Genomic DNA, 57,671 nt, shown 5'->3' on the forward strand with positions numbered 1-57,671 from the left:
GCTCGGACCCAGACGCACCACGGCCTGCATCCATGCCAATGGCGCAACCATCGAGGCCAACAAGCAGGCGTAAAGCACCAGCGGAATGTTCTGCAGCGTCGGGCCGATCTTCGGTGAGGCGAGGAACATCGGAAATAGCACCGCCACCGCCACCCATACCTGCAAATACAGCAACACCAGCGGCGGTAAACGCAGCTGCCACTTTTTCAGCAGCGTGCTGTAGATCGCGTAGGCCAGGGTGGCGATCAGCATCATTGCGTCACCCAGGTTCACCCCGTGTTCGAGCAGCGCACCAAGGCTGCCGGAGGAGACGACGACCAAAACCCCCGCGAACGACAGCACCGCACCGGCCAGGGCGCCGATGGTCAGGCGCTGGCCGAGGCTGATGATCGCCATGGCCAGTGACATCAACGGCATCAGCGACAGGATGATGCCCATGTTGGTGGCCGAGGTCAGGCTCGCAGCGAAGTACGCCAGGCTTTGGTAAACAGCCATGCCGAGCACGCCGAGCACAAAGATCTTGCCCAGGTTCGGGCGGATCGCTGGCCAATGGGCGATCACCGGTTTGAGCATGAAGGGTGTGAACAGCAATCCGGCAAGCAGCCAGCGGTAAAAACCGATCTCGGCAGGGAAGATCGCCCCGGCCGACATTTTGGTGATCACGGTATTGCCGGCCCAGATGAAAATGGCCAGCAGGGGATAAGCGTATTGCATCAGAGAAAACCAGAACGTTAATGAGGGGTGATTATCGCCTGTCTGGATACAAGCCTATACTTCGATCCAGACAACCTGCCCCTGATGACGGACAGCATGAACAGTAAACACATCGATCTGCTCGACTTCAGCGAACTGCCTGCCCCGGTGTACTTCCGTTATGCCGATTTTGATGCGCATCGTTATGCCTCGGCGCACCGTCACCCATGGGGCACTCTGGAGTATTCGGCCCACGGTGTATTACACATGGAAATCGGTGGCAGCCGCTTCATGTCACCGCCGCAATACGCGGTGTGGGTGCCGCCGCAGGCCGAGCACAGCTTCTATAGCCATCAGCCAATCAACTATCGTGCGGTCTGCCTGGCGCCGATGATGTGCCACGACCTGCCGCAACAGGCCTGCACCCTGGCCATCAGCGACATCCTCAAAGCGATCCTCAAAGACTTCGCTGCCCGGGATGTGAAGATTCCGGAGTACGAAGCCGACAAACGTCTCGCTCAGGTGTTGGTGGATCAGCTGCAACAGGCGCCGGTGCATAAATGTTATTTGCCCTACGCCAGCAGCCCCGGCTTGCTCGGGATACTCGAAGCCTTGCAGGCCGAGCCCGGTGATAACCGGCCCTTGTCGGAGTGGGCTGCGCAGATCCATGTCAGCGAGCGCACCCTGGCGCGGCGGTTCGTGCGTGAGTTGGGCATGAGCTTTGGCGAGTGGCGGCAGCGGTTGCGGTTTCTGGCGGCGATCGAAGCGTTGGACAGCCATCGCAGCATTCAGGAGATCGCGTTCGACATGGGCTACAGCACCGGCTCAGCGTTTATCGCGATGTTTCAACGCCAGGCGGAGTGCACGCCGGAACAGTATCGACGCAGCCACCTTGAGAGCAGGAAGGTGTAACAGGTGTTGTCTACACTCCAGAGCGAGGCCGTGCTCGTCGGTGCGGCAACAAGGAGAAAACTCCATGAAGATGTTGCGTGTCCCTTTGTTGATGATCGGTTTGCTGCTCTGCGCCCAGGGCTTTGCCGCCACCGAGCAACAGAACAAGATGACCACCTGCAATGCTGACGCTACCGCGAAAACCCTCAAGGGAGACGAACGCAAAGCCTTCATGAGCAATTGCCTCAAGGCTGCACCCGCCGCCGAGGCTGCCAAACCCCTGACGCCTCAGCAAGAGAAAATGAAAACCTGCAACGCCGATGCCGCCACTAAGGCGCTCAAGGGCGATGCGCGCAAAACCTTCATGAGCGATTGCCTGAAGAAAAAATAAACATTGGAGCGGGATATGTGGGGGCGGCGAGGACCTCTTCGCGAGCAGGCTCGCTCCCACAATGGATCTGTGTACGCAGGGCAAATGTGGGAGCGGGCTTGCTCGCGAAGAGGCCGGCAAGGACATTGCAAAAATCCGCCACCATTGCGACCAAGGTCGACCTACACAATCCCTAGTGCTGGCATCGGAACGCTGGCAGACTGCCAATCCTTTTACGCCGTTCGTTTTGAGGCTGTATGCCAACGTTTTCTGAACGCCAAGTCTTATTGTCAATCAGTTGGGTCATCATCTTTGGTGGTTTGTTGCTGGTGATCCCGTTGCGATTACTGCCGAGTTTGCTGGCCGGGCTGCTGGTGTTCGAACTGGTCAACATGCTCACCCCGCAATTGCAGCGCCTGATCGAAGGTCGGCGTGCGCGCTGGCTGGCGGTGGCGTTGTTGGGGACGCTAGTGGTCAGTGTGTTGACGCTGATCTTTGCCGGTGCCTTCAGCTTTCTGCTGCATGAAGCGGAAAACCCCGGCGCTTCTCTCGACAAATTCATGGGTGTGGTTGATCGGGCGCGCGGGCAACTGCCGCCGTTCATCGACGCCTATCTGCCCGCCAGTGCCGCCGAGTTCCGCGTGGCGATTGGCGAGTGGGTGAGCAAGCATCTAAGCGACTTGCAGCTGGTGGGCAAGGACGCAGCGCACATGTTTGTGACGCTGCTGATCGGCATGGTGCTGGGGGCGATCATTGCCTTGCAGCGCGTGCCGGACGTGACCAAGCGCAGGCCATTGGCCGCCGCGCTGTTCGACCGCTTGCACCTGCTGGTCCAGGCGTTTCGCAACATCGTGTTCGCCCAAATCAAGATTTCCCTGCTCAACACCTTCTTCACCGGGATTTTCCTGGTGGTGGTCCTGCCGATGTTCGGCATCAAGCTGCCGCTGACCAAAACCCTGATCGTGCTGACCTTCCTGCTCGGCTTGTTGCCGGTGATCGGCAACCTGATGTCGAACACCCTGATCACCATCGTCGGTCTGTCGCTGTCGATCTGGGTGGCCGTGGCGGCGCTGGGATACCTGATTTTTATCCACAAGCTCGAATACTTTCTCAACGCGCGCATCGTTGGCGGGCAGATCAGTGCCAAGTCGTGGGAGTTGCTGCTGGCAATGCTGGTGTTCGAGGCCGCGTTCGGCCTGCCGGGGGTGGTGGCGGGGCCGATTTATTACGCGTACCTGAAGAGTGAGTTGAAGCAGGTGGGGATGGTTTGATCAGGTGATGTGTATTGCCTGATAGGGCCCTATCGCGAGCAAGCTCGCTCCCACAGGGGAACGCATTCCAATGTGGGAGCGAGCTTGCTCGCGATGGCCTCGTCTAGGTTTCGGGTCAGTCCATGTTGCCGTAGCGCTTCATCGCTTCAATCGCCAAGCCACTACCGATGCTGCCGAAGATGTTCCCTTCCACATGCCGAGCGTTCGGCAACATCGCCGAGACGCTGTTGCGCAGTGCCGGAATTCCGCTCGAACCCCCTGTGAAAAACACCGTATCCACCTGATCGACCCGCACGTTGGCGTCGTTCAACAACTGGGTGACGCTGTTGCGCACGCGCTCCAGCAAGTTGTCGATGGCCGATTCGAACAGTGCCCGGCTCAACTCCACGCTCAAACCCGGTTCGATTCGGTCCAGCGGCACATGGCGGCTGTCGGCATGGGTCAGCTGGATCTTGGTTTCTTCCACTTCCATCGCCAGCCAGTGGCCGGCGCGCTGGTCGATCAGCTTGAACAGGCGATCGATGCCGCCGGTGTCTTCGATGTCGTAGCGCATGCTGCCCAGCGCCAGGGTGGACTTTTGCGAGTACACCGAGTTGATGGTGTGCCAGGTCGCCAGGTTCATGTGGTGGCTGGTCGGCATGTAAGCGCCGCTCTTCATCCGGCTGCCGTAGCCGAACAGCGGCATCAGGCCTTGCAGGCTCAGCTGCTTGTCGAAATCGGTCCCGCCGATGTGCACGCCGCCGGTGGCGAGGATGTCGTCGTGACGGTTGTCGTGGGTACGGCGTTCAGGGGACAGGCGCACCAGCGAGAAGTCCGACGTACCACCGCCGATGTCGACGATCAGTACCAGCTCTTCTTTTTCGATGGTCGACTCATAGTCGAAGGCCGCCGCAATCGGTTCGTACTGGAACGAAACGTCCTTGAAACCGATGGCGCGGGCCACGTCCACCAGAGTGTTTTCGGCTTCCTGGTCGGCCATTTCATCGTCATCGACGAAGAACACCGGACGACCCAGCACCACTTCATCGAACTCGCGACCGGCGGCGGTTTCGGCGCGCTTCTTCAGCTGGCCGATAAACAGTCCGAGCAGGTCCTTGAACGGCATCGCCGTGCCGAGGACGCTGGTGTCGTGCTTGATCAGCTTGGAACCGAGCAGGCTCTTGAGCGAGCGCATCAGCCGGCCTTCATAGCCTTCCAGGTACTCGTGCAGCGCGAGGCGGCCGTACACCGGGCGGCGTTCTTCCATGTTGAAGAAGACCACCGAAGGCAGGGTGATCTTGTCGTCCTCCAGCGCGATCAGCGTTTCCATGCCGGGGCGTAGCCAGCCGACGGTGGAGTTGGACGTGCCGAAGTCGATACCACAGGCACGGGCTGGAGATGCGTTTTTCATGTCTTTCGAGTTCCGGTTAAAAAACGGCCGCGCAGTGTATGTCAGTGCGGCGCAGATTCGAAGGCCGACTATCTGCTAAATCACCACGAATAGCGCCTTGATAAGCTGGCCCGATGCCCCAAACTTGTCTGCATCGACCCTGGCAGCCATTCGGCGGTCGCAAGAACTGCCCACCGCTGCCGATAAACTTCTGATGCGCTGCCCGGTCACAACCTTGAGATCGGTCAACCTCGCGGCTGCCAATAGGCGCATGCTGCCGGTGGTGGCGCGATATCGATAACGGATGGTGATCCTTAGATGGACTTCAAAGACTATTACAAGATTCTCGGTGTGGAACCGACCGCGGACGATAAGACGATCAAGGCCGCCTATCGCAAACTGGCGCGCAAGTATCACCCGGACGTCAGCAAGGAAAAGGACGCCGAGTCCAAATTCAAAGACGCCTCGGAAGCCTATGAAGCGCTGAAAAGCGCCGACAAGCGCGCCGAATACGACGACTTGCGCAAATACGGCCAGCACGGCCAACCGTTCCAGGGCCCGCCGGGTTGGCAGGGTCGTGGTGCAGGCGGTTTCGGTGGTGGTCAGGATACGGGCGATTTTTCGGACTTCTTCAGTTCGATTTTCGGCAACCGTGGTCCTGGTTTTGGTGGTGGACAGCCGGGTCGAAGCGCCGGGCGTCGAGGGCAAGACGTGGAAATGGAACTCGGGATTTTTCTGGAAGAAACCCTTTCGAACGAATCGAAGAAGGTCACCTTCCAGGTGCCGCAGTACAACGCTGCCGGCCAGCATGTCAGCAACACCAGCAAAAGCCTGAACGTGAAGATCCCGGCCGGCGTGACCGACGGCGAGCGCATCCGCCTCAAGGGCCAGGGTGCCCCGGGCACTGGTGGCGGGGCGAATGGCGACTTGTTCCTGATCATTCGCTTTGCGCCGCACCCCAAGTTCGACGTCGAAGGCGAGAACCTGATCATTACCTTGCCGCTGGCTCCGTGGGAGTTGGCATTAGGTACTGAGGTGGCAGTGCCTACACTGACAGGCAAGATCAACCTCAAGGTTCCGGCCGGCAGTCAGAATGGCCAGCGCATGCGCGCCAAGGGCCACGGCTTGATGAACAAGGACGGTCATCGCGGTTATCTGTTTGTACAACTCAAGGCCGTCATGCCTAAAACCTCGGATGACGAGGTGAAGGCGTTGTGGCAGGAGCTGGCGAAAAAAGCGGCTTTCAACCCCAGAGAACACTTCTGATCCCAGAGACGGAGTAGCCCATCATGAGCAACCCCCTGATCGTTCAACTGGACATGGCAGAATTCTGTGAGGCGACCGACCTGTCGGACGTCTACGTGATCGAGATTGTCGAGCACGGCATCCTCGAACCTCAGGGCGCACTGCCCAAGGATTGGCGTTTCAACGATTATGAACTGGCACTGGCCAAGCGTGCCGCCAAGCTGCGGCACGATCTGGAGCTGGAATGGGAAGGCGTCGCCCTGGCGCTGGACCTGCTGGAAGAGGTCCAGCAACTGCGGGCCGAGAACCGCATGCTCAAGCAGCGGTTGGCTCGGTTGATCGTCGAGTAGCCAAAATGTAGGGATAAACACTCGATAGGTGGCGAGGGGGCAATCCCCTCACCACAATGCGGTGCTGCTGAACATCATCGGCTACAAAACCACCCGCGACACTCTCGGCAACACCACACGAAACGTCGTGCCTTCGGTCTCGCTGGAGCTGACTTCGATCGTGCCCTGATACGCATCCACTACTTGTTTGACGATAGGGCATAAGACCAACGCAAAACAAAGGGTGTTATATATGTATGTTTAACTCTTTAATAGTTGAACAATCACGCTATTGAATGGCCGTCGGTCCAGCAGTTTTTTAGTCTTTTATTTCAGGGGGTGGCGCTTAAGCTGATTACTCCTATCGTTACTTTGGTTGTTACATAATGTCTGAATTAAAAGGGTTGGAAGGTATTGAACAAGTTCCGGTTAATCGAGTTGCACATAAAGGCCCTCACCACGAACGTATTGTCCAGGCACTGCCCAGCGCTATAACAGAAGCGCCGGTGAGTCGACTGTTATCAGTGGACGGTTTAAATGATTTAAATACAATTTTCCCCGATTGGTACATCAACGCGTCCAGCCTCAATCGGCGTTACCTCTCGCAACTGGTCGAGGAGCGCTGGCGCTTTCAAGCGAAGGTCGATGGCCCGCTGAAAAACCTGCAACAGGACATTCAGGCGTTCGCCAAACCCTTGCTGGCCACGCTCATCAGGTCGAATTTCAACACCCGTGTCGACGTCAGCCAACTGACGGTGAAGCTGTATGTGCCGGACAAGATTCTCCTGGCGATCGACCGTGGCGCCAGCTATCTGCGCGAATCCACGCTGCTGGAGGCGGCCTTGCACAACTTCGAAGAGCCGGAAACCGCTGAAGATCATTTCAGGACCGGTTCCGGTGTGTATTCAAGGAACTTCAAAGGAGAGTTGAAACTTGAAGCAACAATGACCACCCAAAAAATCGCCACGCTGTGTCGGCGCCTGGATCTGGGGGGGCAGTATCAATCTCATATAAAAAGCATTCTGTTGCCGTCCGACCCGAAGGCCCGGCAGTTATTGGAAGAACATGCGCTGGCCGCGCAGAAAGCGTCCTTTAATCTGGACGCGTTGATGGCTTATTTGAAAAAAGATATCAGCGAATATGCCTACGGAAAACTTCAACAGGTGCGTGATGGCAAAAGCGATATCACCTTTCATGGTCAGCCACTGTACCGGCATCGGCTCTCGCTGATGGGTTTCGCGTTGCACGGCATCGTGTTGTTCAGTGCGGTGAGCCAGCCGTCCAGGGTCAAGTCGTTGGTCGACGAATTGACGCCTGACGGTCTGAAGTTCTGGAGCGACTGGTCGCAACGCATGCCGGCGCTGACGGGTAGTTACTACGACAAGTACAAACTGCTGCAGTCGTTCCTGGCCAACGGCCCTGCCGGCGTGCATGAGGACATGCTGCGCCGCGAAGATATCTATCAGCAAAGTCATCTGGACGGACCGGTGATTGCCTATGTGCCGGACGATCCGCTGCACCCGCTGAAAGAGTACGACTCGCTCGCCGACTTCATGAAAGAGCTGCTTGGCCAGCTGCGCGATACGCAGTATCAGGAATTTTTCAGTCGCTTCGTGGCGCAGAAGGACAAGGGCAAATTCTTCGCCCGGGTCAAAGAGCGGCTGACGCGTGTTGTCTGGCAACAACGCGAGCCGTTGGACATGGGCCCCTGGTGGCGGGAAACCGCAGTCGAAAACCCGACCGCAGAGCCCATCACCAACCTGATTGCCGGGGACTTGTGGCAATGGCTGTATGTCGACAAACGCAATAAAGCCATCGCCGATGCGCGGGTCATCGCGGTGCCGACCGGCGATGAGGATGCCACCACGCGCTGGAAACGCCTGACCAGTTATCTGGACATTGGCTGGAACGTGTTCAACTTTGTCGGGATGTTGATTCCCGGCGTGGGCGAAGTGCTGTTGGGGGTGATGGTGGCGCAGATCGCCGAGGAACTACTGGAGGGTATCGAAGACTGGAGCAAGGGCGACCGGGAGGAGGCCGGGGCGCACATCAATGGGGTACTGATCAACTTTGCCCAGTTGGCGCTGATGGGCGCCGGGCATGTGCTGCCCCGGGGGGCCGTCGCAGCGGTCAAGCCCAGTGCGCTGATCGACAGCCTGCAACCGGTGGAACTGCCCGGTGGCAAGACCCGCCTGTGGAAACCCGACGTCGGGCCTTATGCGCACCCGGTGGCGCTGCCGGACAATGCCGTGCCCAACGACATCGGTCTGATTGAACAGGGTGACAAGCAGTGGCTGCGACTGGAAGAAAGGCACTATGAGGTGAACCAGGACCTGATGACGGGTCAGCATCGGCTGGAACATCCGCAGCGCCCCACGGCCTACAAACCGGTGGTGGAGCACAACAAGGCCGGTGCCTGGAAGGTCGAGACCGAGCGGCCGCTGGAGTGGGAAGCGAAACGGTTGATGCAGTGCATGCACACCACGCTCGATGGATACTCTGCGCAGACGTTAGGCATGATTCAACACGTGAGCGGGGTAGACGAAAGCCTGCTGCGCCGGTTGCACGTCGAGCATGAAACCCCGCCCGCGCTGCTGTGCGATACCTTCTTGCGCTTCAATACCTATGCCGATGCGGAACGATTCCCGCAGCACATCGCGGCTAACCAGATTCCAGAGACGATGATTGGCTTTGTGCCAGAGGTCACGGTTGAACTGCCGCGTTGGCCCGAGAATAGGGCGCTGGAAGTTTTCGAGGCGTCGGATCGTTCCGGGACCTCCGTCAAACACGGCAATGCAACGGCATCCGGGCCGATGACGATCAAGGTCAGTCGTTCCGAAGTGGCTGCCGGTAAGCTGCCCGGGCGAGTCATTGAATCGCTGAACGAAACCGAGATTCGCGACCTGCTCGGCGATGAGGTCGCGGTGGGTACACCTGAGCGTATTGATGCGCTACGCAAGCAGTTGGTCGTGCAGGCAGGGAAGCACAAGAAAACCGTATTCGATGCACTTTACAAAGGCCGCGATGTTTCCAGCGACCCTCGTGTGCAGCGAGTGCTCAATGACGTTCCGGAGTTGCCGGCCAGCGTTGCGCTGGAATTGCTGGAGCATGCCGAGCCGGCCGATCTGCAACACCTGAGCGAAAAACAGCGTCTCTCGCTGCGCTTGCGTCAACAGGCCCGGGCAGTGCGTGACCGGGTGCGATTGAACCGGGCTTATGAGGGCCTCTACCTTGAGGAGCTGGCCAGTGCCGACTCGCGCAGGCTCGAACTGGGCTCCTTGGCCGGCCTGCCCGGGTGGTCCGATGAGGTGCGGATCGAAATTCGCGAACTGGGGTTTGCTGGGAAACTGCATGCCAGTGTGGGGCCGGAAAGTGCGCCGATCCGTAAGGTGCTGATTCTCGAGGAAGACGGGCGTTACCAGACGCGGGACGCGGATGATCGGCATTTGCACGGCAGCGATGAATTCTATGCTTCGGTCTTGCACGCCCTGCCGGATGCGCAACGCAACGCGTTGGGCTATGGCATTCACGAAGGCGCACGGCTCAAGTTTAATGTACAGCGCTCACCCCTGAGCCATGATCAGTTCGCGTCGACGTTGCTTGAGCATCCGATTCGTAAGCCGACTTACGATCCGCGCAGCATGAAGCTGCCTGGAGGCATGGACGGCTATCGAGGCGTTTCCGGGGAGTCGAATGCACGGCTTCGCGTGCGCAGCCTTTATCCAACCCTCACAGATACAGAACTCGATGCGTTTATTGAGACCTTGCGCCAGCGAAATACCTCGATTGGGGTAGAGGTCCAGGCGCTTGAGATCGAATTCAACCAGATGGTTTCAACCCTGAAGCGCTGGGTGAACGGGCCGACCCGGGATTTTCGTTTGAGCCCCAGCGCCTTTGCCGAAGTGGAAGCCAGGAATACCCTCGCCAAAAAGCTCAGGCAGTGTTGGCAGCGTACGGGTCCAAGGCACCTGGATGCGAGTGGGAGGGTTCTTGGACAGACACTGGACCTGAGCAATTTTGAATTGCATATGCACATCGATCGTATGCCCCGACTGGCGGCCAACTTCGATCACGTCACGCGTCTGTGGTTACGCAATACCGGGCTATCGAATGTCGAGCAACCTTTTCTTCGTTCCTTTCGCAAGGTGCACGTGCTGGACCTTGCGCAGAACAAATTGACGTCGCTGCCATCGAGCATCGCCCATATGCCGCACCTGACAGACCTGGATCTCACGCGCAACCGGATTGTGCTTAACATCCTCGATCGCGAGATGCTCAAAAACCGTACCCTGCTGTGCAGTTTACGTCTGGGTGAAAACCCGTTGGGGTTGTTACCGAACATCAGTCGCATGCCTGACTTGCATACCCTGGTGCTGACTCATACAGGGGCCACCACGTGGCCGCCCGGGCTGTTTGACCGACCACGGTTCAGGCACTTTTTCCTGGACCTGCGTTTCAATGTGTTGACGGACATTCCGCAGGTTACGCCGGGCACGTGGGGCGCAGAGCTGTTGGGGCGTACCTGGCTCAGTCGCGAGCCCGCGTGGATGTCAGCTGAAAATCTGGAACGTCTCAAAGACTATGTTCGCTCGGCGGGCATGGACCCTGAGCGTCGTTACCCTCCCATGGGTGTGCGCACCAGCATCCAGTGGGAAGAAGGATTGACCCGACGTGATTGGGTCAGCAAGCAAGAGGTCTGGAACGAGGTTGAGGATGAATTCAACTCAACGGATTTTTTTGAAGAAATCAATGCACTGACCCAGTCCGCCGACTTCACCGCCAGCAAGGTCTATCGAGCCGATTTGACGGCCAAGGTCTGGCGAATGCTGGACACCATGGCTGAGAACGCTTCATTACGAGAGCAGTTTTTCAGGGAGGCCAACATGCGATCCAACTGCGTCGATGGCGCCACACAGCTTTTCAACGTCATGGGTGTGGAGGTGCTGGTCCACGAAGCATTGGCGCTCGGCAATAACGGTTTGATCGAGGCTGAGCTGGTGAGCCTGGCAAAGGGCAAGTCGCGCCTGGATGAAGTCGAGAGAATCGCCAAGCGTCATATCGTGGCGCGCGAGGCGGCGGGTGAGCAATTCCGACGTTTGGACGCCGCACGTAATGTCACAGGCACCATCGATGAGGTGGAGGTTCACCTGGCCTTCATGACGGACCTGGCGCAGCGGCTGGACCTGCCGTGGCAGGCGCGCGGCATGCAGTTTCGCAAGATCGCAGGCGTCACCAGCGAAATGATCGAGGGCGCCTATCAACGGGTTTTGGGGCTGGAGGAGGGTGACCTGCTGCGTAACTCGATTGCCGAGCAACCTTTCTGGAAGTCCTTCGTCGAGCGCTTGAATGGCTCGCGCTTCAGGGCGATTGATCGCAAGACCATTGCCACCACCGAGTTCAAGGTTGCCCTGGATGAACGGGCCGACAGCGCAACGCTGTCGCTGGAGAAAAAGGCTGGTTTGAAAGAGCGTATCCGCGTACTGGCCGCTGAGCTTGGTGAGCCGGAAAGTGCCTTTGCCCCCGGCCAGATCATGACCGACGAGGCCTATGCCCAAGCGCTGGAAACGATCAAGGCCGAGCGTGAAGCCTTGCTGTTGCAGCTGACCCAGGAAGCCATGGACCGGGCGAAACTGAATCGGGTTGAAATACCTTTTACGGTTGCCCCGGGCAACTGATATCTGAACGTCTCAGCCCCGAGTGCCACATTGTGCACTCGGGGTTTTTGTGCGCTTGAGGCGTCAGAACAGGAAATAGCGCTGCGCCATCGGCAACACATCCGCCGGTTCACACCACAGCAAAACCCCGTCAGCCTTGACCTGATAAGTCTGCGGATCGACGTCGATGTCTGGCAGGTAATCGTTGTGTATCAGATCGGTTTTCTGCACGTCGCGGCAACCTTTGACCACGGCGATTTTCTTTTTCAAACCCAGGGCTTCCGGCAGCCTAGCGTCCTGCGCAGCCTGGCTGATGAAGGTCAGGCTGGTGGCGTGCAATGAGCCACCGTAGCTGGCGAACATCGGACGGTAATGCACCGGTTGCGGTGTCGGGATCGACGCGTTGGCATCGCCCATCAGGCTGGCGGCGATGGCGCCGCCCTTGAGGATCAGCGTCGGTTTGACCCCGAAAAACGCCGGGCGCCAGAGCACCAGGTCGGCCCATTTACCGACTTCGATAGAGCCCACTTCATGGCTGATGCCGTGGGTGATCGCCGGGTTGATGGTGTACTTGGCGATGTAGCGTTTGGCGCGGAAGTTGTCGTTGCCTTCGCCATCACCGGGCAACGGTCCGCGCTGCTTTTTCATCTTGTCGGCGGTCTGCCAAGTGCGCGTGATCACTTCGCCAACGCGGCCCATGGCCTGGCTGTCGGAGCTGATCATCGAGAACGCGCCGAGGTCGTGGAGGATGTCTTCGGCGGCGATGGTTTCACGACGGATGCGGCTTTCGGCGAAGGCCACGTCTTCGGCAATGCTTGGGTCCAGGTGATGGCAGACCATCAGCATGTCGAGGTGTTCGTCGATGGTGTTGCGGGTGAACGGCCGGGTCGGGTTGGTCGAGCTCGGCAGAACGTTGGCAAAGCCGCAAGCCTTGATGATGTCCGGCGCGTGACCGCCGCCCGCACCTTCGGTGTGATAGGTGTGGATGGTGCGGCCCTTGAAGGCGGCGAGGGTGGTTTCGACGAAACCGGATTCGTTGAGCGTGTCGGTGTGGATCGCCACTTGTACGTCGTACTGGTCGGCGACGTTCAGGCAGTTGTCGATGCTCGCCGGGGTGGTGCCCCAGTCTTCGTGCAACTTCAGGCCGATGGCCCCGGCCTTGACCTGTTCGATCAGCGGCTCGGGCAGGCTGGCGTTGCCTTTGCCGGTGAAGCCAATGTTCATTGGGAACGCATCGGCGGCCTGGAGCATGCGCGCCAGGTGCCACGGTCCGGACGTGCAGGTGGTGGCGTTGGTCCCGGTGGCCGGGCCGGTGCCGCCGCCGATCATGGTGGTGACGCCGCTCATCAATGCTTCTTCGATCTGCTGCGGGCAGATGAAATGGATGTGCGTGTCGATGCCGCCCGCGGTGAGGATCATGCCTTCACCGGCGATGACTTCGGTGCTGGCGCCGACTGCGATGGTCACGTTCGGCTGGATGTCCGGGTTGCCGGCCTTGCCGATGGCGGCGATGCGCCCGTCCTTGAGGCCGACGTCGGCTTTGACGATGCCCCAGTGGTCGATGATCAACGCGTTGGTGATCAGCGTATCGACCACTTCTGCGGCCAGTAATTGGCTTTGACCCTGACCATCGCGGATGACTTTGCCACCGCCGAATTTCACTTCTTCGCCGTAGGTGGTGAAGTCTTTTTCCACTTCGATCCACAGCTCGGTGTCGGCCAGGCGGACCTTGTCACCGACGGTGGGGCCGAACATGTCGGCGTAGGCTTGTCTTGAGATTTTCATGCGCTTGCCTTGGGATTCAATTGTGTTTGAGACCGCTCGCGTAGCTCGCTAATCGCGAGCAAGCTCGCTCCCACAGGGGAACGCGGTCAACTGTGGGAGCGAGCTTGCTCGCGATGGGGCCAGAGCCGGCACTGCATTACTTACAGATCGCCCATGATCCTGCCGGCAAACCCGAACACCCGGCGATGCCCGGCCAGGTCAATCAACTCGACCTCGCGGCTCTGTCCCGGCTCGAAGCGCACGGCGGTGCCGGCGGGGATGTTCAGGCGCATGCCACGGCTGGCGGCGCGGTCGAAGGTCAGGGCGTCGTTGGTTTCGAAAAAGTGATAGTGCGAGCCGACCTGGATCGGACGGTCGCCGCTGTTGGCCACCTTCAGGCTGAGGGTGCGGCGGCCAACGTTGAGTTCGATGTCACCGGGCTGGATCTGGTATTCACCAGGAATCATCAATGGGCTCCTTGGAGAATCTTGTAGTAGAGGGCGGTCGGTTTGTAACGACCGCTCGGGTCGCAGGCATAGTCGGGGATTACGCCGGCGCGGGTGTAACCCAGGGCTTTGTAGAAGTCTTCGGCAGGGGAGCCGGCCTCGGTGTCGAGGTAGAGCATGCCGCGCTTGTGCTGGAGGGCGGCCGTTTCCAGCGCACTCATCAATTGCTGCCCCAGACCCCGGCGACGCGCATGTTCACGCACCAGCAGTTTTTGCACTTCGGCGCGGTTCAGGCCATTAGCCTTCTGGCACAGGGTCAGTTGCACACTGGCCTGTACTTGCTCGTCCTTGACCACCACCCACAGCAGCACGTTGCCCTTGTTCAGGTTCTCCTGGACATCATCGAAATAGGCTCGGGCCTGGGTGGCGTCAAGATTGGCCATGAACCCGACGCTGGCGCCATAGCCGACGGCGTCGAGCAGCAGATCAATCAAACCCTGACGATAGTGCGCAAAGCTTTCAACATTGACGCGGCGCAGTTGGGCGGCGTTCATGGGCAATTACTCCTTGTTGGCAGTCGGCGGCTCCGCGCCAGGATTGAGGGTCAGTTGCATGAAGGTCAGGTCCAGCCAGCGACCGAACTTGGTGCCCACCTGAGGCATCTGGCCGGTCGTCACGAAACCGGCTCGTTCATGCAGGCGAACAGACGCGGCGTTACCGCTTTCGATGGCGGCGACCATCACATGTTTGTCGCAGCCTTTGGCGCGCTCGATCAGCGCGATCATCAATTGCGGGCCGAGACCATTGCCACGCTGGTCGCTGCGCACGTAAACCGAATGCTCGACGGTATGGCGGAAGCCGTCGAACGGCCGCCAGTCACCGAATGAAGCGTAGCCCAGTACCGTGTTGTCGCCGTCGACGATCACCAGAATCGGGTAGCCCTGGGATTGCCGGGCGCTGAACCAGGCCTGGCGGTTACCCAAATCCACGGCCTGTTCGTTCCAGATGGCCGTGGTGTTGAGCACGGCGTCGTTGTAGATGTCGCGAATCGCCGGCAAGTCGGCATGCGCTGCATCGCGGATGTGGTAAGTCATGGCGCGGCCTCAGGCGATCGGTTGGTGGACGGTGACCAGTTTGGTGCCGTCGGGAAAGGTCGCTTCGACCTGGATCTCCGGGATCATTTCCGGGATGCCTTCCATCACTTGTTCGCGGCTGAGCAGGGTGGTGCCGAAGTGCATCAGCTCGGCCACGGTCCGGCCGTCACGCGCGCCTTCGAGCAGTGCGGCAGAAATGTAGGCCATGGCTTCCGGGTAGTTGAGTTTCACGCCGCGCGCCAAACGCCGCTCGGCCACGAGGCCGGCGGTGAAGATCAGCAGCTTGTCTTTTTCGCGTGGGGTCAGGTCCATCGTTTGGAATCCATCTGGGCAGTTTTGTGAGGTTCTTGCGGTGTGGGAGTGTCAATGAAAACCACCCCTCACCCTAGCCCTCCCGAGACGTCGGACCGCCCCAGAGGGGAGAGGGGACTGATCTCGGTTGGATGTTGGGGCCGGATCAGTCAGTAGCATTCTTGTGTCTGGAATATTTCTACAAATCACATTGGTCAGGCTACCTCTCCCCTCTGGGGAGAGGGCGGGGGGTGAGGGGTGGCCTTCAAGTACTCCAAATCCTCGGAGGCAAAGCTTCTCGCCCCAGCAGCGCAGGCCTGAGCAATCGCCACAAATCAATCAGCCACCCCCTTGCCAACAGCGCTTCACCGGCCAGGCAACGTGCGACTAAAAGCCCCGGCAATTGCGTCAGATCCCCGCGTACATCATTTGGCAGCGAGCGACAACGCTCCAGCAATTCGCTAGCGATGTCGCCGGTCACCAACAGTGTCGCAAACACCGGTTGTCCATCCATCCCAATCGGCGAATCAAGCAAACCATCGCCTCCGACAATGCGCTGGCGTTCATGCCAGAGCAACTGGCCGTCACGGCGGATGTCCAGTTGCGCCTGAAAATGCCCGAGGTCGAAACGCTCGCCGCTGGCCGGACGACCTAGCGCCACCACATCCCAGTAAAACAACCGCGCATCGCCTTCCAGATCAATCGAGGTGCTGAGCTCCGCCTGGGCGTCGCTGAAGATAATCGTCTCTTGTGGCAACCATTCCAGTGTCGCGCCGGCGGCTACTTTCAAGTCGAGCTTCTGATAAGCGGGCCCCGCTGCGCGATACCACTTGGCCGCGCCGGGGCTGGTGATTTGCGCCCAGGCATCGCGGCCGACACTGGCCGAGATGTCCAGCCGATCACCGCCGGCAATCCCGCCCGGCGGATGCACGATGATGTGCTGGCAAACTTCCGGCCCTTCGGCATACAGGTGCTTCTGCACCCGCAGCGGGCCTTTGTGACGGCGCTGAACCGGGCGCGTACTGTCGCCGAATCGGGCATAGCCGAGTTCCAGCTCAGCGTGCCAGCTGGGGGTAAACACGGCAGTGGGAACAGGTAGATTCATGAGCTCTAATTATCGTTAGGACGCTACAGATTAGATCGTAGCCTTATATCGTAACTAGACCGCGTACACCCTCGGCCTCCATATTTTCTCCGCGACCCTGCTGCACGATTTCGCCCCGGGACATCACCAGGTACTGATCGGCCAGTTCGGCGGCGAAATCGTAGAACTGCTCCACCAGCAAAATCGCCATATCACCGCGGGCCGCAAGCTTCTTGATCACTGCGCCGATTTCCTTGATCACCGATGGCTGGATGCCTTCGGTGGGCTCGTCGAGAATCAGCAGGCGTGGACGGCTGGCCAACGCTCGGCCGATCGCCAATTGCTGCTGCTGACCACCGGACAAGTCGCCGCCGCGCCGTTGCTTCATCTGCAGCAGCACCGGAAACAGCTCGTAGATGAACGCCGGGACTTCCTTGGCTTCAGCGCCGGGAAATCGCGACAGGCCCATCAACAGGTTTTCTTCCACGGTCAGCCGGCCGAAAATTTCCCGACCCTGAGGCACGAAAGCGATTCCGGCATGAACCCGCTGGTGCGGCTTGAACGCGGTGATCGGTTTGCCTTCCCAGTTCACCGCGCCTTCTTTGGCCGGCAACAAACCCATCAGGCACTTGAGCAGGGTGGTCTTGCCCACGCCGTTGCGCCCGAGCAGGCAGGTGACTTCACCGACTTTCACCTCAAACGTAAGGCCGCGCAGGATGTGGCTACCGCCGTAATACTGGTGCAGCTTGTCGACTTGCAGCATCTTAAAATTCTCCTCAAATCCCCTGTAGGAGTTTGCAGCTCTAGCGACCGAGATAAACCTCGATCACGCGCTCGTTGTCCTGCACCTGTTCCAGCGACCCTTCGGCCAACACGCTGCCCTGGTGCAACACGGTGACGTGGTCGGCGATGGAGCCGACGAAGCCCATGTCGTGTTCCACCACCATCAGCGAATGCTTACCGGCCAGGCTCTTGAACAATTCGGCGGTGAATTCGGTTTCGGCGTCGGTCATGCCCGCCACCGGCTCGTCGAGCAGCAGCAGTTGCGGGTCCTGGATCAGTAACATGCCGATTTCCAGAAACTGCTTCTGACCGTGGGACAACAAACCCGCCGGACGATTGACCGACGTGGTCAGGCGAATGGTCTCCAGCACCTCGCTGATGCGATCTTTCTGTTCGCCACTCAGTCGCGCCCGCAGGCTGGCCCACACCGATTTGTCGGTTTTCTGCGCCAGCTCCAGGTTTTCAAAAACGCTCAAGGCTTCGAACACGGTCGGCTTCTGGAATTTGCGACCGATGCCGGCCTGGGCGATTTGCACTTCGCTCATCTGCGTAAGGTCGAGGGTTTCACCGAACCAGGCCTTGCCGTGACTGGGGCGGGTCTTGCCGGTGATCACGTCCATCAGCGTAGTCTTGCCCGCGCCGTTGGGGCCGATGATGCAACGCAATTCGCCGACGCCGATGTACAGATTCAAGTCGTTCAGTGCCTTGAAACCATCGAAGCTGACACTGATGTCTTCCAGGGTCAGGATCGTGCCGTGGCGCGTATTCAGGCCTGGGCCGACGCGTTGGCCGAGGCCGATGGCGTCACGGCTGCTGCCGGCGTCCCTGTTGGGTTCCAGTGGCGGAAAAAACGCCGGTTCGAGCATGAATTCAGCCGTCGCAGTGACTTTCATTGTTCACCTCTTTTTTTCAGCAGACCGATCACGCCTTTGGGCAGGTACAGGGTCACGACGATGAACAGAGCGCCGAGGAAGAACAGCCAGTATTCCGGGAAGGCTACGGTGAACCAGCTCTTCATCCCGTTGACTACACCAGCACCAAGCAACGGGCCGATCAGCGTGCCGCGACCACCCAGCGCCACCCAGACCGCGGCCTCGATGGAGTTGGTCGGTGACATTTCACTCGGGTTGATGATCCCGACTTGCGGCACATACAACGCACCGGCCAGGCCGCACAACACTGCGCTCAGTACCCAGACAAACAGCTTGAAACCACGCGGATCGTAACCGCAGAACATCAGGCGGTTTTCCGCATCCCGCAGGGCGGTCAACACCCGACCGAACTTGCTCTGCGCCAGACGCCAGCCGATGAACAGGCTTGCCACCAGCAACACCACGGTGGCGAAAAACAGCACCGCGCGGGTGCCCGGTTCAGTGATGCCAAACCCGAGAATGGTGCGAAAGTTGGTGAAGCCGTTATTGCCGCCAAACCCGGTTTCGTTGCGGAAGAACAGCAGCATCCCGGCGAAGGTCAGGGCCTGGGTCATGATCGAGAAATACACGCCCTTGATCCGCGAGCGGAAGGCGAAGAAGCCGAACACCAGCGCCAGCAACCCCGGCGCCAGCACTACCAGACACATCGACCAGAGGAAACTGCTGGTGCCGGTCCAGTACCACGGTAATTCGGTCCACGACAGAAAGGTCATGAACGCTGGCAAACCATCACCGGAAGCCTGGCGCATCAGGTACATGCCCATCGCGTAGCCGCCGAGGGCGAAGAACAAGCCGTGACCAAGGGACAACAGACCGGCGTATCCCCAGACCAAATCGAGGGCCAGCGCGACAATCGCGTAGCAAAGAATCTTGCCCACCAGCGTCAACGTGTAAGCCGAGACGTGAAACGCGCTGTCCGGCGACAACAACGACAGCAACGGCAACGTCAGCAGCAAAACGAGGATCACCGCGCCGACAGCGATGGTGATTTTGGGGCCGGCCTTTTGCGTGGCCGTGAGCATCAGGGGCTGGTTCATCAGTCGATCACCCGTCCTTTCAGTGCGAAGAGGCCTTGCGGACGTTTCTGGATGAACAGAATGATCAGCGCGAGGATCAGGATCTTGCCGAGCACGGCACCGATCTGCGGTTCGAGAATTTTGTTGGCAATACCGAGGCCGAACGCGGCCAGCACGCTACCGGCCAATTGGCCGACGCCACCGAGTACTACCACCAGAAACGAGTCGATGATGTAGCTCTGACCGAGGTCCGGGCCGACGTTGCCGATCTGGCTGAGGGCTACGCCACCAAGGCCAGCGATGCCTGAGCCGAGGCCGAAGGCGAGCATATCCACGCGTCCGGTCGGCACACCGCAGCAGGCCGCCATGTTGCGGTTCTGGGTGACGGCGCGCACGTTCAAACCGAGGCGCGTCTTGTTCAGCAGCAACCAGGTGAGCACCACCACAAACAGCGCGAAGGCGATGATCACGATGCGGTTGTAAGGCAGCACGAGGTTGGGCAGCACTTGAATCCCACCCGACAACCACGCCGGGTTGGCCACTTCGACGTTCTGCGCACCGAACACCAGTCGCACCAGCTGAATCAGCATCAGACTGATGCCCCAGGTGGCGAGCAGCGTTTCCAGCGGGCGGCCATAGAGGTGGCGAATCACCGTGCGTTCCAGCGCCATGCCGATGGCGGCGGTGACGAAAAACGCCACCGGCAACGCGATCAGCGGGTAGAACTCGATGGCTTGCGGGGCGAAGCGCTGGAACATCAGCTGCACCACGTACGTCGAGTACGCGCCGAGCATCAGCATCTCGCCGTGGGCCATGTTGATCACGCCGAGCAGGCCGAAAGTGATCGCCAGACCGAGTGCCGCGAGCAACAGAATAGAACCCAGCGACATGCCGCTGAAGGCTTGGCCGAGGATCTCGCCGATCAGCAATTTGCGTTTGACCTGAGCGAGGCTGGTTTCGGCAGCGGTGCGTACGCCGACATCGGCTTCGACACCGGGTTGCAGCAGGCTTTCGAGGCGAGTGCGAGCCAGCGGATCACCGGTTTCACCGAGCAGACGTACAGCGGCGAGGCGTATGACCGGGTCGGTGTCTACCAGTTGCAGATTGGCCAGGGCCAGGCTCAAAGCGGCATGGACACTTTCATCTTTTTCGCCAGCCAGTTGCTGGTCGAGAAATTTCAACTGCGCCGGTTTGGCGCTTTTCTGCAATTGCTGCGCGGCGGCCAGACGGGTTTTGGCGTCGGTGGCGAGCAATTGGTGGCTGGCCATAGCGGTGTCGATCAGACCCCGCAGGCGGTTGTTCAGACGCAGGGTTTTGGCTTGGCCGTCGACGATCAGCTCGCCTTGTTGCAGGGCGTTGATCAGCTCGATACGGGCCGGATCGGGCTGCGCGGCCCAGGCTTCCAGAAGCTTGGCTTGCTGCACGGGATTGGCCGCGACGAAGTCTTCGGCATCGCCGGCATGGGCGGCCATCGGTAATAACAGCGCGAGGGCGAGGATGAAGCGGTAAAGGGCTGTGGGCATTGGTGGTGTTCCCTGTCTAGCTACGGCCGATGGAACTGTGTTCGGCTTTGGATCGACCCCTCACCCTAACCCTCTCCCCAGAGGGGCGAGGGGACTGACCGAGGCGCTTGGACGAAATACTGCGACCTGAGATATCGAGTCGAACTCAGGTCTGGAAAACCATGGGGATCGGCTCCCTTTCCCCCTCTCCCCCGTGGGGAGAGGGCTGGGGTGAGGGGTGGATTTAAAGCCCACCCAAAAACCTGGATCCGCCTCAGTTGCTCTTCACCGCATAATCCGGCTTCTTGTCGTTACCCGAGATGAACGGGCTCCACGGCTCGGCACGGATCGGACCTTCGGTCTGCCACACCACGTTGAACTGACCGTCCGCCTGAATCTCGCCGATCATCACTGGCTTGTGCAGGTGGTGGTTGGTCTTGTCCATGGTCAGGGTGTACCCAGACGGCGCGGCAAAGGTCTGGCCGGCGAGGGCTTCGCGGACTTTGTCGACGTCGGTGGACTTGGCTTTCTCAGCCGCTTGCGCCCACATGTGGATGCCGACGTAGGTGGCTTCCATCGGGTCGTTGGTCACCGCTTTGTCGGCGCCCGGCAAGTTGTGTTTCTTGGCGTAGGCTTTCCAGTCGGCGACGAATTTCTTGTTCGCCGGATTCTCGACCGACTCGAAGTAGTTCCAGGCCGCGAGGTTGCCCACCAGCGGTTTGGTGTCGATACCGCGCAGTTCTTCTTCGCCGACCGAGAACGCCACGACCGGAACGTCGGTGGCTTTCAAACCCTGGTTGGCCAGCTCTTTATAGAACGGCACGTTGGAGTCGCCGTTGACGGTGGAGATGACCGCTGTCTTGCCACCCGCCGAGAATTTTTTGATGTTGGCCACGATGGTTTGATAGTCGCTGTGGCCGAATGGGGTGTAGACCTCTTCGATGTCCTTGTCCGCCACACCTTTGGAGTGCAGGAACGAGCGCAGAATTTTGTTGGTGGTGCGCGGGTAGACGTAGTCGGTGCCCAGCAGGAAGTAACGCTTGGCGCTGCCGCCTTCTTCGCTCATCAGGTATTCAACCGCCGGAATCGCTTGCTGGTTCGGCGCGGCGCCGGTGTAGAACACGTTCGGCGACATCTCTTCGCCTTCGTACTGCACCGGGTAGAACAGCAGGCCGTTGAGCTCCTCGAACACCGGCAACACCGACTTGCGTGACACCGACGTCCAGCAACCGAACACCACCGCCACCTTGTCCTGAGTCAGCAACTGACGACCTTTTTCCGCGAACAGCGGCCAGTTCGACGCCGGGTCGACGACCACAGGCTCCAGCATCTTGCCGTTCACGCCACCCTTGGCGTTGATCTCATCAATGGTCATCAGCGCCATGTCTTTGAGCGACGTTTCGGAGATCGCCATGGTGCCGGACAACGAATGCAGAATACCGACCTTGATGGTCTCGGCGGCCTGGAGGCTCCAGGTCATGCCCATCGCGGCAATGCTTGCCGAAAGTGTGAAAGCCTTGATCAAGCTGCGACGCTTCATTGTGCGATCTCCATGAACTTATGAATTTTCTTGGTTGGCAGATGCGGACTACTGAAGGGTCTTTAGCAAGGGCTGTGCCTGGTCGGCAAAAGGCAGGGAAATGTCGTATTAGAGCGGTTGCGCCGGTTGGGCGGCGCACCATGAAGGATCGCGCCTGGCGCGTTGGTGCGAAGAGGTGCGCCACATTGGGGCGCAGACATTGCGATCAAATCTGTAGGAGGGTGGATTAGCGGCGGCGCATGAGGCCGATGAAGAACAGGCCTCCGATGGCGGCGGTGGCGACGCCGATGGGCAGGTCTTCCGGGGCGATCAGGGTGCGGGCGGCGACGTCGACCCAGACGAGAAAGAGGCTGCCCAACAATACGCACACCGGCAGCAATCTTCGATGTTCCGCTCCGACCAATCGACGAGCAATGTGCGGCACCATCAGCCCGACAAACCCGATAGACCCGCTTATAGACACCAATACCCCAGTCATCAGCGAAGCAATCAAAAACACCCGCAACCGCACGGTACGAGCATTGAGCCCGAGGGTCACGGCCGTCTGCTCGCCCGTCATCAACGCATTCAGTGGCCGCGCCATGCCCAGCAACAACACCAACCCGAGCAACACGCTGGCCGCCGGTACCGCCAGCAACTCCCAACGGGCCAACCCTAGCCCACCGAGCACCCAGAACATCACCGCCGAACTCGCGCGGTGATCGCCGAGAAACAGCAGCAGATTGGCGATCGCCATCATCACGAAGGACACCGCCACGCCGCACAGCAGCAGCCGATCACTGTCCAGCCGCCCATTGCGGTTGGCGATCATCAGCACGATCAGCATGCTCAGCAACGCGCCAATAAACGCCGCGATCGGCAAGGTCAGCAGGCCGACGATTTCACCGACATGCAGCACCACGATCACGGCGCCGAGGGTCGCGCCGGAGGTGACCCCAAGCAGGTGCGGATCGGCCAGCGGGTTGCGCGTCACCGCTTGCAGCACCGCACCGATCAGCGCGAGCCCAGCGCCCACCAACGCGCCAAGCAACATGCGCGGCACGCGAATCAGCCAGACGATGTGTTCCTGCCCGGCGGCCCAGTCCGGCACGCCGAAACCGAAAATCTTGTGCAGTAAAATCCGCCACACAACATCCACCGGCACCCGCGCCGGGCCAAAGCCCAGCGACACCACGCACGACACCAGCAACAACGCGCCGAGGGCAACCAGCAGCAAGGCGTAGCGACGATTGATCATTCGCCGTGGAAACCCTTGGCCAGGGTTTCAACCGCCAGCACGTTGTCGATCCCCGGCGTGGCCTGCACATACGGAATCACGATGAAGCGCTGGTTCTTGATCGCGTCCACCGATTGCAGCGCCTTGTTGTTGAGCAGGAATTGCTCTTTCTGTTCGGCGGTGACTTCGCCGTAGTCGACGATCACGATCACCTGCGGATTGCGCTCGACCACGTTCTCCCAGTTGACCCGGGTCCAGCTCGATTCGACGTCATCCAGAATATTGCGCCCGCCAGCGGCATCGATCAGCGCTTGCGGCATACCGAGACGGCCGGAAGTCATGGCGCGGTCTTCACCGCTGTCATAGAGGAACACGCGAGGTTTGTCCGCCGGCAGATCCTTGCGCACTTCGACGACTTGCGCCTGCATCCGGGCAATCATGGCGTTGGCGCGATCCTGCACGTCGAAGATTTTGCCGAGGTTGCGCAGGTCGTTGTAGGTGTCTTCCAGGCTGGCCGGTGGACGCTTCATCACGAACGCGCAGGACTCGGTCAGCTCGTAGACATTGATGCCCAGCGGCTGCAATGTTTGCGGCGTGAGGTCACCGCCCACGCGCATGCCGTAATCCCAACCGGCGAAGAAGAAATCAACGTTGGCGTTGAGCAGGGTTTCCACCGACGGGTACTTGGCTGCCAGCTCCGGCAAGCCATTGAGGATAGTCTGCATCTGGGGCGTGACCGACTTCCAGCCGGTCACACCGCTGTACCCGGCCATGTTTGGTTTGAGGCCAAGGGCGAGCATCATCTGGGTCATGTTGATGTCGTGGCTGACCGCGTGTTTCGGCGCTTGCTTGAAGGTCACTTCGCGGTTGCAGCTCTGCACGGTCAACGGGTAGTGAGTGGCCTCGGCAAATGCTTGGGCATTGCCCAGCAACAGGGCGGCGCAAAGCAGGGAACGCAAAGTCATGATTGGGTTATCCAGGTGATTCGTGGGTAGCCGTGCAAGGGATGTTCATCGATCAGCGCTTCGACGCCGAACACGTCGCGCAGCAGTGGGGCGGTCAGGACTTCTTTCGGCGTGCCGCTGGCGACGATGCGACCGTGATTGATCACGTACAGCCGATCGCAGAAAGCAGCCGCCAGATTGAGGTCATGGATGCTCGCCAGGGTGCCGATCTTCAGGCGTTTGACCAGTTGCAGCAGTTCGAGCTGATAGCGCGGGTCGAGGTGATTGGTCGGCTCGTCTAGGATCAGCATTTGCGGTTGCTGAGCCAGGGCGCGGGCGAGGATCACACGCTGTTTTTCACCGCCGGAGAGGGTGGCGAAGGCATGATCCTCGAAGCCTTTCAGACCGACTGATTCGAGGGCTTGGGTCGCGAGATTTCTGTCTTCGAGGGTGTCGCCGTCGAACAGACCTTTGTGCGGTGTGCGACCCATGGCGACGACTTCGTCGACGGTGAGGCCGAAGGCGTCGGGGAATTCTTGCAGGACCACGGCGATGCGTTGCGCGCACCAGCGTGAGGATTGCTTCCAGACGTTGTGGTGGTCGAGCTTGACCTCGCCGGCCTCGGGTTTGCTGAAGCGCCAGGCACAGCGCAACAGGCTGGTTTTGCCGCTGCCGTTGGGGCCGATCAGACCGACGAACTCACCGGGGGACACGTGCAAGGTTGCATCACGCAGTTGGAACTGATGATGGCAATGGCCGTGGCCCAGGGGTGTCCAGGCGAGGTTCGTGAGGTTCAGCGAGGTCATTGCGTGCTCGAAGTGCGGGGGTCGTTGCAGCGGGCCGACATTGTAAGGTCAACCGCACTGCAACAGGCATCTCGCTGTATTCAGGATGAAGATGAGGCGGATTCAGACTGGCCGCTCAAGCGCGACAGCAGCACCCGATCCAGCAGCCAGACCACCACCAGCGAAGCGCCCACCAACGGAAACGCCACCGCCAATGCAAACATGATGACCATCGCGGTTTTCCATTTCGGCAGGTCGTGGCGCAGCGGCGGAACACCGAATTTGCCTTGTGGACGACGCTTCCACCAGATCACCACGCCGCTGACGGCGCTGAGCAGAATCATCAGACAGATCAGCAGGATGATGATCTGATTGAGCGGGCCGAACATTTTGCCTTCGTGGAGCATCACGCCAATTTCTGTTGCACGGGCGACGGTGCCGTACTGCTCGAAACGCACGTCGGCGAGGACGTCGCCGGTGTACTGATCAACGTGCAGCGTGGCGTCGTTGCGTGGGTCGTCGGCGAACACGGCGATGGTGAACACGCCCGTGGCGGTTTTCGGGAAGGTGATGCTGTAACCCGGTTCGACCTTGCGTTCCGCAGCGATGTTCTGCACGTCCTGCAAGCTGATGGTCGGCGCGGCGGGGCCCGCTTGCGCGCTACCGTGGGCCATGTGTTCGGCGTGGTCGCCGGACATCGGCATTGGTGTGTTTTCCATCGCCCAAGGCACGGTCTGGCGGGTGGCGGTGTTGAGGCTGCGAGCCTCGACATCGGACTTGGGCACGTTGTCCCACATCGCTGCCGGAAAGACATTCCACACTTCGGCGTATTGCTTGCCCCAGAACCCGGTCCAGGTCATGCCGCTGAGCAGCATCACCAGCAGCAACGACGCGCCCCAGAACCCGGTCACCGCGTGCAGGTCACGCCAAAGCACTCGACCGCGACTGTTCAAGCGCGGCCACAGGATGCCGGCTGCCTGGCCACGCGGCCACCACAGAAAGACGCCGGAGACCACCAACACCACGCCCCAACCGGCGGCCAGTTCGATCAGTCGATCACCGACGGTGCCGATCATCAATTCGCCATGAATCGCTCGTGCAACGGCTTGCAGATTCTTTTTGGCGTCTTGCTCGCCGAGGATGTCAGCGTGGTAGGGATCGACGAAAACGTTGAGCTCGTTACCGCCATTGATCACGACAAATTGCGCGCTGCGTTCGGCGTTGACCGGTGGCAAATACTGCTTGATCGTGGCGTGTGGATAAGCCTCTTTCACCCGCTTGAGCAGGTCATCGGCCGGGACGCTGTGATGCCCGGCCGGGACGTTCAGCAGGCTGCCGTACATCAACGGATCGAGTTGCGGCTTGAACAGGTAAATGATGCCGGTCAGGGCCAGCATCACCATGAAAGGCGCGACGAACAGACCAGCATAGAAATGCCAGCGCCAGGCCAGGTTGTAGAAATTCGGTTTGGGCTGTTTCATCACGTATGCTCCGCTTTGGCATGGATCTTTTAGTTGTTTATTTACGGTTGCTGCGCAACCGATCGCGAGCAGGCTCGCTCCCACAGGGTCAACACTGTCCATGTGGGAGCGAGCTTGCTCCGGGCGGCGTTCCGACGATGCTTTTAGAAGCTCATGTCCACTTTGGTCCAGAGCGTGCGCCCCGGTTCTTTAATGGCTTGCGGGTCATTGGCCGGGTAGCCGAAGCCGGCGTTGCCGGCCAGGTTCAAATGCTCGGCGTACGCCTTGCCGAACAGGTTGTCGACGCCCGTGCTGACCTTCCAGTTTTTGTTGATCCGGTACGCGCCATTGAGCGAGAACACGCCAAAACCCGGGGTCTTGTCGAAGTCCTTGCCGACGACGTTGCCCTTGTTCTGGTCGATGCGGTTTTGCGCCGCGACCACGCGCCACAAGGCCCCGGCGCTCCAGTTGTCTTCGCTGTAGGTCAGGCCGAAACGGGCATCCAGCGGCGGCATTTGCGGCAGTGCGTTGCCGTCGCTGCTGTTCTTGCCCCAGGCGTAGGCCAGGGTCGCATCGGCTTTCCAGTTGCTGGTCAGCTTGTAGGCCGCACCCAATTCGCCACCCATGATCCGCGCGTCGATGTTCTGTGCTTGCGAGGTCATGCCCATCATTGTTGGCGTGTAGTTGAACAGGATGTAGTCGCGCACCTGCCCGACGTAACCCGAAGCCCAGGCTTCGAGGTCTTCGGTCTTGTATTGCAGGCCGAAGTCGAGCTGGGTGGTTTTTTCAGGCTTGATCGAATCGAAGGCATTCACCGATCCGGCGGGGCCGGACTTGGGTGAAAACAGCTCCCAGTAATCCGGGAAACGCTGGGTGTGACCGAGGCCGGCATACAGCGTGGTCGGGCTGTCAGCCAGGTCGTGCTCATAACGGACGAAGCCGCTTGGCAGTGTGTCGGCGCGGGTGTCGTCGGCGGTCGGGTTAGGGCGCGCCATCATCCCGGAGCCCGTGGTCTGCCGGAAATCCTTGGCCGAAGCGCGATCCAGTCGCGCGCCGGTAATCAGCCGGTCACGGTCGGCGGCGTACCAGGTCAATTCGCTGAACACGCCGTAGTTGTGGAAGTCGGCGTCCTTGTTGCGCGGCAAATCCTTGTAGACGTCGATGCCCATGGCGCTGCGTTGGCGATGTTCGCTGGTCTGCGCATCGATGCCGCTGATCAACTGCACATCGGCCCAGCGCCAGGTGGCTTTGATCCGTGCGCCGAGGGTTCGACGGTCGACGTTGGAGGCCATCGGGCCGGCGATCATTCCGGTGCCGGACGGCGTGCGCAGGGTGTAGTTGTCCATCACGTGGTCGGCGTAGTTGTAGTAAACCTGCGCCTCGACCTTATCCAGCACGTCGCCGATGTTCGACTTCTCGAAACGCAGGCCCAGGCTTTCGCGCTTGAACTGCGAGCCGTCCATGCCGCGTCCGGCGTAACGCGCTTCGCCATCGCCCTTGCCGGCGGTGAGTTCCAGCAGGGTGTCGGCGTCCGGGGTCCAACCCACCGCGACGTCGCCATTCCATTTGTCATAGCGCGACGGCACGGTGTCGTTGTTACCGTCCCGGTAGTCGTCGGCATGCGCGGTGTTGCCGATCACTCGCACGTAACCCAATGGCCCGCCGGCAGCAGCATCCACCACTTTGTCGAAGCGGCCGTTGGAGCCGGCCAGCACGCTGGCGTTCACCCGCGTGCCGAGTTCGCCGAAGCTTTCTGGCTCACGGTCGAAGAGGATGGTCCCGGCCGACGCGCCCGGTCCCCAGAGCACGGTTTGCGGGCCTTTGATCACGGTCAGTTTGTCGTAGGTTTCCGGCGAGATGTACGAGGTCGGTGCGTCCATTCGGCCGGGGCAGGCGCCGAGCAATTGGCCGCCGTTGGTGAGGATGTTCAGCCGCGAGCCGAACATGCCGCGCAGCACCGGGTCGCCGTTGGTGCCGCCATTGCGCACCAGGGCGAAGCCAGGGATGGTTTTCAGGTAATCGGCACCGTCACTGGCCGGCACCGGTTGGCGCGGGTCCTTGGGGTTGGTGACGATGGTCAGTGGCGAACTCGGCGCGATGGCGGTGATCACCGTCGGGCTCAGTTCTTCACTGTGACCGGCGTGTTCATCGGCCTGCACCATCGGTGTCAGCAGTGCACCGCAAAGGAAGGCGGTGGCGTGCCTGAAACGAATGCTGGATTCGTTCAAGGCAAAAGAAGCTTGGGCAGCGCTCAAGCGTGTGTCAGCAGAAAACCTGGACATGACAATTTCCATCGAACAGTCGTAAACGACACGGCCGGCAGCCTGCGGCTGTCTTCTAAACCATGTGAGATCGGATGTGAGGGTTTACGCGTCGATGGGTGGGGCGCGGGTGCGGGCGCCGGGGAAGAAGGTTTGCCGGGCGTGGCCCAGGCGAGGGGACGGTGTGGTGAAGGTGGTGGCTGTTGGCGTGTCGAATGCGACGAAGGACTGGCCGCCGGTCAGCGCCGGGCAATTGAACAGCAGGCTGCAATAGCCGCATTTTTCCCAGAGCGCGTGATGTGAGGTTTTTGGCGGGCAGTGTTCGGCAGCGGGTTGTGCGTCGTGGACGGCGTGATCCATCGCCGACATGTCCATGCTCATGTCCATCGACATCGTCATGGACATCGAGGCGCGTTGATCCATCGGCATCGACTGAGAAATCAGCGGGCCGATAAAGATCATCAACATGGCGAACAGGCTGATCCAGCTGCCGCGCGTCAGGCTTAACGGCTGACGACGGTGTGCGGATGACCTGGCGCTAAGCGGGCGCATGGGCGTTTTTGCTCAGTCGCTTACTGGGCGTGGGCGTGTATCTGCATGCCTTCCGGCGGCTTCTTCTGCACCGAGACTTCGACCGTCACGTCGCCGGATTTTTCGAAGTGCATCGTCAGCGGGAAGCGTTTTCCGTCGCTCAACAGACTGCGGTCTTTCAGTTCCAGCAGCATCACGTGGTAGGCCATTGGCGCAAAAGTGACTTCGCCACCGGCCGGGATTTCGACACTCGGCACGTGCTGCATTTTCATCAGATCGTTCTGCATTACATGCTCGTGCAGTTGGGCAACGCCTGCAATCGGCGAGTCGACGCTGAGCAAGCGGTCAGCGGTTTTGCCACCGTTGTGAATCACGAAATACGCCGCGACCGTTGGCGCGTTTGGCGGCAACTCCTGCGACCACGGATGAGCGATCTCCAGCTCCCCGGCCTTGTATTCGTGAGCATTGGCAAAACAGGCAGGCAGCAGCAACACAGCCAGGACGATGAGTTTGTTCAACATGGCAGTTCTCCAGAACGATTCAAAACGCAGGTCAATTGCGAGAAGGAATCACACCAGAGGGGAAGCGCGAGGATTAAGACTTGGCCATTGCTGGCGCGGTGTCGGTGTATCGAGAGAGGCGTGAGGCAGGCTTCTATTGGCCTCGAAACGCGCGAAGTACAGTTGCGGCACATGCCCGGGCAGCGCCACCAGTGGCGCGGAACCTGAACAGCACCAGCAATGTTGCATGTTGGAGTGATCGTCACTCTGCGGGGTTTTCTGTTCGATATCGCCCAGGGAAATCGCCACCATCTTGGTGCCGCTGGACGAACAGAAACTGCCCCACAACAACTGCTCGGCGGGTGATTTCGCCGTCTGCGCCATCGCTCCCGTCATCGGCATGGCGAGCATGTTGAACAGCACTGCGAAGCAGGCGATCCAGGCAAATGCGAGCCGTTGTCGGGACATGGGAAAAATCCGGTTGGGTGGGCGATCAAGCGCGGCTATTTAGCCTGATCAGGGCCGATAAGTAAAAAAGCGGCGTGCGGTGTGGTGTCGCAGCGCCTGAGTTAATAGGTGCAGCATCCTATGAGCCATTTCTGGCTCGCCATTATGAAAGAGTGTAGCGACTTCGTTTCGCAATGCCTGAGCAAATTGTGGGTCACTCTGGATTCGTGCGCGGATGGTGTGTTTGACGTCCCTGAGCGCCACACGATTGAAACGACCGTCTCCCGAATCTTCCTCCTCACTGGCCTTTAGGTAATTCCACATGTCGGCAGGTGTCAGGAGAAACTCGGCGATATCGAAACGAGTGAATTTTTCGGTCATTCGGTACTCCGAGCGCTACATTCGTGGGACTCAGAAATATAGGGGCGGGGTTGCGACCTGACTAGTCAGCCGCGTTGGATGATGTTGTGGGTGAGGTCCGATAGATAGGTAGGGCGTTGCGCATTTTTTTTGTAGCAGCTGGCGAAGCCTGCGTCCGGCTGCGCAGCAGTCGTAAAATCTTGCACCGCGAATCTGCCGGTAAACCGTAGTGTCAGGATTTACGTCTGCTGCGCAGCCGGACGCAGCCTTCGGCAGCTGCTACAAGTTATGTGGTGGTTTCTGCTATCAGGGCTGCCAATACGTCTGTCACCGACCCAAACTCCCGATCAACCCCCGGCAACACCGGCCGCTGCAAAACAATCACCGGCACCCCACGCTCCCGTGCCACTTCCAGCTTCGGCTCGGTCGCGGTGCTGCCACTGTTCTTGCTGATCAGTACATCAATCTGCCGACGTTCAAACAGTTCACGTTCATCCTCGATCAGAAACGGTCCACGCGCGCCGATGACTTCGCAGCGTTCGTTGCCGGGGTAAACGTCCAGGACGCGCAGGGTCCAGAATTGCTCTGACGGTATTTCGTGCAGATGCTGCAACGGTTCACGGCCAAGGGTGAACAGCGGTCGCCGGAACGGTTCCAACGCTTCAATCAACTCGGCCCAATCGCTGACATCTCGCCAGTCATCCCCAGCCTGTGGTTGCCAGGCCGGGCGCCTTAACGCCCAGCAGGCAATACCGCTCAACCGCGCAGCGATGGCGGCGTTCTGGCTGATTTGTGCGGCGTAGGGGTGGGTGGCGTCCAGCAGCAGATCGATCCCTTCATCGCGAATGAACTGCGCCAGACCTTCAGCACCGCCGTAACCGCCAACGCGAACCTGACAGGTCAGATCTGTCGGCACACGCCCGACGCCGGCCAGGCTATAGATGTGTTCCGGCCCCAGGGTTCGAGCGATGGCCAAGGCTTCCGTCACGCCACCCAGCAACAACACGCGCTTCATTGAAAAGCTCCCGCATGGCCAACAATCCCGCCCTGGCGATCGATGGCAAATACTTCAACCTGAACCTGCGCCGGCACCACGCTGCGGGCAAAGTCCAACGCGTGCTGACACACCGCATCACCCAGGGCGATGCCCGCCGCACTGGCCATCGCCAAGGCTTGCTGACTGGTGTTGGCCTCGCGAATCCCTTGCTGCAATACCTCATCGGCGCCAATCGCCGCCGCCCACGCGGCCAATTGCGGCAGGTCGATGCTCGAATGTCGGCTGTGCAAATCCATATGCCCGGCCGCCAGTTTGCTGATTTTGCCGAAACCACCGCAGAGGCTGAGTTTATCCACAGGCACTTTGCGCAGATGTTTGAGCACGGCGCCGACGAAGTCGCCCATTTCGATCAGGGCGATTTCCGGCAGGTCGTAGACCCGGCGCATGGTGTCTTCGCTGGCATTGCCGGTGCACGCGGCGATGTGCAGGTAGCCGTTGGTTTTTGCGACGTCGATGCCCTGATGGATCGAGGCAATGTAGGCCGCACAGGAAAACGGCCGGACGATGCCGCTGGTGCCGAGAATCGACAAACCGCCAAGAATCCCCAGGCGCGGGTTCATGGTTTTCAAGGCCAGCGCTTCACCGTCCTCGACGTTGACGGTGACTTCGAAGCCGCCGCTGTAGCCGAGTTCGTCGGCCAGCAGGGTCAAGTGGTCGGTGATCATCTTGCGCGGCACCGGGTTGATCGCGGGTTCGCCGACGCCCAGCACCAGCCCCGGCCGGGTCACCGTGCCGACGCCACGACCGGCATTGAAGCGAATGCCTGGCGCCGTGTTCAGTCGCACCTGGGAATAGAGCAGGGCGCCATGGGTCACGTCCGGATCGTCGCCGGCGTCCTTGATGGTTCCGGCTTCGGCACCATCTTCCAGCAACCGGCAGAACTCCAGACGCATCTGTACCTGCTTGCCTTTGGGTAGGACGATTTCCACTGCGTCCGAATGCGTACCTTCCAGCAACAAACGTGCAGCCGCCAGACTGGTGGCGGTGGCGCAGCTGCCGGTGGTCAGGCCGCTGCGCAACGGTGCGGGTTGTTCGGCGGTTTCGTCACGCATCGAAAGGCTTCGTCACTTCCAGCAAGGTAATCGGCAACGCCTGACGCCAGGTATCGAAGTCTCCCAGCGGTTGGGCTTGAGCGATATGGATTCGCGTCAGTTCCCCGCCGTGCTGCTCGCGCCAGGCCATCAAGGTCATTTCACTTTGCAGCGTGACGGCGTTGGCGATCAGTCGGCCGCCGGGTTTGAGTTGTGCCCAGCAGGTGTCGAGTACGCCTTCGCGAGTGACGCCGCCACCGATGAAAATCGCGTCCGGGCGCTCCAGTCCGTCCAGGGCTTGCGGTGCACTGCCGCGAATCAGTTGCAGACCGGGCACGCCGAGCGCATCGCGGTTGTGCTCGATCAACAACTGCCGACTTTCATCGGCTTCGATGGCCAGCGTTCGGCAACTCGGATGGGCGCGCATCCACTCGATGCCGATCGAACCGCTGCCGGCGCCGACGTCCCACATCAACTCACCGGGCACCGGGGCGAGACGCGCGAGCGTGATGGCGCGCACGTCGCGTTTGGTCAGTTGGCCGTCGTGCTTGAAGGCTGAGTCCGGCAGACCGGCCAATCGGGAGAGGCGCGGCGTATTGGGTTCGGCGATGCACTCGATGGCGATCAGGTTCAGATCGGCGATCAGAGGATCGTTCCAGTCATTGGCGACACCCTCGATGCGTCGTTCGGCTGCACCGCCCAGATGTTCCAGCACGGTGAGGCGACTCGGCCCGAAACCGCGTTCACGCAACAGCGTGGCGATCGCGGCCGGACTCTGACCGTCGTTGCTCAACACCAGCAAGCGAACACCGCTGAACAACTGTGCATTGAGTGCGGCAATAGGACGAGCAACCACCGAAAGCGTGACCACATCCTGCAACGGCCAGCCCATTCGCGCTGCCGCCAGCGAGCAGGAGGAGGGCGCCGGCAGGATCAGCATTTCATCGTTGGGCAGTTTCCGGGCAAGGCTTGCGCCCACGCCAAAGAACATCGGATCGCCGCTGGCCAGTACGCAGACCGGTTCGCCGCGCAGCGCTAAAACAGGTTCAAGGGAGAAAGGGCTGGGCCACAACTGCCGCTCGCCACGGATGCACACCGGCAGCAAATCCAGTTGCCGCTGACCACCAATGATCCGCGAAGCACGCAGCAGAGCGTGCCGGGCGTTTTTGCCCAGGCCCTTGAAGCCGTCTTCGCCGATTCCCACTACTGTCAGCCAGGAGGCCATGTTGTTCCTTAATCCAATGTTCATCGTCAAAGGCGACATGATAGCGCGGCTTCTGTCATCTGACGCAGGTCTATGGCCGGCAAAGGGTACTTCGGGTTGCAGACACTTAATGTTGACGAAAAACTGTCTGTTGTAATGATAGTTTTGGTAGTTTGGTTTTTGTTCGGGTTGCGCAATCTTATATGTATTAAATATTTGGCCTGTCGTTGATGTTGGCCACGACACTATCAAGGATGAAAGAAACTTATATGGATAACGTGTTAGCTGAAAGTGTCATCAAACATGATGCGCTGATGATGAATAATGTGCTGCTGACCGGCATTGCCGGCCAGACGATCGCCGACAATAGCTTTGTCAAAAATTGCATTTATCTGGCCCAGCGTGGCGCGGATAAAGTCGCAAGGAGCGAGACGCAGCCGGGGCCTTGGTTCGATCGTTACGCCGGTATGTTTTGGTCAATGGATTGGACGCTTGCCGAGCCTGTCGAGTACATCGAGCCGCAGTTTTCGGGCAGTTTGAAACAGGCCTGGTTGAACGTGGCACGTCCCTACCTCTCTAGCGCTCAAATAGATCAGGTTGGAGCCGTACTTGGAAAGCTGGAGAGTGACGCCAAGTTGCTGGCAAAGATGACGGGCTTAAGTGGGAAAATAGTCGGGTTCAACATTGTGCCGGTCAGTTATAAACCCAACGGAGATCTGGAAATGGTGGTCAGTCATGTCAGGTTGATCAAGTTGGGTATCACTACTCCCTACCTTTTCTGGACAATAGACCAGAGCCTGTCTCAATTGGATATCCGGATTCGGCGGTTGGAGATCAAGCGTCGAGACATGGACGCCATTCGACAAAGCGTGGAAGAAGCCACTCGAGCCCTTGCGCTTGAGTTCAGCGAGTACGAGCTCTAATCCACGCAGACCGAAGCATTCTTTTGCTTGATTGATACTTCGGCAGCGTTTCCGACCGGCAGACTTTTCATGCCCTCGGGCAAAGCAGGCATAATGGCAGCCCTTCGCCCTTCACGCGCATCCAGTCAGCCGGTCACTCATTGAACGAACGCCCGATGTCCACCGCTTTACGCCCCTCGGCCTGCCCGGGGTTGCTGCGTATCGTCCAGGCGCTGGACGGCGGTATCTGCCGGATCAAGTTGAATGGTGGTTCGATCAGTGCGGCTCAGGCCAACGCGGTGGCCAGTGCTGCCGAAAGGTTCGCCGGCGGCGTGATCGAGGCGACCAACCGCGCCAATCTGCAAATTCGCGGGATCGGCAGTGAACATGGCGCCTTGATCGACGGCCTGATGGCAGCAGGGTTGGGCCCAAGCACCGCCGCTGGCGACGATGTGCGCAATCTGATGCTCAGCCCCAGCGCCGGGATCGATCAGCAGATGCTGGTCGACACGCGTCCGCTGGCCGAAAAAATCCTCGCTACGCTGCAAAGCCATGAACGCTTCCACGACCTCAGCGCCAAGTTTGCCGTGCAACTGGATGGCGGCGAAGGCTTGGCGATGCTCGAGCATCCTCATGATCTGTGGTTGTCCGCCACTGAGCGAGACGGCGAGCTGGTTTTTGCATTCGGTCTGGCCGGGTGTCCCGTGGATACGCCTGCGGGCGCGGTGTCATTGGAGCAGGGCCATGCGCTGGTGGTCGCGGTGCTTGAGTTGTTTCTTGACCTGGCGCGTCCCGAGCAGACACGCATGCGGCATCTGCTCGCTGAGTGCTCGCTCGACGAATTTCTCTCCCGTCTGGCCGAGCGTGTGCCGCTGATGCCCATCATGGGTTGGCAGCGCAAAGTAAGTCCGAGTGTCTTGCACATCGGCGCTCATCCACAACGCGACGCCGAGCATGTGTATATAGGCGCGGTGCCGCCGCTGGGCCGTCTCAATCCCGCGATGCTCAGAGGTGCTGCACAACTGGCGCGTGACCACGGCGACGGCAGCCTGCGTTTCACACCTTGGCAAAGTCTGTTGTTACCCGGTGTCCATGCCGACGATGTGCTGCAAGTTATCCACAACCTTGAACAACTCGGCCTGCGTTGCTCGGCCGACGATGCCTTGGCGCATCTGATCGCCTGCACCGGCTCGACGGGTTGCGGCAAAGGCCTGGCCGACACCAAGGGCGATGCCCGACAACTGGCGGCGCTGCTGCAACGTCACGGCCAGACACTCAACGTGCACCTGTCCGGCTGCCCGCGTTCCTGCGCAGCCGCGCACATTGCACCGGCCACGTTGCTGGCGGTTTCTCCCGGTCACTACGATCTCTATTTTCGCGATGCAGCGCAGCCGCACTTCGGCGCGCTGCACGCACGCAACCTTACTATTGAAGCGGTCGCAGCCTTGCTCGACGCCCGCTCACGGAGCCCCCTTGATGCTTGATTACATCCGCGACGGTCAGGAGATCTATCGCAACTCCTTCGCGATCATTCGTGCCGAGGCCAACCTCGAGCGTATTCCGGCCGATCTGGAGAAACTCGCGGTCCGTGTGATCCACGCCTGCGGCATGGTCGACGCCATCGACGGCCTGCAATTTTCCGAAGGCGCGGGCAAGGCCGGGCGTGATGCGCTGGCCGCCGGTGCACCGATTCTGTGTGATGCGCGGATGGTCAGTGAAGGTGTGACCCGCACGCGTTTGCCTGCGAACAACGAAGTCATCTGCACCCTGCGCGATGAAAGCGTTCCGGAGCTTGCCCGCGAGCTGGGTAACACCCGCTCCGCCGCCGCGCTGGAACTGTGGCGCCCACACCTGGAAGGCAGCGTGGTGGTGATCGGCAACGCGCCGACCGCGCTGTTTTATCTGTTGGAAATGCTCGATGCCGGCGCGCCAAAACCGGCACTGATCCTTGGCTTCCCGGTGGGTTTCGTCGGCGCCGCCGAATCCAAGGCAGCGCTCGCGGCAGACAGCCGTGGCGTGCCTTTCGTCATCATGCAAGGCCGGCTGGGCGGTAGCGCCATGGCCGCCGCCGCCGTCAATGCCCTCGCTACGGAGATCGAATGATGCAGCAACCTGGACGTTTGATCGGCTTGGGCGTCGGCCCTGGTGATCCGGAGCTGATTACCGTTAAAGCCCTGCGCCTGCTGCGTGAGTCGCCGGTGGTGGCGTACTTCGTCGCCAAGGGCAAAAAGGGCAACGCCTTCGGCATCATCGAGGCGCATTTGCAGGACGCGCAAACGCTGCTGCCGCTGGTGTATCCGGTGACCACAGAAGCGTTGCCGGCGCCGCTGTCGTACGAACAAGTGATCAGCGATTTCTACGATGCGGCCGGCGAAGCACTCGCCGCGCACCTGGACGCTGGTCGTGACGTGGCGGTGATCTGCGAAGGCGATCCGTTCTTCTACGGCTCCTACATGTACCTGCACGATCGACTGGCGGAACGTTATGAGGCCGAAGTCGTGCCGGGCGTTTGCTCAATGCTCGGCGGCGCTTCGGTGCTCGGCGCGCCGCTGGTGTATCGCAATCAGAGTTTGTCAGTGCTGTCGGGTGTGTTGCCCGCCGACGATCTCAAGCGTCGTCTGGCCGATGCCGATGCCGCCGTGATCATGAAGCTGGGGCGCAACTTCCCCAAGGTCCGTCAGGTACTCGAAGAACTCGGGCTGGCGGAACGTGCGCTGTACGTTGAACGCGCGACCATGGCCAACCAGAAAATCGTCCCGCTGGATCAGGTCGAGCCGATGTCCTCGCCCTACTTCTCGCTGATCATTGTGCCCGGTGAAAGGTGGCAAGGCTGATGGCCCGTCCAGTTCCGGCGATTGTCATTCTGGGCAATGGCAGCCTCGCGACCGCGCGCAAGATTGCGCAGCTGTACCCCGGCGCGTTGATCCATGGTTTGGCCGAACGGGTGGAAGGCGCGGACCGCGTCTATCACGAATTCGGCGCCACCTTGCGTGAGTTCTATCAGCAGGACACGCCGATTATCGCCTTGTGCGCTGCGGGCATCGTGATCCGAACGCTGGCCCCGCTTCTGCTGGAAAAAGGCGCCGAGCCGCCAGTGCTGGCCGTGGCTGAAGACGGCAGCGCCGTGGTGCCGCTGCTCGGCGGCCTCGGTGGCGTGAACGTCATGGCGCGAGAGATTGCTGCCGGTCTTGAGGTCGCCGCCGCCATCACCACCAGTGGTGAATTGCGCTTCGGCACCTGCCTGCTCAATCCACCCAGCGGTTACGCCCTCGGCGATCTGGAACTGGGCAAGCGCTTCGTCTCGGATTTGCTCGCCGGCCAAAGCGTACGCGTCGAAGGGGCTGCGCCGTGGCTGGCGCAAGCGCAGTTGCCGGAAGATCCTCAAGCGCAGCTGTCGATCCATGTCGGTCATGCCGAACGTGCGCCTGCAGCCAATGAATTGATGATCTACCCGCGCAATGTGTTGGTGGCGGTGAGCGGTGAGGTCGCGGATCTGTCAGGCGCTATTCGCGCGACCCTACATCAAGCGAAAATCGCCGTGCAATCGGTGGCGTGCCTGTTGGCCAGCGACCTGCACATGACCAATTCGGCGCTGCGCGAAGCGGCACTAGAGCTGGGCGTGCCGCTGCGGTTTGCGTCGGTCAGCGGCGGCGTTAGCGAGTTGTCCCACCACACCGTGCCGAACGCTACCATCGTGTCAGCGGATACCGGCATTGCCATCGCGGTGGCCACTCAGCCGCTGGACGCTGCGCAGATCGGCCGTGCACGCGGTCGTTTGGCGGTAATCGGTCTGGGCCCTGGCGCCGCCGAACTGATGGTGCCAGCGGTCAAGGCCGAACTGGCCAGGGCCACCGACGTACTCGGTTACGAAACCTACGTGCGCATGGCCGGGCCGTTCCGTGAAGATCAAGTGCTGCATTGCACCGACAACTGCGAAGAGATGCAGCGTGCCCGTCACGCCTTCGAGCTGGCGGCGCAAGGCCGTTCGGTGATTGTGGTTTCATCCGGTGACCCCGGTGTGTTCGCCATGGCGGCGGCGGTACTTGAAGCGTTGCACGAGTCGAGTGAGCCGAGCTGGCACAGCGTCGATCTGGAAATCCTGCCGGGAGTTTCCGCTTCGCTGGCGACCGCTGCGCAGGCCGGTGCGCCGTTGGGGCATGACTTCTGCGTGATGTCGCTGTCGGACAACCTCAAGCCTTGGGCGATCATCGAGAAGCGCCTGGACCTGGCCGCCGAAGCCGACCTGGCGCTGGCGTTCTACAACCCGATCTCGCGCTCGCGTCCTTGGCAGTTGGGTCGGGCACTGGAGATTGTCGCGCAACACCGCACCGTAGAAACGCCCGTGGTGTTGGGACGAGACATTGGTCGCCCGGGCCAGACCTTGCGCGTGACTACGCTGGGGCAGTTGACCCCGGATCAGGTGGACATGCGCACCATGGTGTTGATCGGCTCGTCCACCACCTGTGCATTTCCTCGTGCCGAGGGTGGTGAGTGGGTGTATACGCCGCGTTGGTACGGTATCAAGCCTGCCTCCTGAACCACAGCGGCCCCGCGTGGGCCGTTTTCACTTAATACATTCCCGTCTGCTGGTTTGGCACTTTCACCTTGGCGTTGATGCGTCATTTATTTCACCAGTCGTTGTGGGATTTATGATTCTCGCCACGACGAATTAATACTGTTTTCTGTCGCTGCTTTCTTCCTTTATGCAGTGCTTTTTTTGCAGTCGAAAACTTCGGTGTTGCGCATGAGTCACAACGCCGCCTGTTTGTTGATGGCCTTGATGATTTTGTTTGTCTAAGTGCGCTTATTCAAGTCGGCAATATAAGGTTTTATTTTTTTCAAATTTGATTGTATTGAAATTAATTGAATTTCTTCGGGTTTGAAGTGCGCGCTTTTGCGATTTAGTTTTGTCTCGTGTGAAGTGGTTGCTTCACGTGTTGATCTGGTCTCGTTCAAAAATATGAAATGGTTGACGTTATCGTCGAGCGGTATTTGCGTGGCTGGCTTACAGAACTTAATTGCATGTATTGAAGCTGGAGAGTGTCTTGTCTAATAGTCATTTGGACGTTGCGTATGTCGGTGAGTATGTAAAGTTCGCAAAACTTTTTAATCTTAAAGATCTTGAGCAGGCGTTAATTTCGCACAAAGGTACCGATGAGTATGACGCTGTCTTCAGGTATTACTCAGGCTGCATCGACTTGCTCGATTCGCCCAGGATGCTGGAGCCGCTGGGCCTGTTGAAGCAGGCTTTGGCATCTTTTGGCGGGCCTGTGGGTCGACCACGACGAACGACTGAGTCGCTTCCTCCCAAGAGCGCGTCCCCCGACGTGACAGACATCTACGAACGGCTCGAAGGTTTCGAGGCTCGTTTGTCGAACGGTACGCAGCAGTTGCAAACTCCCAAAACAGACGTTCCTGACAATCTGCACTTCGTCTGGCTCGGCGGCGGTATAGGAAATATCCAACGCGACTACATCAATATCTGGAAGCAGACATTGTCTGGGCAGGGTTACACTCTAAAACTCTGGTACGACAGCGATGCATTGCTGGCGTACGAAACCAATCGGATTATTGTCGAGGCGGCCAAGGCTGACGCCATGCTTAATGGCGGGCAGACCAGTAGTACCGCTATTGAGCTAGGCGACAAGTATGAACAGCGGGTCATCGCTCTCAAGCAGCAGATGTTTGCACACATTAATATAGCGCTAGAACGCGGAGAGAGCGCCGACGACGCCAGGATCGATCTGTTGGTTCGAGCCTATAGCCAAGATGAAGGGCGGTTGAAAGTACTCAGGGAAAACAACCGCCAGAGTCTGTTGTCGTTGAAAGAGAGCGCTATTGTTCTTTGCGATCTCGCCACCGAGGCGACACCCTTGTACGTGCAGGACATCTACGAGCGAGAAGTCAGCTTGCGTGGCAACTTTGCTGCCGCCTCCGATATTGTCCGCGCCGAGGCACTGTTCGCCGACGGTGGCAGTTATGCAGACGTGGATAACCTGCCGCCGCTGTTAGAAAACCTGGGCGGGGTGGATATCAGCCGGTTTGGCTCGGATGCACGCCTGGGTGTTTTGCAGTTGATACTTGACCACCGTCCTGAGTGGATGCCGGGGCGACAGGTTATACGCAGCAAGTACACAAACTATTTCGAGCAAATTCCCCTGGAGCACCGTGAGGCGCTGGAGAATTTTTCCAAGAGCAGCCCTGATATCAGCAGTGTTTTCCGGCGCCCGGTAGAGCGCCAGGTGCGACCGGATGGACTGCGTGCCGTCGCCGAACAAAGCACGTTGAGTAACGCATTCATGATGGCTCATCCCGGGTCAGCGATGCTCAAGGCTGTTCTTGACCGTTTCAGGCTTAACTATGAGGTGGTGGATGCCACCGCCCGGTTAGCCGTTGAAAGAAAGATCGCGCTTATCGATGCCCAGGCAGTCAGTGGCGTTGCCGAGGAGGTGGTCGAGAAACGGTTCGGGCCCTTGCATGAACTGCCGATGGAGGAAGAAATAGCGCTCAAGTTCTTGGCTGAAGCTGCCGCTGCTTACTACAGCGACGGTATCCGTCCACAGAGTGAAGTGACCATTTATCTGACCGGGCCTGCTGCGATGCGCGATGGGTTGGCGGATTACGAAAAAATGCATTTCACCCCGCGGGGCGCTGCAGCTTCGAGAACTGAAGTTGCCATACCCGCCATCGCAACCGTCAACCGGGCGACCGAGGAGGAACTGGATCACTCCTGGAAGGAGAACGAGAGCGACACGATTCAATGGCTGAATAGAGAAAAGCAGCGTTGGGAGGCCGGGCAGTTCAAAACCCGCTATGCCGGCGATGTCACACAGCTGCTCAACTACCAGGGTATTGATTTCGAAGAAGGCTGGCCGGTGATCGAAGGTCGTCATGTGTTGATCACCGATCTGTTGCAGCAACTGGCCGATGATCTCGGTGAGCCATTTCGCCAGGCAATGAGTCAGCGCCACTACGGCAGCGTGACGTTTGAAAAGCCGTTGTCCCTGAGCTTCGATGACCGGCAAGCGATCATTGCTCAGGACGCCAACATCCGCCCCCCGGCATCCCTCCCGGACGCGGCGACACAAAACCTGTCGGTGGATGAACTGCTGAGGCGGGTCGCCAAAGACCCACTGCTCACCGTGAAACTAAACCCGCTGCAGCGACTGTTGCTGAGTGGGCTATTGGGGGTCAGTGCGCTGGATAACCAGCATTTTGATGCCGTCAGTGCAACGCTTGAAAACCTTGCCAATACGATGTCGGAGTTGGGAGTCATCCACCGTTACGGGGCCATTGAGCGGGAGTTGTTCAAGCACCGTCATCCGGCTTTCCTTGCCGGGTTGACGCGTGCTTCCAACCTGCCCGTGGCCTTGTCCGAAACCAGCGTCGAGCTCAAGAAACAGGCACTCGAACGCCCGCTGACCCTGGTGGAATGGGGGCGTTTGGTCGCCAGAATTCAGCACGTGGCGAAACTCGAGTACCGCGACCGGATTGGCGAGCGAATCGGTGAAGTGCTGGACAGCTTTGTTCACGGCAGTTTCAAAATGGTGCCGCAGGACTTGTTGCTCGAAGGATCGGGCGATCGGGTTGCCGGACGCTGTTACCCACTGGCACTGGCCATGGCTGCTGCGCTCCATAAAGGCAGCAACGCGGCAAATACCTTGCGGGAACGCTTTTACCTGGCGGTTACCGAGCCTGAAGCCGGCGACTCAAGGGAGTTTGTGAACATGATCGAGGAGCTGCGTGACGTCCCGGTCAATGAACCAGGCAAGCCGTTGATGCGCTCCGATCTGACTCAGGTCGTAGCGATGCTGGAAGAAAAAACGGCCACGACCACCCTGATGCTCAACTCGGACAACCACTCGATGCTGGTTGCGAAAACGTTTGAGGGGCCGCGCAGCGCTTACCTGCTCTACGATCCGAATTTCGGGATCTTCGAGTTCGCGACTGCCTCGACGTTCAGTGAGGCGCTGACGCACTTTTTCATCCGCAAGGAGATGGCCAGGCATTACGCCGCCTTTGGGGATGTGACACGTCCGACTTTTGACTTGATCGAACTCAATGGCGCAGGGCTGAACGCCATGGTGCTTGCGTCCGGTGCTCAGGTCTCAAGTCTGTTGGCGCCGGGAGCATTGCCTGAGCAGGCGCCTCGGGTAAGACAACGGCTGGCCAGTGCCCGGGGGCAGTCGTTGGTCAACAATGCAGCGTTGGGCAGTTCATTGCTGGAACTGGACGCGCACTGGTGGGGTGGGCAGATCGCGCAGGCGACACGGCAGTTGCAGGCGCAACACGGGCTGGCGTCGGACTCTGTTGCGTTGTTCGAGACACTGGAGATAACCCCAACAGGGGAATACACAATCAGTCTGGTCAACACCGATGCCGGGCAGACCATTGAGCGTGTCACCACCAGCGATCACCGGTTCCTGAGAATTAAAAACTTCCTCTCCGAAACCTTCCATTCATTGGCCGCTCGCCCGCGTGCGCCGGTCAATCCACTTGATCCGACGGACGCCGGCAGCGTTCATACGCTCAATGCCGGTTTCACCATACAGGCCCTGATGAATGCGCTGCGACATCACGAGGGCGCGGCCAGCGGTGGTGACAAGGCCCTGACCACCGCCATTCGCCTGCATGCCTACGTGAACTATGCCCAGCTGGCCCATGGCAACGTAGTGGACGTTATGGGTGTGATCAAACTGATCCGCCAGGCACTGGACGATGAAAAGCTGATCGCCAGGACCAGCGCGCCGTTAGTGCGTAGGGCGTTGGGGCATGTCGCCAATGAAGGGGTCGGTACGGTATTGGGGATGGTGAATGTCGGGTTTGATATTTACCAGTTGAGCCATGCCACCAATGAGATTGAAAAGGCGCAGTTCGGGACGCAGTTGGCCTTCGACTCCGCGAGTACGGTGCTGGGCGCAGCGGGTCTGGGGGCCGCCCTGGCTGGCGCGGGTACGGTGGCCGCGGTGCTGGGGGGCGCCGGGGTGATTCTTGGCGGGTTGGCAGTGGGCGTTACTGCGCTGGCCGAAGGTTTTGCGACGATTGCGGAGGAAGCCAAGGAGGTCGCGCTGTTTTTTGATGGGCTTGAAAAGGCGTATGTACAAGGAGGCTATCACCTGGACAAGGCGTCGAATGCCTGGATGGCGAATCCCTTGCTGGTGTTTGCCGATTTGGATTTACGCGCATCCACCGTCCATTTCGACAGCCCGAAACTGTTCCCGCTTCGGGACCATTTCGGGGTCCCGGATTACGATGTGGATTACAACCGAGCCATCGATATTCGTCAGGGACTTGAGTTGCCGGACTCGGCGAGTTTCTCACCACAGGCAGGACAGACCATCGTTCTGCCCGGCAGACCCAAGACCTGGTACGGCTATGCATACAAGTTGCTGCCGTTTGTCACGTTTCGTCATGCCGGCGGGTACGACACGGCACGTCGACTGGAGAAAAAGAACGAACAGGGGCAATGGCAGTTTCTGTTTTCGTTCTATTCGTTTCCCGGCGAGTACGTGGTCAACCGGCTGTACCCGGCCTACAAACCAACGGTATTCAACGTTCGTCTCGATAACGTCGAGCGTGCACTCGCGGTACCTGCGTTGCCGAAGATGTGGCACGGGCTGGTGTCCTATCGGGTAGAAGGCGCAGGTGCTCAATGTTCCGTGCTGCTCAATCCCGGGGTGAGCCTTGAACTCGTCGCGCCCGGTCATACGGCCATGCTCTGGGTGCTGCGGACTCCGTGGCTGGCGGAGTCAGACATCCGGATAGAAGCGGGGGGACACCTTGTTTCGGCGACGCTGGATGTGACGTTCAGTGGCGGTGGCGTTCACCATGTATTGCTTAAGCTGGCGGATAACAAAATCGTGCGTGTAGATCTTGCTGCCCGGCGACTGGAGGTTGTCGAAGAAGAGGCCGATCCGGTCCTCGGGGAACAAGCGTTGCTGGATCACTTCAAGACACTGACCCATGAACATCGCCTGGCCACGTCTTACACCCCCGTTCGCAACTTCGTGGTGCCGTTCGAAAAGCCGGACGAACCCAGGACGGTAACCGCGTATTACGACTCGGCGCAGGATCGTTTTCTGTACATCCGCGACCCGAATGTCCTGTTGTCGGATGAGGTGATATTGGGCGCGGTGGTGGAGGGTTCGGCTTACTTCTATCACCTCGATGATTTCTATATCTGGCAGGTCGATGTGATCACCGGAACGCTGGTTCAGCGCTATCGTTTGCTTATTAGAGATGGCGTGGCGATTGTCCGCTGTGAGGCCGTGACCAATGGCGGCATTCAGATCGTGCAGCAGATCACTGGAAAGGCCGGCCAGCGCGATGAGCTGACCTATGTGATCCATGACCGGGCCGTGTTGCTCAGCTCGATCACCCGCGGTCAGGATCCTGCGTTGCAGGTCGTTTTGGACGCCGACACGCTGAAGGACTGGAAGCAGGTGCTGGGCGACTATGTGTTGCTGGCAGAGTCCGCCACTACAGTGAACTGGCGTCCCGGTGCACTGGTTTCGATTTGTTGGCAGATCGATGCCGAGTCGCGGGATCTGGTCTGGGTGCGCAGCAGTGATGGGTTGATTATTCGTGCACCTGCCAGGCGTCACCATGCGCGGGGATGGGCAGACTCGATCAAGGCCTTGAATGATCTTGTGCTCATTGTTCCCGCCGGTGTCGAGGGCGAAGTGTTCGTTACCTGCGACAAACTTCACCAAAGCCTCATGTGTCAGCAAAGGTCGATGGTGGAGGGTCGCGCACAATGGTCGTCCAGCAACATCTCCCCCCCTGGGCTGAAAAATGTTGTCGCCGTTGAGCGGGACTATCTCGTCCTGACCGACGCTGGTCTGTTCTTTGACATTATGCCGGACGGGAATCTGAGACTCGGCGGGCTGACCGAGCACTGGTTCAAGGGAAAAACCCAATGGTGGTCGGCGCTGGAAACGGTTGCGTTGCAATACCCGGTGCCGAGTTTTGCCATCCTGGGCTTGACCGGTTTCAAAGCCGGTTTGTGCGCCTGGTACTTGGGTGGTCGGCTGCTGCTCGCTGAAATGGGGCTCGGCAAAGAAGTACGGTTGCTGAGTACTACTCCAGACAATCAGGCCACCTGTCTGTTTGATCTTTCAACCGGCAAGATTGTCCGTCAGGGGTTTATCGATCCAGACCACTTGAGCACGGCATTTGCCCAGGGAACGAAACTGTTACTGGCTGAGGCATTGCCAGCCCCGACGCAGGAATGGGCGAGCTGGACCTTTAGCGACGTAACAGTGGAAGGCTCTGGCCTGAGGGCAACGACGCTTGAAGGTGTGGAGGTGGATTTACAGTACAACGAACCGGTTCGGATTACGGGCGTTGACAGCCATTGGGTCGCGGCACTGGAAGGTGAGTTGAGTGAGGGCCTGGCGGCGCTGGCGAACAAACATCGATGCGCCGATTTTCTGTCCATCAAAGACCCTGACTACCCACAATGGTACGTGGTCCGGACCGGACGGTTGATCCGCATTCCGAAGACCGCTATTGCTGCGCAATTCACGCTCGTCGGCACCCAGCATCAAACCAATGTGATGCTGCATGACCGCGGGGATGGTTTTTTACACACCTACCCGCAAAACAACAGGGTCGGGCCGTTCGACTATGTCGAGCGAAACGCCGAAGTACTGGTGGTCGAGGGGGCGAAAACGCGTACGGACCTGCTCCCGTTGATCGCCGATGATGTCAGCATCCTGGTGCTCAAACTGGGTCAAGGTTCAACGACCTGTCGGCTTACCAGAGCCGTGTGGTTGAAACTTGAATCGGTCATTGTCGATTGCCGTCATTCGCTCGACCACTCGCCTTCGGTTCCGGGAAAACTCATCTGGGATATCGTGGTTGCGGATCAGTTGTGGGCGAGCCGGGTCGATGAACACTTGGTGATTGTGGATGCGGACAGCGGACAGCGGACACAGCTTGATCTTTCGCGACGTATTCTCCAGCGATATCGTTTTGCAACGGAACGTATTTCTGACGATGAGCGGCTATCAGTCCTTCGCGGTGTCAACACTGGTGAGTGCCCTGGCCAGGAAGGGCGGTACAAGCAGTGTGTTACTCAAAGATATTTTGCCCACCGCAATAGTTGAAAAAATAGAAGATTGAGTTCTGACAGCCACAGGCCATCGAGGACAGGCAGCTTGCCGCGCTAATGACGAAGGTGGGCGTCACGGAACCAGGTAGCCCTTCACCCCGGTAAAGATGATCTGCGCCGCCAATGCGCAGACGAACAACCCCATCAACCGGCTGACGATCTGCAAGCCCTGGTCACCGAGAATGCGCTCGATGCGGTTGGACAGATAAAGCACTACGCCGACCGTAAAACTGGCCAGGGCAATACTGAGAATGGCCGTGAGTTTGTCGTCCCAATGAGGCTGGCTCACGCCCATCACCAGCAAGGCGCCGATGGTGCCGGGGCCGACCGTCAGGGGAATGGTCAGCGGGACGATGGTCACGTCCTGCTGCACGTTGTCGGTTTGCACCGCCGACTTGCCCTGAGCCATGCCCAGCGCCGAGATAAACAACACACTGCCGGCGCCGATGCGGAAGGCGTCCACGGTGATGCCGAAGACACTGAAAATCACTCGCCCGAACAGGTACAGCAAGACGCTGGAGACCAGGGTGGCAGTCGCCACTTTCCAGGCCAGTCGACGTTGTTCCTTGCGCGAATAACCGCGGGTCAGGCTGATGAAGCAGGACAATACGAAGAACGGGCTGTAGAGCACCAGCATCTTCAGGTAAACGCTGAACAACACGTGGAGCATGGTTTCGGCTCGCATCAAGAGAGGGGTGAGGCGAAGTCTATCAGTCGATCAATTGCGTGTGGGTATCGGGTTTCAACAATCTGATTGTTAGTTGTCTTTATTTGCGTGTTCTTAACTAAGTAAATGGTGTTGGTTGTTATGGTGTGGCGGGACATGATGTTACATGTTTTGGTTTGTTAGTGTTCGCTTGTTTGGTTATTGTTCTCTGGCAAGTTCATGAGGAGCTTGCTTTAATATAAATAAGGAATTTAGTATGAATAACCAAGTGGTTAGTGAGCAGTATATTGCGGGCTGTATTAAACGTGTGCAGGAATATGAACTGGATGATGAGGTGATCATTCGCCCTCGTAGTATGTTTACAGTGGGTGACACCATTGAAGAACCGTCGAAAGCCTCTATCGTCGGCGAAGGTGTATTGTCTTTCAGCAGTGGCCTCAGTGGTGAGAACCGGTCGGATGCGCAGAATGCTTTTCTCTATGCGAGCCTTGTAGCGAACAAAAAATATCCAGAGGAATACCAGGGTGTAGAGTGGTATCAGTTGTTTCGAAAAGTCATGCAAGATGCTGGCTGGTCAGCTGTGCGCAAGTACTACAGCGACTTGAACATCAGCGGAACCAGTGTCCGCATGGACAAAATGGTGTTGGAGATTCTTGGCTCGGTGGTCGCTGGCCTTGCGCTGCCTGGTCCGAGTACTGCACTGATGCTGAAAGTGGCGGGGGATGCGATTGCAGCCTTGCAAAAGCGCGATACGGCACTGACAGTTTATGAGCGAAATCTGTTGACGCATGGCGTAGGCGGAATAGCGGCCGGTGCGTGCACTGAACATAATGGCGTCGCCATTATGGCCATCGGTGCGGTGCGGTTTTTACGCAGGAACACGTCGACCAAAGTGCTGTTTGTGGATGTGGATACTCGTGGTGTGAAACTGTATCGCGGTGAAACATTGTTTGAAAAGAATGATCTGGTTGCCACAGCTAATCGTGAAACTATTGCAAATAAACTTATCGCGCACGCCGGCAAAATTGTTGACTATGACATCTAATTGAATCTTGCAGGGCAGTCGAGTATCGGCTGCCCTTCTTTATGAACGAGGAACTGATATGAGTCGCGATTATTCAGTGTCGGTCGTTGGTGGGGCTATCGTGATTGTTCCTGGATCTGATGGGCAGGCAGCTCATGATGATTTGGTCAATTCGGTGCTTCTGGCGCAATTGGTTGCCAATAAAAAGATTGAAAAAAATCCAAAGGCTGATTGGTACAACGCCTATGTGGAAGTTTTAGATGACTTCTGGCTGCGGCAAACAAAGGCACGAGAGGAAAGGCTCATCACCGAGAACAGCGTCGAGTCTGCGATCGAATGGGTTGCCGCTGCGATGTCCAAAGGTGCTTCAGGCGAAGGGCAAGCTGCTGCCGCAATATTGGCACGGGTGGCGAGTGTGTCGGGCACCGAACCTGCAATGAGCTTGCTGCGCAGTCACGTGCAAAAAACGTCCGTAGATGAATCGACTGAGGTACCTGCGCCGCCCAACGTTGTGCGCTTGCTTGTGATTCTGGCGCGAACTCCGACCTCGTTCACAAGTGTGTGCCTGGAGTTCAAAACCCATCTGGAGATAAGCCCCAATCCTTTGGTGCAGCTGTATCAGGCCGAAGATGTGCAAGGCGCTGTCAGCATGCGTTACGCCCGGGTCTATCTGTCCGAAACCCTCTACGGGCCTGCGCGTGATGCTATCGCCTTGAAGGTCAGGGAAAAGCTTGACGCAAATGTTGCGATGTTGAGCCTGAGCGACGGCTCTTCGGGTGTCTGATCGAATCGCAACACTGGGCTGCTTCAGAAGGTCGAGGCGGTCCGATTTTGCTGATCACGCTGCGCAACCCAATGCTCAATCAAATCGCGCAACTGCGACAGCTCGACCGGTTTGGCCATATGCCCGTCCATACCGGCCTGGCGTGCGCGTTCCTTGTGCTCAGCAAGGATGTGAGCAGTCAACGCCACCACCGGCGTGCGAGTCCGCTGATTACCGACTTCCCAGGCACGCAATTGCTGAGTCGCGGAGAAGCCGTCGAGGATCGGCATTTCGCAGTCCATCAGGACCAGGTCATAACGCTGGGCTTTCATCGCCTGCAAGGCTTCTTCGCCATTGCTGGCGGTGTCCGGTTGCAGGTTGAGCTTGCCTAGCATGCCGCGAATCACTTTGGTCGAGATGCTGTTGTCTTCGGCCACCAGGATGCGGAAATCGCTTGGCACCTTCACCGGTAAGGTCGGGCCGGTGGGCAGGTGCTGCGAGATGGAAAGGCCCTTGTTTCGCTGGTTCAGCTCATCGGCCAATGTTGTCTTGAGGGTATAGCCGGCCACCGGTTTGGCGAGGATGCGTTTGATCCCGGAGTTGCGCGCGATGATCTTGCTGGGCGCATTGCTGATGCCGGTGAGCATGATCAGCAGGATGTCGTGGTTCAGGCTCGGGTCTTCCTTGATCTTGGCCGCCAGTTGCATGCCGGTCATGCCGGGCATGTTCTGGTCCAGCAGGACCACGTCGAAGTAATCGCGCAAGTGAGCCTTGGTCCGCAGCAGCGCCAGCGCTTCCTTGCCGGACGCTACGGCACTGACATTCAGGCCCCAGGCGGTGCATTGTTGCACCAGCACTTTGCGACACGTGTCGTTATCGTCCACCACCAATACCCGTGCACCCTGCAAGGGGCCATCAAGGTCAGACGTCGGGTGTTCAAGGCGGTCAGGGTCCAGCGGCAGGGTCAGCCACAAGGTGCTGCCCTGATTGGCGCCGCTCTTGATCCCGAACTCCCCTTGCATCAAGCGAATCAGCTGACGGGCGATCACCAGCCCCAAGTTGCCTCCCAAACGGGTGGCCGAGAGGAAGTGCTTGCTGTGCAGTTCGGCGTGCATCAATGCGTCGCGCTCTTCGACGTCCATCGGCTCACCGCTGTCCTGCACGGCAATGCGCAAGCGCGGTTTGACACTGCGCTCATCGAGCGCGACGACGATCAGGATTTCGCCTTCGTCGGTTTTCTTCAGGGCGTTTTCCAGCAGGCTCAGCAGGGTCTGGCGCAGGCGAGTCGGGTCACCGCTGATGACGCGCGGCACTTGCGGCTGGATAAAGCTGATCAGCTCGACGTTCTGCTGTTCGGCCTTGGCGCGGAAGATGCTCAGGCAGTCTTCGATCAGTGCGTTGAGGTCGAACTGCACGTCGTCCAGTTCGATCTGCCCGGACTCGAGCTTGGAGATGTCGAGAATCTCGTTGATCAGTGTCAGCAGTTCGTTGCCGGCACTGTGGATGGTCTGTACATAGTCGCGCTGCTTGACCGAGAGCGGCGTGCCCAGCAGCAGCTCGGTCATGCCCAGGACGCCATTCATCGGGGTACGGATCTCGTGGCTGATTTTTGCCAGGAATTCGGCCTTGGCGTTGATCTCCGCATTGCTGGCGGCCAGGTCGCGGCTGACGCTGAAACGGTCTTCGGTGATGCTGCGCTGACGTTCGCTCAAGGCAATGCTCATCAACACGCCGCTGATGCAGATTAACCCCAGCAGCGTCATGATCAAGCCTTGCGGTGCGACCAGGGTCAATCCCAGCAGCGCCGGCAACATGATCAGAGTGCCAATGTTGAACACCACCATTGCCGCGACGAACAGGCGCGCCGGGCGATAACCTTTTTGCCAGTGATAGGCGCTGACGAACAACATGCTCAGACCTGCCAGAGCGACCAAGGCGTAGGTCATGATGTTCAGCGGCAGCGTGTTGACGAATAACAGCAGCAAGCCGCAGACCACGATGAACAGAATGTCCCCCAGCAGCAGCTTGTTCAGTGGGTGCGGGCCGAGTGGGGCGAAGAAGCGATAGGCGAACATCAGGCCGCACGGCGCCGTCAGCAGCAAGGCGAAGTAGGCGCCGGGTGTCTGCACCGCGTGCCAGTTCGGCAGCCAGGGCCCTGCCAGATTCAGCAACAGCAACAGGCTGAGCATCAACAATGCTTCACATCCGGCCAGCCAGAAACTGCTGCGTGAGCGGGTATAGGCGTAGCGGACGAGGCTGTACAGGATCAACATCCCGAGGCAACCGAACAACAGTCCGTAGATCAGCGTCTGATTCTGATTGGCCGCGGTCATGACCGCTGACTGCAGGGTGATGTAAGGCCTCAACTGATGGTCGGAGACCAGTCGCAGGTAAACATCGAGAGGTTTTTCGTTTTGCGGCAGTGGCAACATGAAGTCGCTGCTGGGCAGTGGCCGTTCAGCCTGGGGCTGGCCGGTGCCGGTGTTCAGTTGCTCGATCAGCGTGTCGCCGTCCAGCACATACAGATTGAGGTGCGACAGGTCGGGCGCGAACACCCGCAGCAACTGTTCATGCTTGCCGGGAGCGAGTCTGAAGCGCAGCCATAACGCGCCATCGGGCTCGGCGGCGGTGAGGCGGTCGAGTTCAATGGGGCTGAATTGATTGGTGTAGCGAGCGGAACGGATGTCGCTGAGCTGCAAGTCGCCCTGTTCGTCGAGCAATACCGCCCAGCCACTGCCTTGCGCGGCCTGGGCCGGGAGCATGCAGAGCAAGGTCAGCAGAGTGACGGTGAAACCTATGGCAATCCTGAGCCAGCGCACGGCGAAATCCCTTCGTAGGTTGATGCCAGAATATAACTATGCGCGGCGCCGGAATAGTCAGGCAAGGGCCCGAAGCCCTTGCCTGGCCGAAAGGCGCTCTTATTCCTGATTTTCGCCACGCTCGCGGGCAATGGCACGGTAGCCAATGTCCTTGCGATAGAAACAGCCTTCCCAGTCAATTTTGGCCGCCAGCTTGTAAGCCTGCTGCTGAGCGGCATCGACGCTGGCACCCATTGCCGTGGCGCAGAGTACCCGACCACCGGCCGTTACCACCTGACCGTCCTTGAGTGCAGTACCGGCGTGGAAGACTTTGCCTTCCAGTGCAGCAGCTGCATCGAGACCGTTGATGGCAACGCCTTTAGCGTAGTCACCAGGATAGCCGCCAGCCGCCAGCACGATGCCGACGCTCGGACGCGGATCCCATTGTGCTTCGACCTTGTCCAGGGCTTGCGCCAGCGCAGCTTCGACCAGCAACACCAGGCTCGACTGCAAACGCAGCATCACTGGTTGGGTCTCAGGGTCGCCGAAACGGCAGTTGAATTCGATGACTTTTGGGTTACCAGCCTTGTCGATCATCAGACCGGCGTACAGGAAGCCCGTGTAGACATTGCCTTCTTCGGCCATGCCGCGCACGGTCGGCCAGATCACCAGGTCCATGACGCGCTTGTGCACTTCAGCAGTCACGACCGGGGCAGGGGAGTATGCACCCATGCCGCCAGTGTTCGGACCGGTGTCGCCGTCGCCGACGCGTTTGTGGTCCTGGCTGGTGGCCATCGGCAATACGTTCTTGCCGTCGACCATGACGATGAAGCTGGCTTCTTCGCCGTCCAGGAACTCCTCGATCACTACGCGCGAGCCTGCGTCGCCGAATGCGTTACCCGCCAGCATGTCGCGTACGGCGTCTTCGGCTTCGGTCAACGTCATGGCAACGATCACGCCTTTACCGGCGGCCAGGCCATCGGCCTTGATCACGATCGGTGCGCCTTTTTCACGCAGATAAGCCAGGGCAGGCTCAATCTCGGTGAAGTTCTGGTAGTCGGCGGTCGGGATCTTGTGGCGCGCCAGGAAATCCTTGGTGAAGGCTTTCGAACCTTCCAGCTGAGCAGCGCCAGCGGTTGGACCGAAGCAATCCAGGCCACGGGAGCGGAACAGATCGACGACGCCCGCGACCAGCGGCACTTCCGGGCCGACAATGGTCAGGGAAACGTTTTTCTCGGCGAAATCTGCAAGCTGTTCAAGGGCCAGCACATCGATAGCGACGTTCTCGCACTTGGCTTCAATGGCGGTGCCTGCGTTGCCGGGCGCCACGAAAACTTTCTGCACGCGCGGATCCTGAGCCACTTTCCAGGCCAGGGCGTGTTCACGGCCACCGCTGCCAATGATCAAAACATTCATTTCAAAAACCTCGGATGACGCTAATTCTGGGGAGCACCGCAGAGATGCTTTTCTGTAGGAGTGAGCCTGCTCGCGATGGCGGCGTTACATTCAGAATCTATGTGTCTGAAAGGACGCTATCGCGAGCAGGCTCACTCCCACAGTTGATCGTCGTACTTAGTGACGGAAGTGACGCATGCCAGTAAAGACCATGGCGATGCCAGCCTCGTCGGCTGCTGCAATCACTTCGTTATCGCGCATCGAGCCGCCAGGCTGGATCACCGCAGTGATACCCACCTTGGCCGCGTTGTCGATACCGTCACGGAACGGGAAGAATGCATCCGATGCCATGACCGCACCTTGAACCTGCAGACCAGCGTGTTCAGCCTTGATCGCAGCAATGCGCGCGGAGTTCACACGGCTCATCTGGCCAGCGCCGACACCGATGGTCTGACGGTTCTTGGCGTAGACGATGGCGTTGGACTTAACGTACTTGGCGACTTTCCAGGCGAAGATCAGGTCGTGGATTTCCTGTTCGGTCGGAGCGCGTTTGGTCACGACTTTCAGGTCGTCGGCACCGATCATGCCGATGTCGCGGCTCTGTACCAGCAGGCCACCGTTGACGCGTTTGTAGTCCCAGGCAGCGGCGCGATCAGCCGACCACTCGCCGCAGGCCAGCAGGCGCACGTTGGCTTTGGCGGCCACGATGGCGCGAGCTTCTTCGCTGACGGACGGGGCGATGATCACTTCGACGAACTGACGCTCGACGATGGCCTTGGCGGTTTCAGCATCCAGTTCGCGGTTGAACGCGATGATGCCGCCGAACGCCGACTCGGTGTCGGTGGCGTAGGCCAGCTCGTAAGCCTGGCGGATACCGCCTTCGGCGTCCGGGCTGACGGCCACGCCGCACGGGTTGGCGTGCTTGACGATCACGCAAGCCGGTTTGACGAAGCTCTTCACGCATTCCAGCGCGGCGTCGGTGTCGGCCACGTTGTTGTACGACAGCTCTTTGCCTTGCAGTTGGGTCGCCGTGGCGATACCGACTTCGGCAGGTTTGGTTTCAACGTAGAACGCCGCGCTCTGGTGCGGGTTCTCGCCGTAGCGCATTTCCTGAGCCTTGACGAACTGGCTGTTGAAAGTGCGCGGGAACTCGCTGCGACCTTCGGTGCTGAGGGTGTCAGCCGCCTGGTTCACGGTGCCCATGTAGTTGGCGATCATGCCGTCATAGGCGGCAGTGTGTTCGAAGGCCTTGAGCATCAGGTCGAAACGCTGAGCGTAGGTCAGGCCGCCAGCCTTGAGGCTTTCGAGGACGCTGGCGTAGTCGCTGGCATTCACCACGATGGCCACGTCTTTGTGGTTTTTTGCAGCCGAACGGACCATGGTCGGGCCGCCGATATCGATGTTCTCGATCGCGGTCGGCAGGTCGCAGCCTGGCTTGTTGATGGTGGCTTCGAACGGGTACAGGTTGACCGCTACCAGGTCGATCGGCTTGATGCCGTGCTCGTTCATGATGGCGTCGTCGATACCGCGACGACCGAGGATCCCGCCGTGGATTTTCGGGTGCAGGGTTTTTACCCGGCCGTCCATCATTTCTGCGAAACCGGTGTAATCCGCGACTTCCACTGCGGCAACACCGTTGTCGCGCAGCAGCTTGAACGTTCCGCCGGTGGAGAGGATCTCGACGCCCAGGGCTTCAAGCTCTTTGGCGAATTCGAGGATCCCGGTCTTGTCGGAAACGCTGATCAAGGCGCGGCGGATCGGCAGGCGGGTAGTCTGGTCGGTCATTTCAATTTCCATCAAAAGCAAAGGAGTCAGCAAAAAAGGCGACCGTTTTTACGCGGGCGCCTTTCTGGTTTGATTGAATGCTTAAAGCAAATCGTACTGCTTGAGTTTCTTGCGCAGCGTGCCTCGGTTCAGCCCGAGCAGCTCGCTGGCCTTGGTCTGGTTGCCCTTGACGTAGTTCATCACGCACTCGAGCAGGGGCGCCTCGACTTCGGAGAGCACCAGGTTGTACACATCCGTGACGGCAGCGCCTTCAAGGTGGGCGAAATAATTGTGCAGCGCCTTCTCGACACTCCCGCGAAGGGTCTGACCTTCTTCGCTCGGCGTATTGAGGTGCTGTTTCAAATTCACGTTGTCGCTCACGGGTGTTGTTCCACTCACTAAAGTCTCGGTCATCATCGTCATGCGGCCACCCCTTCTCCGTCCCCTGTCAGGCTCTTGTAACGTTCGGCGAAGAAGCCCTGAACGTTGGCGCATTGTGCTTCCGTATCTTCCAAACGATTGAAGTGGGCGCGAAATTCCCTGGCGCCCGGCAAGGTTGCGAGATACCAGCCCACATGCTTTCGAGCAATGCGTACGCCCATGACGTCTCCATAGAAGACGTGCAGCGCAGCCAGATGCTCTAGCAGAATGCGTTCCACCTCGATCAGTTCCAGTGCCGGGAGTTTCTCGCCGGTACGCAGAAAATGATCGATCTCACGAAAAATCCACGGCCGCCCCTGAGCGGCCCGGCCTACCAGCAGGCCATCGGCACCGGTCGCATCGAGCACGTACCGGGCCTTCTCTGGTGAATCGATATCGCCATTGGCAAAGACCGGAATCGACACGGCCTGCTTGATCGCGGCAATGGTGTCGTACTCGGCTTCGCCGGTGTACAGATCGGCACGGGTGCGGCCATGGACTGCCAGTGCCGTAATGCCTGCCTGCTCGGCGATCTTCGCCACGGTCAGGCCGTTCTTGTTGTCCCGGTCCCAGCCGGTGCGGATCTTCAGGGTCACCGGCACATCAACCGCAGCCACTACGGCCTGCAGGATCTCGGTCACCAGTGCTTCATCCTTCAACAGCGCGGACCCGGCGGCCTTGTTGCAGACCTTCTTCGCCGGACAGCCCATGTTGATATCAATAATCTGTGCGCCCAGTTCAACGTTGGCCCGGGCCGCATCCGCCAGCATCTGTGCATCACCACCGGCGATCTGTACCGAGCGGGGCTCGGGATCACCTTCGTGGATCATGCGCATCCGCGATTTGCGGGTGTTCCACAAGCTCATGTCGCTGGTGACCATTTCCGAGACTACAAGTCCTGCGCCCAGTCGCTTGCACAGCTGACGAAAGGGTTGGTCTGTGACCCCCGCCATCGGGGCGAGAATCAAGCCGTTGTGCAATGTGTAAGGACCGATGCGTACCGCCGACATAGGACTTCCCTGTTGTGGGGTCGGATCATGAGAGTTCGAAAAAGGGTTGGCATGATACCCGCTCTCGATGACTGGATAAAGGCTGAATTGAACAAAATCTGAACAGTTATTCTGTTATCGCCAGCGGTTTGGTGTGAGCGGTCAAAGTCAGAAATATGCCGTCAAAGCCGTAACACTGAACCGTTTCACTCGGGCGAATGGAAGCTCAGGCTGTAATTCACCGCTTTGGAGCCTGGATCGAGGATATCCAGTGCGATGTGGATCGGCGTTTGCGGAGGCATTTCCGCCATCCCTTCGAGATCGCCGTTGAGGTACTCGCCGGGCTTGAAGCGACGGCTGGCGATCAAGTGGCCGTTGAGGTCGGCAAAACGCAACTCCAGCAGCGGGAAAGGCTGGGAGAAGGGTGCGCGGTTGTAGATGATCGCGTCGACCACCAGTGCACCGTTGAAGTCCGGGTGACTGCGGACCACCAGGTTGCTGCTTTTGATTTTGGCGATGTCGACTTTGGATGGCACGGTGCAGCCGATTTGCGGGCACAGTTGCTGGAACCACGGACGGTACTGGTCCTGACGCGCCAGTTCATCGAAATGGTAGGCGATGTACTGACCAGCGAGCACGGCGACGCCGAGCAGGATCAGCAGCAGCCAGAAAAATCGACGACCCCAGGGTGAACGGCGCTTTTGCCAGTCCAGTTGCAGCGGGTCATCGGTCAGGTCTTGCAGGGCGTCGGCGCGGACAGCCGG

46 protein-coding genes (1 of these 46 running past the window's edge) are annotated in these 57,671 nt (G+C 59.3%); 14 read left to right on the forward strand and 32 right to left on the reverse strand.

All coding sequences use genetic code 11. The annotated features are described in order from the left end of the window. The coding region (locus tag ACYZTZ_RS00005; protein WP_461996832.1) for a DMT family transporter at nucleotides 1-714 on the reverse strand (714 nt) is incomplete at its 3' end. Between the two features lie 96 nt (nucleotides 715-810). On the opposite strand from ACYZTZ_RS00005, the gene ACYZTZ_RS00010 reads away from it, so the two are divergent. The 3 genes from ACYZTZ_RS00010 (at nucleotide 811) to ACYZTZ_RS00020 (ending at nucleotide 3,225) form a co-directional block, all read left to right on the forward strand. Then, nucleotides 811-1,605, forward strand: a complete 795-nt coding sequence (locus ACYZTZ_RS00010) for an AraC family transcriptional regulator (protein ID WP_461996833.1) — start codon at nucleotides 811-813, stop codon at nucleotides 1,603-1,605. Nucleotides 1,606-1,669: 64 nt separating this feature from the next. Continuing rightward, nucleotides 1,670-1,975 carry a PsiF family protein gene (locus tag ACYZTZ_RS00015; RefSeq protein ID WP_046044794.1) on the forward strand — a complete coding sequence of 102 codons (306 nt, stop codon included), beginning with the start codon at nucleotides 1,670-1,672 and terminating at the stop codon, nucleotides 1,973-1,975. Between the two features lie 236 nt (nucleotides 1,976-2,211). Further along, nucleotides 2,212-3,225 (forward strand): AI-2E family transporter, encoded by a 1,014-nt coding sequence (locus ACYZTZ_RS00020; protein ID WP_046044793.1) that lies wholly within the window; start codon nucleotides 2,212-2,214, stop codon nucleotides 3,223-3,225. A 115-nt stretch (nucleotides 3,226-3,340) separates the two neighbouring features. Here the strand turns inward: ACYZTZ_RS00020 and ACYZTZ_RS00025 are convergent, their stop codons facing one another. Then, nucleotides 3,341-4,615: an Hsp70 family protein gene (locus ACYZTZ_RS00025; protein WP_111449224.1), complete on the reverse strand. Its 1,275-nt coding sequence runs from the start codon at nucleotides 4,613-4,615 to the stop codon at nucleotides 3,341-3,343. Nucleotides 4,616-4,912: 297 nt separating this feature from the next. Here ACYZTZ_RS00025 and ACYZTZ_RS00030 point away from each other — a divergent pair, with 297 nt between their 5' ends. From ACYZTZ_RS00030 to ACYZTZ_RS00040, 3 genes are all read left to right on the forward strand, one after another. Continuing rightward, complete coding sequence (locus tag ACYZTZ_RS00030; protein WP_461996834.1) at nucleotides 4,913-5,860, forward strand: DnaJ C-terminal domain-containing protein; 948 nt, start codon at nucleotides 4,913-4,915, stop codon at nucleotides 5,858-5,860. Nucleotides 5,861-5,883: 23 nt separating this feature from the next. Continuing rightward, complete coding sequence (locus ACYZTZ_RS00035; RefSeq protein ID WP_056746290.1) at nucleotides 5,884-6,189, forward strand: chaperone modulator CbpM; 306 nt, start codon at nucleotides 5,884-5,886, stop codon at nucleotides 6,187-6,189. A gap of 485 nt (nucleotides 6,190-6,674) precedes the next feature. Continuing rightward, a complete protein-coding gene (locus ACYZTZ_RS00040) occupies nucleotides 6,675-11,843 on the forward strand; it encodes an NEL-type E3 ubiquitin ligase domain-containing protein (protein WP_461996835.1) in 5,169 nt (1,722 codons plus the stop codon). Between the two features lie 63 nt (nucleotides 11,844-11,906). Here ACYZTZ_RS00040 and ureC read toward each other — a convergent pair whose 3' ends face one another. The 23 genes from ureC to cbiE form a co-directional block, all read right to left on the reverse strand. Beyond that, complete coding sequence (gene ureC / locus ACYZTZ_RS00045) at nucleotides 11,907-13,607, reverse strand: urease subunit alpha (protein WP_461996836.1); 1,701 nt, start codon at nucleotides 13,605-13,607, stop codon at nucleotides 11,907-11,909. A 140-nt stretch (nucleotides 13,608-13,747) separates the two neighbouring features. Next, nucleotides 13,748-14,053, reverse strand: a complete 306-nt coding sequence (locus tag ACYZTZ_RS00050) for an urease subunit beta (RefSeq protein ID WP_461996837.1) — start codon at nucleotides 14,051-14,053, stop codon at nucleotides 13,748-13,750. Further along, nucleotides 14,053-14,586: a GNAT family N-acetyltransferase gene (locus ACYZTZ_RS00055; RefSeq protein ID WP_461996838.1), complete on the reverse strand. Its 534-nt coding sequence runs from the start codon at nucleotides 14,584-14,586 to the stop codon at nucleotides 14,053-14,055. The genes ACYZTZ_RS00050 and ACYZTZ_RS00055 overlap by 1 nt, the downstream gene beginning before the upstream one ends. Before the next feature lie 6 nt (nucleotides 14,587-14,592). After that, complete coding sequence (locus ACYZTZ_RS00060) at nucleotides 14,593-15,126, reverse strand: GNAT family N-acetyltransferase (protein WP_461996839.1); 534 nt, start codon at nucleotides 15,124-15,126, stop codon at nucleotides 14,593-14,595. A 9-nt stretch (nucleotides 15,127-15,135) separates the two neighbouring features. Next, nucleotides 15,136-15,438, reverse strand: coding sequence for an urease subunit gamma (ureA, locus tag ACYZTZ_RS00065; RefSeq protein WP_033055605.1), 303 nt, complete (start codon nucleotides 15,436-15,438; stop codon nucleotides 15,136-15,138). Between the two features lie 244 nt (nucleotides 15,439-15,682). Then, entirely contained in the window at nucleotides 15,683-16,522 is an 840-nt protein-coding gene (locus ACYZTZ_RS00070; protein WP_461996840.1) for an urease accessory protein UreD, read from the reverse strand. 43 nt (nucleotides 16,523-16,565) lie between these two features. Continuing rightward, nucleotides 16,566-17,264, reverse strand: a complete 699-nt coding sequence (gene urtE / locus ACYZTZ_RS00075) for an urea ABC transporter ATP-binding subunit UrtE (RefSeq protein WP_461996841.1) — start codon at nucleotides 17,262-17,264, stop codon at nucleotides 16,566-16,568. Nucleotides 17,265-17,304: 40 nt separating this feature from the next. After that, a complete protein-coding gene (gene urtD, locus ACYZTZ_RS00080) occupies nucleotides 17,305-18,177 on the reverse strand; it encodes an urea ABC transporter ATP-binding protein UrtD (protein ID WP_461996842.1) in 873 nt (290 codons plus the stop codon). After that, on the reverse strand, nucleotides 18,174-19,253 hold the full coding sequence (gene urtC / locus ACYZTZ_RS00085) for an urea ABC transporter permease subunit UrtC (protein ID WP_461996843.1): 1,080 nt from the start codon (nucleotides 19,251-19,253) through the stop codon (nucleotides 18,174-18,176). Before urtC ends, urtD begins: the two co-directional genes overlap by 4 nt. Beyond that, on the reverse strand, nucleotides 19,253-20,755 hold the full coding sequence (gene urtB, locus ACYZTZ_RS00090) for an urea ABC transporter permease subunit UrtB (RefSeq protein WP_461996844.1): 1,503 nt from the start codon (nucleotides 20,753-20,755) through the stop codon (nucleotides 19,253-19,255). The genes urtC and urtB overlap by 1 nt, the downstream gene beginning before the upstream one ends. Nucleotides 20,756-21,008: 253 nt before the next feature. After that, nucleotides 21,009-22,274 carry an urea ABC transporter substrate-binding protein gene (gene urtA, locus ACYZTZ_RS00095; RefSeq protein WP_033055613.1) on the reverse strand — a complete coding sequence of 422 codons (1,266 nt, stop codon included), beginning with the start codon at nucleotides 22,272-22,274 and terminating at the stop codon, nucleotides 21,009-21,011. Nucleotides 22,275-22,500: 226 nt separating this feature from the next. Beyond that, nucleotides 22,501-23,511, reverse strand: coding sequence for a FecCD family ABC transporter permease (locus ACYZTZ_RS00100; RefSeq protein ID WP_461996845.1), 1,011 nt, complete (start codon nucleotides 23,509-23,511; stop codon nucleotides 22,501-22,503). Continuing rightward, entirely contained in the window at nucleotides 23,508-24,455 is a 948-nt protein-coding gene (locus ACYZTZ_RS00105) for an ABC transporter substrate-binding protein (protein WP_461996846.1), read from the reverse strand. Before ACYZTZ_RS00105 ends, ACYZTZ_RS00100 begins: the two co-directional genes overlap by 4 nt. Further along, nucleotides 24,452-25,240: an ABC transporter ATP-binding protein gene (locus ACYZTZ_RS00110; RefSeq protein WP_461996847.1), complete on the reverse strand. Its 789-nt coding sequence runs from the start codon at nucleotides 25,238-25,240 to the stop codon at nucleotides 24,452-24,454. The genes ACYZTZ_RS00105 and ACYZTZ_RS00110 overlap by 4 nt, the downstream gene beginning before the upstream one ends. Nucleotides 25,241-25,320: 80 nt before the next feature. Then, nucleotides 25,321-26,700 carry a PepSY-associated TM helix domain-containing protein gene (locus ACYZTZ_RS00115; RefSeq protein ID WP_461996848.1) on the reverse strand — a complete coding sequence of 460 codons (1,380 nt, stop codon included), beginning with the start codon at nucleotides 26,698-26,700 and terminating at the stop codon, nucleotides 25,321-25,323. A 143-nt stretch (nucleotides 26,701-26,843) separates the two neighbouring features. Continuing rightward, on the reverse strand, nucleotides 26,844-28,961 hold the full coding sequence (locus ACYZTZ_RS00120; protein ID WP_461996849.1) for a TonB-dependent copper receptor: 2,118 nt from the start codon (nucleotides 28,959-28,961) through the stop codon (nucleotides 26,844-26,846). Nucleotides 28,962-29,045: 84 nt separating this feature from the next. Next, entirely contained in the window at nucleotides 29,046-29,492 is a 447-nt protein-coding gene (locus ACYZTZ_RS00125) for a DUF2946 domain-containing protein (RefSeq protein ID WP_056746262.1), read from the reverse strand. Nucleotides 29,493-29,512: 20 nt separating this feature from the next. After that, nucleotides 29,513-29,992 carry a copper chaperone PCu(A)C gene (locus tag ACYZTZ_RS00130; protein WP_056746260.1) on the reverse strand — a complete coding sequence of 160 codons (480 nt, stop codon included), beginning with the start codon at nucleotides 29,990-29,992 and terminating at the stop codon, nucleotides 29,513-29,515. A 48-nt stretch (nucleotides 29,993-30,040) separates the two neighbouring features. After that, nucleotides 30,041-30,439, reverse strand: coding sequence for a DUF2946 domain-containing protein (locus ACYZTZ_RS00135; RefSeq protein ID WP_461996850.1), 399 nt, complete (start codon nucleotides 30,437-30,439; stop codon nucleotides 30,041-30,043). A gap of 48 nt (nucleotides 30,440-30,487) precedes the next feature. Next, nucleotides 30,488-30,799, reverse strand: coding sequence for a hypothetical protein (locus ACYZTZ_RS00140; RefSeq protein ID WP_461996851.1), 312 nt, complete (start codon nucleotides 30,797-30,799; stop codon nucleotides 30,488-30,490). Between the two features lie 265 nt (nucleotides 30,800-31,064). Then, nucleotides 31,065-31,793, reverse strand: coding sequence for a cobalt-precorrin-6A reductase (locus ACYZTZ_RS00145; protein ID WP_461996852.1), 729 nt, complete (start codon nucleotides 31,791-31,793; stop codon nucleotides 31,065-31,067). Next, nucleotides 31,790-32,887 (reverse strand): cobalt-precorrin-5B (C(1))-methyltransferase, encoded by a 1,098-nt coding sequence (locus ACYZTZ_RS00150; RefSeq protein WP_461996853.1) that lies wholly within the window; start codon nucleotides 32,885-32,887, stop codon nucleotides 31,790-31,792. The genes ACYZTZ_RS00145 and ACYZTZ_RS00150 overlap by 4 nt, the downstream gene beginning before the upstream one ends. After that, the gene (cbiE, locus tag ACYZTZ_RS00155) at nucleotides 32,880-34,091 is read right to left on the reverse strand and encodes a precorrin-6y C5,15-methyltransferase (decarboxylating) subunit CbiE (protein ID WP_461996854.1); all 1,212 of its coding nucleotides are present in this window, start codon (nucleotides 34,089-34,091) and stop codon (nucleotides 32,880-32,882) included. Before cbiE ends, ACYZTZ_RS00150 begins: the two co-directional genes overlap by 8 nt. A gap of 248 nt (nucleotides 34,092-34,339) precedes the next feature. Between cbiE and ACYZTZ_RS00160 the strand changes: the two genes are divergently transcribed. The 6 genes from ACYZTZ_RS00160 (at nucleotide 34,340) to ACYZTZ_RS00185 (ending at nucleotide 47,082) form a co-directional block, all read left to right on the forward strand. Continuing rightward, nucleotides 34,340-34,993: a hypothetical protein gene (locus tag ACYZTZ_RS00160; protein ID WP_461996855.1), complete on the forward strand. Its 654-nt coding sequence runs from the start codon at nucleotides 34,340-34,342 to the stop codon at nucleotides 34,991-34,993. 155 nt (nucleotides 34,994-35,148) lie between these two features. Further along, complete coding sequence (gene cobG / locus ACYZTZ_RS00165; protein ID WP_461996856.1) at nucleotides 35,149-36,456, forward strand: precorrin-3B synthase; 1,308 nt, start codon at nucleotides 35,149-35,151, stop codon at nucleotides 36,454-36,456. Then, nucleotides 36,449-37,075, forward strand: a complete 627-nt coding sequence (locus tag ACYZTZ_RS00170; protein WP_008038718.1) for a precorrin-8X methylmutase — start codon at nucleotides 36,449-36,451, stop codon at nucleotides 37,073-37,075. Before cobG ends, ACYZTZ_RS00170 begins: the two co-directional genes overlap by 8 nt. Further along, nucleotides 37,075-37,806 carry a precorrin-2 C(20)-methyltransferase gene (locus ACYZTZ_RS00175; RefSeq protein ID WP_046044764.1) on the forward strand — a complete coding sequence of 244 codons (732 nt, stop codon included), beginning with the start codon at nucleotides 37,075-37,077 and terminating at the stop codon, nucleotides 37,804-37,806. The genes ACYZTZ_RS00170 and ACYZTZ_RS00175 overlap by 1 nt, the downstream gene beginning before the upstream one ends. Then, nucleotides 37,806-39,509, forward strand: a complete 1,704-nt coding sequence (gene cobJ, locus ACYZTZ_RS00180) for a precorrin-3B C(17)-methyltransferase (protein WP_461996857.1) — start codon at nucleotides 37,806-37,808, stop codon at nucleotides 39,507-39,509. The genes ACYZTZ_RS00175 and cobJ overlap by 1 nt, the downstream gene beginning before the upstream one ends. 508 nt (nucleotides 39,510-40,017) lie before the next feature. Continuing rightward, nucleotides 40,018-47,082: a TcdA/TcdB pore-forming domain-containing protein gene (locus ACYZTZ_RS00185; protein WP_461996858.1), complete on the forward strand. Its 7,065-nt coding sequence runs from the start codon at nucleotides 40,018-40,020 to the stop codon at nucleotides 47,080-47,082. A 78-nt stretch (nucleotides 47,083-47,160) separates the two neighbouring features. On the opposite strand, the gene ACYZTZ_RS00190 is transcribed toward ACYZTZ_RS00185, so the two are convergent. Beyond that, on the reverse strand, nucleotides 47,161-47,757 hold the full coding sequence (locus ACYZTZ_RS00190; protein WP_007937197.1) for a MarC family protein: 597 nt from the start codon (nucleotides 47,755-47,757) through the stop codon (nucleotides 47,161-47,163). A gap of 253 nt (nucleotides 47,758-48,010) precedes the next feature. Here ACYZTZ_RS00190 and ACYZTZ_RS00195 point away from each other — a divergent pair, with 253 nt between their 5' ends. Both ACYZTZ_RS00195 and ACYZTZ_RS00200 read left to right on the forward strand, forming a co-directional pair. Further along, entirely contained in the window at nucleotides 48,011-48,799 is a 789-nt protein-coding gene (locus ACYZTZ_RS00195) for a hypothetical protein (protein WP_461996859.1), read from the forward strand. Between the two features lie 58 nt (nucleotides 48,800-48,857). Next, the gene (locus ACYZTZ_RS00200) at nucleotides 48,858-49,562 is read left to right on the forward strand and encodes a hypothetical protein (protein ID WP_461996860.1); all 705 of its coding nucleotides are present in this window, start codon (nucleotides 48,858-48,860) and stop codon (nucleotides 49,560-49,562) included. Nucleotides 49,563-49,585: 23 nt separating this feature from the next. Here ACYZTZ_RS00200 and ACYZTZ_RS00205 read toward each other — a convergent pair whose 3' ends face one another. The 6 genes from ACYZTZ_RS00205 to ACYZTZ_RS00230 all read right to left on the reverse strand — a co-directional run. After that, nucleotides 49,586-52,360 carry a hybrid sensor histidine kinase/response regulator gene (locus ACYZTZ_RS00205; protein WP_461996861.1) on the reverse strand — a complete coding sequence of 925 codons (2,775 nt, stop codon included), beginning with the start codon at nucleotides 52,358-52,360 and terminating at the stop codon, nucleotides 49,586-49,588. A 99-nt stretch (nucleotides 52,361-52,459) separates the two neighbouring features. Continuing rightward, nucleotides 52,460-53,755 carry a phosphoribosylamine--glycine ligase gene (gene purD, locus ACYZTZ_RS00210; RefSeq protein WP_046044758.1) on the reverse strand — a complete coding sequence of 432 codons (1,296 nt, stop codon included), beginning with the start codon at nucleotides 53,753-53,755 and terminating at the stop codon, nucleotides 52,460-52,462. A 156-nt stretch (nucleotides 53,756-53,911) separates the two neighbouring features. Then, entirely contained in the window at nucleotides 53,912-55,519 is a 1,608-nt protein-coding gene (gene purH, locus ACYZTZ_RS00215) for a bifunctional phosphoribosylaminoimidazolecarboxamide formyltransferase/IMP cyclohydrolase (RefSeq protein WP_461996862.1), read from the reverse strand. 81 nt (nucleotides 55,520-55,600) lie between these two features. Further along, the gene (gene fis, locus ACYZTZ_RS00220; protein ID WP_007907419.1) at nucleotides 55,601-55,921 is read right to left on the reverse strand and encodes a DNA-binding transcriptional regulator Fis; all 321 of its coding nucleotides are present in this window, start codon (nucleotides 55,919-55,921) and stop codon (nucleotides 55,601-55,603) included. Further along, the gene (dusB, locus tag ACYZTZ_RS00225) at nucleotides 55,918-56,928 is read right to left on the reverse strand and encodes a tRNA dihydrouridine synthase DusB (protein ID WP_056746229.1); all 1,011 of its coding nucleotides are present in this window, start codon (nucleotides 56,926-56,928) and stop codon (nucleotides 55,918-55,920) included. The genes fis and dusB overlap by 4 nt, the downstream gene beginning before the upstream one ends. A gap of 185 nt (nucleotides 56,929-57,113) precedes the next feature. Beyond that, nucleotides 57,114-57,671, reverse strand: the 3' end of a protein-coding gene (locus ACYZTZ_RS00230; protein WP_461996863.1) for a DUF3426 domain-containing protein. 651 nt of this gene lie beyond the right edge of the window; 558 of the gene's 1,209 nt are visible here — the last part of the coding sequence; its start codon lies off the right edge, out of view — the gene reads right to left on this strand; it ends in the stop codon at nucleotides 57,114-57,116.

It is taken from the genome of Pseudomonas sp. LB3P58, assembly GCF_054897895.1.

Coding starts and splice junctions, on each gene's coding strand:
- ACYZTZ_RS00010 (WP_461996833.1), top strand. CDS start 811: ATGAACAGTAAACACATCGATCTGCTCGACTTCAGCGAACTGCCTGCC.
- ACYZTZ_RS00015 (WP_046044794.1), top strand. CDS start 1,670: ATGAAGATGTTGCGTGTCCCTTTGTTGATGATCGGTTTGCTGCTCTGC.
- ACYZTZ_RS00020 (WP_046044793.1), top strand. CDS start 2,212: ATGCCAACGTTTTCTGAACGCCAAGTCTTATTGTCAATCAGTTGGGTC.
- ACYZTZ_RS00025 (WP_111449224.1), bottom strand. CDS start 4,615: ATGAAAAACGCATCTCCAGCCCGTGCCTGTGGTATCGACTTCGGCACG.
- ACYZTZ_RS00030 (WP_461996834.1), top strand. CDS start 4,913: ATGGACTTCAAAGACTATTACAAGATTCTCGGTGTGGAACCGACCGCG.
- ACYZTZ_RS00035 (WP_056746290.1), top strand. CDS start 5,884: ATGAGCAACCCCCTGATCGTTCAACTGGACATGGCAGAATTCTGTGAG.
- ureC (WP_461996836.1), bottom strand. CDS start 13,607: ATGAAAATCTCAAGACAAGCCTACGCCGACATGTTCGGCCCCACCGTC.
- ACYZTZ_RS00050 (WP_461996837.1), bottom strand. CDS start 14,053: ATGATTCCTGGTGAATACCAGATCCAGCCCGGTGACATCGAACTCAAC.
- ACYZTZ_RS00055 (WP_461996838.1), bottom strand. CDS start 14,586: ATGAACGCCGCCCAACTGCGCCGCGTCAATGTTGAAAGCTTTGCGCAC.
- ACYZTZ_RS00060 (WP_461996839.1), bottom strand. CDS start 15,126: ATGACTTACCACATCCGCGATGCAGCGCATGCCGACTTGCCGGCGATT.
- ureA (WP_033055605.1), bottom strand. CDS start 15,438: ATGGACCTGACCCCACGCGAAAAAGACAAGCTGCTGATCTTCACCGCC.
- ACYZTZ_RS00070 (WP_461996840.1), bottom strand. CDS start 16,522: ATGAATCTACCTGTTCCCACTGCCGTGTTTACCCCCAGCTGGCACGCT.
- urtE (WP_461996841.1), bottom strand. CDS start 17,264: ATGCTGCAAGTCGACAAGCTGCACCAGTATTACGGCGGTAGCCACATC.
- urtD (WP_461996842.1), bottom strand. CDS start 18,177: ATGAAAGTCACTGCGACGGCTGAATTCATGCTCGAACCGGCGTTTTTT.
- urtC (WP_461996843.1), bottom strand. CDS start 19,253: ATGAACCAGCCCCTGATGCTCACGGCCACGCAAAAGGCCGGCCCCAAA.
- urtB (WP_461996844.1), bottom strand. CDS start 20,755: ATGCCCACAGCCCTTTACCGCTTCATCCTCGCCCTCGCGCTGTTATTA.
- urtA (WP_033055613.1), bottom strand. CDS start 22,274: ATGAAGCGTCGCAGCTTGATCAAGGCTTTCACACTTTCGGCAAGCATT.
- ACYZTZ_RS00100 (WP_461996845.1), bottom strand. CDS start 23,511: ATGATCAATCGTCGCTACGCCTTGCTGCTGGTTGCCCTCGGCGCGTTG.
- ACYZTZ_RS00105 (WP_461996846.1), bottom strand. CDS start 24,455: ATGACTTTGCGTTCCCTGCTTTGCGCCGCCCTGTTGCTGGGCAATGCC.
- ACYZTZ_RS00110 (WP_461996847.1), bottom strand. CDS start 25,240: ATGACCTCGCTGAACCTCACGAACCTCGCCTGGACACCCCTGGGCCAC.
- ACYZTZ_RS00115 (WP_461996848.1), bottom strand. CDS start 26,700: ATGAAACAGCCCAAACCGAATTTCTACAACCTGGCCTGGCGCTGGCAT.
- ACYZTZ_RS00120 (WP_461996849.1), bottom strand. CDS start 28,961: ATGTCCAGGTTTTCTGCTGACACACGCTTGAGCGCTGCCCAAGCTTCT.
- ACYZTZ_RS00125 (WP_056746262.1), bottom strand. CDS start 29,492: ATGCGCCCGCTTAGCGCCAGGTCATCCGCACACCGTCGTCAGCCGTTA.
- ACYZTZ_RS00130 (WP_056746260.1), bottom strand. CDS start 29,992: ATGTTGAACAAACTCATCGTCCTGGCTGTGTTGCTGCTGCCTGCCTGT.
- ACYZTZ_RS00135 (WP_461996850.1), bottom strand. CDS start 30,439: ATGTCCCGACAACGGCTCGCATTTGCCTGGATCGCCTGCTTCGCAGTG.
- ACYZTZ_RS00140 (WP_461996851.1), bottom strand. CDS start 30,799: ATGACCGAAAAATTCACTCGTTTCGATATCGCCGAGTTTCTCCTGACA.
- ACYZTZ_RS00145 (WP_461996852.1), bottom strand. CDS start 31,793: ATGAAGCGCGTGTTGTTGCTGGGTGGCGTGACGGAAGCCTTGGCCATC.
- ACYZTZ_RS00150 (WP_461996853.1), bottom strand. CDS start 32,887: ATGCGTGACGAAACCGCCGAACAACCCGCACCGTTGCGCAGCGGCCTG.
- cbiE (WP_461996854.1), bottom strand. CDS start 34,091: ATGGCCTCCTGGCTGACAGTAGTGGGAATCGGCGAAGACGGCTTCAAG.
- ACYZTZ_RS00160 (WP_461996855.1), top strand. CDS start 34,340: ATGGATAACGTGTTAGCTGAAAGTGTCATCAAACATGATGCGCTGATG.
- cobG (WP_461996856.1), top strand. CDS start 35,149: ATGTCCACCGCTTTACGCCCCTCGGCCTGCCCGGGGTTGCTGCGTATC.
- ACYZTZ_RS00170 (WP_008038718.1), top strand. CDS start 36,449: ATGCTTGATTACATCCGCGACGGTCAGGAGATCTATCGCAACTCCTTC.
- ACYZTZ_RS00175 (WP_046044764.1), top strand. CDS start 37,075: ATGCAGCAACCTGGACGTTTGATCGGCTTGGGCGTCGGCCCTGGTGAT.
- cobJ (WP_461996857.1), top strand. CDS start 37,806: ATGGCCCGTCCAGTTCCGGCGATTGTCATTCTGGGCAATGGCAGCCTC.
- ACYZTZ_RS00190 (WP_007937197.1), bottom strand. CDS start 47,757: ATGCTCCACGTGTTGTTCAGCGTTTACCTGAAGATGCTGGTGCTCTAC.
- ACYZTZ_RS00195 (WP_461996859.1), top strand. CDS start 48,011: ATGAATAACCAAGTGGTTAGTGAGCAGTATATTGCGGGCTGTATTAAA.
- ACYZTZ_RS00200 (WP_461996860.1), top strand. CDS start 48,858: ATGAGTCGCGATTATTCAGTGTCGGTCGTTGGTGGGGCTATCGTGATT.
- purD (WP_046044758.1), bottom strand. CDS start 53,755: ATGAATGTTTTGATCATTGGCAGCGGTGGCCGTGAACACGCCCTGGCC.
- purH (WP_461996862.1), bottom strand. CDS start 55,519: ATGACCGACCAGACTACCCGCCTGCCGATCCGCCGCGCCTTGATCAGC.
- fis (WP_007907419.1), bottom strand. CDS start 55,921: ATGACGATGATGACCGAGACTTTAGTGAGTGGAACAACACCCGTGAGC.
- dusB (WP_056746229.1), bottom strand. CDS start 56,928: ATGTCGGCGGTACGCATCGGTCCTTACACATTGCACAACGGCTTGATT.